This window comes from Acidovorax sp. 106 (assembly GCF_003663825.1).
Classification (GTDB): Bacteria; Pseudomonadota; Gammaproteobacteria; order Burkholderiales; family Burkholderiaceae_C; genus Acidovorax.
Genome location: NZ_RCCC01000001.1, coordinates 4606698 through 4664368, shown reverse-complemented (window position 1 = coordinate 4664368; position 57671 = coordinate 4606698). Strand labels below are relative to the sequence as shown.

Genomic DNA, 57671 nt, shown 5'->3' with positions numbered 1-57671 from the left:
CAAAGACTGGCGTTACCCTATCACCAACCAATTCCGGGCCTGACGGGTTCTGTCTGGTTCGCTTTTTTCAATCCCCGGCCCAAAGCCTTTTTGACATTCCCAGGAGACCCACCCATGAAAATGATCACCGCAGTTATCAAGCCGTTCAAGCTGGAAGAAGTCCGTGAGGCCCTGGCCGAATGCGGCGTGACGGGCTTGACGGTGACCGAGGTCAAAGGTTTTGGCCGTCAAAAAGGCCACACCGAGCTGTACCGCGGCGCAGAGTACGTGGTTGACTTCTTGCCCAAGGTGAAGGTGGAAGTGGCCGTGAAGACCGAAGACGTGGACCGCTGCGTGGATGCCATCGTGAATGTGGCCCGCACTGGCAAGATTGGTGACGGCAAGATTTTCGTCACGGCCGTGGAGCGTGTGGTGCGCATCCGCACTGGGGATCTGGACGACGCGGCTATTTGATGTGCTTGCCCTCTCTGCGGCTGTGGAGGGGGCATTCGCCAGGGCCTGCTGAATGGCACGGCTCAGCTGTGTTGGATGCGGCCCTGGGATGCCGCACCAGGCTGGCTCAGATGACTGAGCGCAGCGCGGTGGGGGCTTGCCCAGGCCCTGTGGCTTGCACCAGATTGCGCAGCAAGGGCTCTGCCGAGATATCGGCTTGCAGCAGTTCCATCTGCCACTCTCCCATGAACCCACTGGCCACGCTGGTGCGCAAAAAGCCCAGCAAGCCGTCGTAGTAGCCCGCCACGTTCAGCAGACCCAGGGGCTTGCCGTGGTAGCCCAGCTGGCGCCAGGTCCACACCTCAAACAGCTCTTCAAATGTGCCAATGCCGCCTGGCAGCGCAATAAAAGCGTCGCTGCGTTCGGCCATCATGGCCTTGCGTTCGTGCATGGTTTGCACGATGTGTAGTTCATCGCATTGGCGGTTGGCCAGTTCCTTGTCCACCAAGGCTTGCGGGATGACCCCCACCACACGGCCCCCTGCCAGGCGTGTGGCCTCGGCCACCACACCCATGAGTCCGCCGCGCCCTCCGCCATAAACCAACTGCCCTCCATGCTCTCCAATCCATTGCCCCACAGCTTGCGCGGCTTGGGCAAATGCGGGGTTCTCGCCGGGGCGGGAGCCGCAATACACACAAATAGAAAAAGCGGGGCTAGCCATGGAAAAACCTTTGAAAGAGGGCGGCGGCCCAGATGCCACCACAGAGCAAGAGCGCCAGCAGCACCGCAGCGCTGCCCATGTCCTTGGCGCGTTTGGACAAATCGTGCCACTCGGGGCCAATGCGGTCGATGGCTGTTTCAATGCCTGTGTTGAGCAACTCCACAATCATCACAATGATGACCGACCCCGCCAGCAGGGCTACCTCTACCCATGACTTGCCCAGCCAGCAGGCCACTGGCAGCAGCACAATGGCCGCGAGGGCTTCCTGGCGGAAGGCGGTTTCCTGCCAACCGGCCTTCAAGCCTTCGATGGAGTAGCCTGCGGCGTGCCATACCCGGTTCAGGCCTGTGCGGCTTTTTTGGGGGTTGGCGGGGTTTGAGGAGTGGGGCGGCGTGGATGGCATGCGCAGGGATGTGTTGGCCAGGCGCGCATGGATGCGCGCGGCTGGGTTTTTATTTTTTAGCTTGAACGAAATGCACCAGACGGGTGCCAGCCAATGCATCGTGCCAGAACTGCTGGGTGGGGTGGAATCGGCTCAAAATGGCCCACACGGCGACCCAGCCGGCCAGCAGAACGAGCACTTCCAACACCGGAATGCCGGTGGAGTAAGCCGCCAACGGAGGCAAAAACCACACCCAGCAGAGCACGTACCGCAGCAAGGCGCGTGTTTGCGTAATGGGTTGACCAGAGGGGCTCACTACGCGGATGTGCCAGGTTTTTTGCGCCAACGTTTGTCCTTTGGCCCAGAACCATGCGAAGTAGATCCCAAACACGATGAACAGAAAGCCCATGCGCAGGTAGCGATTGTCCAGTGCATGGCGAGATTGGCTGAGCGTATCAAACAGATACGACGCAATGAATACAACGCCAAACATCAAGATGCCTTCGTACAGCCAGCAGGCCATGCGCCGCTTCAGGCTGGGGGCTTGCTGCGGGGCGATGGTGAACGGAGGCGAAGGCTGGGGCACAGTGAAATCAGGACGGGCGGACATGCCGCAAGCGTATCACTGCGGTTGGTAGCCCAGATCTTCGGGGCGAGCAGGCGCGGCGACAGGCTCTGGTGCACTGGATGTGGGGGGCAGCGGTGGCAGGGACGAGCCCGTTGCCGAGGGAATGCTCACAGGATTTGTCTCCACGACCACCGGTGCTGAAGGGCTGGAGACGGTATCCGAGGGGGCAGCAATGGCTGCAGGCGCAACCATGGGGCGGGGCGTGTGAGGGTCCACCGGCGTGATTTTGGGGGGGTTGGCGCGTGCCGGGCCTGCCTGTGTTGCGGCAGGAACTTTGGCCAGCTTTTGCGGAGCCACCGGCCGCAAGGCGGTGGCCGCACCTGCGGGTTTGGCTGGCGCATCGGCCGCCAAGAGCCGCTTTTCTTCTTCGCTCAGGGCTTGGTAGGCCTCCCACTGCGCCCGTTTTTCGCTGGGGTCCAGGCGTTGCGCATCGGCGTAGTTCAATCGTGCCTGGCTGCGCTGGCGCCCACTCAAATTGGCCCACTCGGTCATCCGGTTGTGCAGTTTGTCCTGCTCTTCGGCCGGAAGGGCCGCAAAGGTTTGGGACAGAGCCAGCCAGCGGCGTTTTTGGCTCTCGCTCAATACAGCCCAGCGTTCTGCCAGAGGGTAGAGGGCCAATTTTTGCGGGGTGGTCAGGGTTTCCCAGCCTGGTCCGGAGGCAATTTCAGAAAGCGTATCCGGCGTGCGGTCGGCGCTTGCCATGTTCGCAGGGCGTGCATTGATGGGCTTGGGATTAGGGGCGGGCAGCAGGGTACTTGGCGCCATCAGCACATATTGCGCCACTGGAAAGCTGCCTGCCGCCACGGCGCCCAAAAGCACCAAAGCCAGCACGATGGCTGGCATGTTGGTGGGCGCAACGGTCTTGTCTGTGTGCATGCAGGGCGCGTAGTGTGGGGTATCCGGCAGGGTCAGTTGCGCGCGGTAGCCGAGGTTTTGAGGAACTGCATGAATCCAGGATCTGTATAGGCCTCTGGCGGCAAGTCATCGGTCAAAAGGGCGGCATCCACTTCGGCCACTTCATTGAGGCCATTTTCATCTTGTGCGATGTTGATGGCGAAAAGTCCAATCACCAGTGCCATCAGGGGAATGGCCGACACCAAGGCATTCCACCAGCCTCCATCGCCGCCGCGACCCAAAATCGCGCTAGAGCCAGATCGAAGAACAACCGGCGCAGGCGCCGCTTTGCGGACAGGCGAAACCACCTTGCGCTTGGCCAGGGCTTGCACGCGTGCCGCGCGCAGGCGCTCGGTAATGTCATAAGGCAAGTCATCGGTGCCCTGCGCCATTCTGGCCGCAACGCGGCGCGCAAATTGGTCTGCAGCTGCTTCGGTAGCGTGGTTTGGTGCGGTGTTCATAACTCGATTCCTTTGGCCTTCAGTGCCTTGCTCAGGGTCTGGATGGCTCTGAAGCAGTGCGTTTTCACGCTGCCTTCCGAGCAGCCCATTGCAGCAGCCGTCTCTGCAACATCCATTTCTTCCCAATAACGCATGAGGAATGCTTCCCGTTGACGTGCTGGCAATTCTTGGATCTCCGCCTCAATTTCCCGAAAGGTCTGTGCTCTGGTGGTCTCGTCTTCTGCACTTGCGGCGCGCTCACCGTTGTCGGGGCCTGAGTATGCCTCCAGCAAATCAAAATCCATGCCATCTTCGCCAGGGCCTTCGAAGTCGCTCATGTTCGAAAACAGTGCATTGCGCGTTTTTTGGCGCCGGAACCAGTCCAGGGTGCAGTTGGACAGGATGCGCTGAAAAAGCATGGGCAGCTCTGCGACGGGCTTATCCCCATAGTGCTCCGACAGCTTGAGCATGCTGTCCTGCACAATGTCCAGGGCCGCTTCCTCATTGCGAACGTGGTAAAGCGAACGCTTGAAAGCGCGCTTTTCTACACTTTTGAGGAAATCGGAGAGTTCTTGTTCAGTTGCCAAGACAAATGGGCCCGGGAATGGTGCGCGATCTTCGGCCAAAAAGGAGGGCCTATGGAGCTGCGCAGCTTTCGATTATCGCATTTTTGATGTTTTTTTTGAAATGCATCGTGTGTATGTGTGTTGCAGTGCGATAATCCAAAAGCAATTCAAAAGGCAAACGGGTCACGGTCCGGCGCGGTAATCATCCCGCCCATGTCCTTGGCCTCAAGTTCCAAGCTGGCTTCACAAGAGCACACGCAAGGAGCACCCAAGGTTTTTCGTCAGAGAAATTCACAAAGGTTGATCATGGAAATTTCCAAAGCAGAACTCAACGTGGCCGCTGCCGCCGCACAAGCCTCCGCCGCTGGATCGCCGGAGCTGATGGGTTCCGAGATTCTCGTCAAATCGCTGCAAGCAGAGAATGTGCAATACATCTGGGGCTACCCCGGCGGTGCTGTTCTCTACATCTACGACGCCCTCTACAAGCAAGACACCATTCAGCACGTTCTGGTGCGCCACGAGCAAGCCGCTGTGCATGCCGCTGATGGTTACGCCCGCGCCACTGGTGAAGTAGGGGTGGCGCTGGTCACTTCGGGGCCTGGTTTGACGAATGCTGTGACCGGCATTGCCACGGCCTACATGGACAGCATTCCCATGGTCATCATCTCTGGTCAGGTGCCTACGGCTGCCATCGGGCTTGATGCTTTCCAGGAGTGCGATACGGTGGGCATCACCCGCCCCATCGTTAAACACAATTTTCTGGTCAAAGATCCCCGCGATCTTGCCATGACGCTCAAAAAGGCATTCCACATCGCGCGCACGGGCCGTCCGGGCCCGGTGGTGGTGGATATCCCCAAGGACGTTTCCTTCAAAAAGGTGCCTTACACGGGCTACCCGCAGAGCGTGGAAATGCGCTCTTACAACCCTGTGCGCAAGGGCCACAGTGGTCAGATCCGCAAAGCCTTGCAACTGCTGCTGGCGGCCAAGCGCCCCTACATCTACACGGGCGGTGGTGTGCTTTTGGGCAATGCCACTAATGAGTTGCGCACGTTGGTGGACATGCTGGGTTATCCCGTCACCAACACGCTGATGGGCTTGGGTGCCTATCCGGCTTCGGACCGCAAATTCCTGGGCATGCTGGGCATGCACGGCACCATCGAAGCCAACAACGCCATGCAGAACTGCGATGTGCTGCTGGCTGTGGGGGCTCGCTTTGATGACCGAGTGATCGGCAACCCCAAGCACTTTGCACAGAACGACCGCAAGATCATCCACATCGATATCGATCCATCCAGCATCTCCAAGCGCGTGAAGGTGGATGTGCCCATCGTGGGCGATGTGAAGGATGTGCTGACCGAGCTGATCTCCATGATCCGCGAGAGCAGCACGCGTCCTGATGCTGGCGCCTTGTCGGCATGGTGGGACACGATCGAAGCCTGGCGCAGCCGCAACTGCCTCAAGTACGACATGGGCTCGCCCGAGGTGATCAAGCCGCAGTACGTGGTGGAAACGCTCTGGAACATGACCAAGGATGCGGACGCCTACGTCACGTCCGATGTGGGGCAGCACCAGATGTGGGCGGCGCAGTACTACCGTTTTGACGAGCCACGCCGCTGGATCAACTCCGGTGGCCTGGGCACTATGGGCGTGGGCATTCCTTACGCCATGGGCATCAAGCTGGCCAAGCCGGATTCCGAGGTGTTCTGCATCACGGGTGAGGGCTCGGTGCAGATGAACATCCAGGAACTGTCTACCTGCCTGCAGTACAACACGCCGATCAAGATCTGCGCGTTGAACAATCGGTACCTGGGCATGGTGCGCCAGTGGCAAGAGATCGAATACTCGGGCCGCTACAGCCACAGCTACATGGATGCGCTGCCCAATTTCGTGAAATTGGCAGAGGCCTATGGTCACGTGGGCTTGCTCATCGAGCGCCCTCAGGATGTGGAGCCGGCCTTGCGCGAAGCCCGCAGGCTCAAGGATCGCACGGTGTTCCTGGACTTCCGTACCGATCCCACGGAGAACGTGTTCCCCATGGTGCAAGCCGGCAAGGGCATTACCGAAATGTTGCTGGGGTCGGAAGACCTTTAAGCCATATCGGCATCCGGCGCTTATTTGACAAGCGCTAGCAGCTATCTAATTAATAGCATTTTTTGACGAATCTATTGTCTGCCAAGCCTGCGCATTACCGTGCGCAGGGGAGGGCAGCGAAAAGAGGAATCCATCACCATGAAACACATCATTGCCGTTTTGCTGGAAAACGAACCCGGTGCGCTGTCGCGCGTCGTGGGCCTTTTCTCTGCCCGTGGCTACAACATTGAATCCCTCACCGTGGCCCCCACGGAGGATCCATCGCTTTCGCGCATGACGATCCAGACCACGGGTTCCGACGACGTGATCGAGCAGATCACCAAGCACCTGAACCGTCTCATCGAAGTGGTCAAGGTGGTCGATCTCACCGAAGGCGCCTACACCGAGCGTGAGCTCATGATGGTGAAAGTGCGTGCTGTGGGCAAGGAGCGCGAGGAGATGAAGCGCATGGCCGACATCTTCCGTGGCCGCATCATTGATGTGACTGAGAAGAGCTACACCATCGAGCTGACGGGCGATCAGTCCAAGAACGATGCGTTCCTGCAGGCCATCGACCGCACCGCCATTCTCGAAACTGTCCGCACTGGTGCCAGTGGCATTGGCCGCGGCGAGCGCATTCTGCGCGTGTGACGGATTTGCCTTCGACCGGCTTGCGTCGTGGGGTAGCGTGCCGTGCCAAAGCACTGTCTGCGACTCCTCGCTCAGCCATCCGGCTAAATTCAAATCCGATATAAGACAATCGACCGTTTAGTTTTCAACCCCCAACAACGTATTTCAACCGGAGCGACCCATGAAAGTTTTCTACGACAAAGACACCGACCTGAGCCTGATCAAGGGCAAGACCGTGGCCATCATTGGCTACGGCTCGCAAGGTCACGCCCATGCACAAAACTTGAACGACAGCGGCGTGAAGGTCGTGGTCGGCCTGCGCAAGGGCGGTGCCTCGTGGGACAAGGTTGGCAAGGCTGGCCTGAACGTGCTGGAAGTCAACGACGCGGTGAAGGCGGCTGACGTGGTCATGATCTTGCTGCCCGATGAAGACATCGCAGCCGTGTACAAGAACAACGTCGAACCCAACATCAAGCAAGGCGCTTCGCTGGCTTTTGCCCACGGTTTCAACGTGCACTACAACCAAGTCGTGCCCCGCGCCGACCTGGACGTGTGGATGGTCGCCCCCAAGGCCCCAGGCCACACTGTGCGCAACACTTACACCCAAGGCGGCGGCGTGCCCCACCTGGTCGCTGTGCACCAAGACAAGTCCGGCAAGGCCCGTGACCTGGCCTTGAGCTACGCCGCTGCCAACGGCGGTGGCAAGGCTGGCATCATCGAGACCAACTTCAAGGAAGAAACCGAGACCGACCTGTTCGGCGAACAAGCCGTGCTGTGCGGCGGTGCCGTTGAGCTGATCAAGATGGGTTACGAAACCCTGGTCGAAGCTGGCTACGCTCCTGAAATGGCCTACTTCGAGTGCCTGCACGAGCTCAAGCTCATCGTAGACCTGATCTACGAAGGCGGCATTGCCAACATGAACTACTCGATCTCGAACAACGCCGAATACGGCGAGTACGTGACCGGTCCTGAGGTGATCAACGAGCAATCGCGCGCCGCTATGCGCAATGCGCTCAAGCGCATCCAGAACGGCGACTACGCCAAGATGTTCATCCAGGAAGGCCGCCTGAACTACCCGTCGATGACAGCCCGCCGTCGCAACACGGCCGACCACAGCATCGAAAAGGTGGGCGGCCAGTTGCGCGCCATGATGCCCTGGATCGCCAAGAACAAGCTGGTCGATCAGACCCGCAACTGACTCTTCCGGTGTGAAGCGTCCAAAGGCCACTTCGGTGGCCTTTTTCATTGGCTCCGTCGGCAGGGTTGGCAGAGGCTACACTGCCTCTTTCGTCTGGCTGGCGGAGGTGGTCTGGCGATAGGTGTGGCGCTTTCGCGTCCTTGGATTGATTTGCTATAAATGTAATAGCTGTTTGCGCTTGTCTATAAAGCGCTGGAGGTCTGTTTGATGCATGATGGCAATAAGCCCAGCGACAACGCCGGTGTCATGGTTCGCAAGCGTCGCAAGGGCATTTACATCCTGCCCAATCTGTTCACGCTGGCGGCGTTGTTCGGTGGCTTTTATTCCATTGTCATGGCGATGAATGGCCGCTTCGATATGGCTGCCGTGGGTGTTTTTTGTGCGATGGTGCTGGACAGCCTGGATGGGCGGGTCGCTCGGATGACCAACACCCAGAGCGCGTTTGGCGAGCAGATGGACTCGTTGTCTGACATGGTGTCGTTTGGTGCCGCACCGGCTTTGATTGCCTATGAGTGGTCGCTGCAAGGCCTGGGACGTTGGGGTTGGATTGCAGCGTTTGTGTACTGTGCCTGCGCCGCGCTGCGCTTGGCGCGCTTCAATGTGAACACCGGCGTGGTGGACAAACGCTATTTTCAGGGGCTGCCTTCACCCGCTGCGGCGGCCTTGGTGGCTGGCTTTATCTGGCTGATGACCGAGTTGGGCGTGCATCCAGGAGAAGATGCATGGCTCAGCTGGTCGCAGATCACCTGGGTGATGTTTGCCTTCACGCTGTACTCGGGCCTCACCATGGTGACCAATGTGCCGTTTTACAGCTTCAAAGATATCCAGATGAAAAAGAGCGTGCCCTTTGCCGCCATCGTGTTGATTGCGCTGGGTATTGCCATCATCAACATCCACCCACCAATTGTGCTGTTTGGCGTGTTTGTGTTGTACGGCGTAAGTGGCTATGGCGTCTACGGATGGCGCAAAGCCAAAGGGCAGCACAGCAGTGTGATCAGCACCTCCACCGATGAGCCGGACGAGCGTGGACTTCACAAGTGAAAGTGCCCGTGGTTGTGGACTTGTGCTACATTGCAACGCATGAATATGTTCGCTCTGGCTCTACTGCTACCTCCCCACGGGCGGAGACAGTAGGCGCACGCGCACACTTTTCTACAAAGGCCCGTATGCACCCGCAGCGGGCCTTTTTCATTGGGCGGCAGTTTTTGAGCGTTGCGGGCTAACCCCACCAGTACCAGGAGAAACGACATGGCAGACAAACTCATCATTTTTGACACCACCTTGCGCGATGGCGAGCAATCCCCCGGCGCGTCCATGACCAAGGACGAGAAGCTGCGCATTGCGCGTCAGCTTGAGCGCCTGAAGGTGGATGTGATCGAAGCCGGATTTGCTGCCAGCTCCAACGGCGACTTTGAGGCGGTGCAGGCGATTGCCAATGCCATCAAGGACTCCACGATTTGCTCGTTGTCGCGCGCCAACGACCGTGACATCGCGCGCGCTGCAGAGGCGCTCAAAGGGGCCAACTCCGCTCGCATCCATACCTTCATCGCAACGTCTCCGCTGCACATGGAGAAGAAGCTGCGCATGACACCCGAGCAAGTGCTGGAGCAGGCCAAGCAGTCTGTGCGATTCGCACGCAACCTGGTGGCCGACATTGAATTCAGCCCCGAAGATGGCTATCGCAGCAAACCCGACTTTTTGTGCCGTGTGCTGGAGGCTGTGATTGCCGAGGGCGCCACCACCATCAATGTCCCGGACACCGTGGGTTATGCGATCCCAGAGTTGTACGGTAACTTCATCAAGACGTTGCGTGAGCGCATCCCGAACAGCGACAAAGCCGTCTGGTCAGTGCATTGCCACAACGACTTGGGCATGGCAGTGGCCAACTCGCTTGCCGGAGTGAAGATTGGCGGTGCGCGCCAAGTGGAGTGCACGATCAATGGCCTGGGTGAGCGTGCAGGCAACTGCTCGCTGGAAGAAGTGGTCATGGCGATCAAGACGCGCCGTGACTATTTCAACCTGGATCTTGGCATTGACACCCAGCACATTGTGGCGGCCAGCCGCATGGTGAGCCAAACCACGGGTTTTGTGGTGCAGCCCAACAAGGCTGTGGTGGGCGCGAATGCCTTTGCACACGCATCGGGCATTCACCAGGATGGCGTGCTCAAGGCCCGTGACACCTACGAAATCATGCGTGCTGAAGATGTGGGCTGGAGTGCCAACAAGATTGTGTTGGGCAAGCTCAGCGGCCGCAATGCATTCAAGCAGCGGCTTCAAGAGCTGGGAGTGAGTCTGGACAGTGAGACAGAAATCAACGCGGCTTTCACTCGCTTCAAGGAGCTTGCCGATCGCAAGAGCGAGATTTTTGACGAGGATATTCTGGCCCTTGTGAGCGATGAAAGCGTGACCAGCGAGCGCGAGCAGTACGGGTTTGTGTCACTGTTCCAGCAAAGCGAGACAGGTGAACAGCCCAGAGCGCGTGTTGTTTTCACTGTCGACGGTGCCGAAGTGCATGGCGAGTCGGTCGGCAATGGCCCTGTAGACGCCTCGTTGAAAGCCATTGAGTCCCACGTCAAGAGTGGCGCAGAGATGGTGCTGTACTCGGTCAACGCTATCAGTGGATCTACAGAGAGCCAAGGCGAAGTGACGGTGCGATTGCAGAACAGCGGCCGGGTTGTGAATGGGGTGGGGGCGGACCCAGACATCGTGGTTGCTTCCGCCAAGGCGTACCTGAGCGCTCTGAACAAGTTACAAAGTAAAGCGGACAGGGTGGCAGCGCAGGGTTGAGTAAGCAATTTATAATTCAACCAATTTCATTAAAAGTCGTGCAAGGTATTGATCTTGCGCGACTTTTTTTGATTCTGTACACTGCAACACATTTACTAACGTTTGGAGCACTTGGATGCACCATCGCCTTCGCGCCGCAGTGAGCCGGGCTCTCTCTGTAATCAGCCTTGTTGTCATCAGTTCTGCGTTGGTGGCTCCGGCAGCCGATGCCGCTGAGCGCAAGCGTGTGACCGTCAAAAAAGCGGCCCCTTCGGCGACGGCTGCTACCAAAAAGACGGCAGATACCCGCCGTGTTGCGGCCGTTTTGCGCAACGCCGACCGTCCCGCCAAGGGACGAACCCGCGTTGCTGCGCAAGCTGCAGAACGTTCTTCTAAGGTGCAGGCAGCATCGCGCGCCGCTATCGTGCCTGCCAAGTTGTCGTTTGGCCAAATGGCCGGACTGCATGAGGTCTCCGATCCTCTGGACCTCAAGTCCAGCGTGGCTCTGGTGATTGATCAGGACACCCATGAGGTTCTGCTCAGCAAAAATGACCATGCAGTGTTGCCCATTGCCTCGCTGACCAAGCTGATGACGGGTTTGATCATCAGCCAAGCGCACCTGCCCATGGACGAGCCCATCACCATCACGCAAGATGATGTGGATACTGAAAAGGGCAGTCGCTCCCGTCTGAGCGTTGGCACCACGCTGACCCGTGGCGAGATGATGCATCTGGCCTTGATGTCTAGCGAGAACCGCGCGGCACATGCCCTAGGGCGTACCTATCCTGGCGGGCTGGGTACCTTTGTGGGCCTGATGAATGCCAAGGCACGCGCTATTGGCATGGCCGATACGCGTTACGTTGAGCCTACGGGGCTCTCGAGCCAAAACCAATCCAGTGCCCGTGATTTGGCCACCTTGGTCAACGTGGCCCATGGCGACCCTATGCTGCGCGAGCTTTCCACATCACCCAGCTACGAAGTGGCGGTGGGGCGCAAGACGCTTCAGTACAACAACACCAATGGCCTGGTGAAAAATCCCACGTGGGATATTGGGCTGCAGAAAACGGGTTATATCTCTGAAGCTGGGCGTTGCCTGGTCATGCAGGCCGAAATTGCAGGTCGCAAGTTGATCATGGTGTTTCTGGATTCCGCAGGCAAGTTCAGCCGCCTGGGTGACGCTGAGCGTGTGAGGCACTGGGTAGAGTCCGCCTCATCGTTTGGTGGCAGCGGTTCTAAAGTGGTGGCGAAGGGTGGGCACGGATGAGCGGTTAGAGGGGGGCGTTCCCTCGCTCCCGGTCACTGTTGGGTTGAGCCTGTTCGTGGTGAGCGACAGGCTCAATTTATTTGTATCGACCATATCTTTGCTTTGCATCCCTTGCCACTGCGCATCAAGGCCCATGGATGTGGGTCGCGCGCTCAGCCTTTGGTGCGGACGGTGGTCTGTTGTGGTGTTGCCAGTGATTGGCTGCGCTCTGCCGAGTAGCCCAGAGCCAACGATATTTCTTGGGCCGTCGATTGAAGTTTGGCTAGCCAGCCCTCATCCAGTCGGTCTGCGGGGGCGGAGATCGAGAGGCCTGCCACCAGCTTGCCTTGGTCATCGTAGACCCCAGCGGCCATGCACCTCACCCCCAGCTCCAGTTCCTCATTGTCCCGGGCAATCCCATACTGGCGCGCCTTCGCCAGCTCTCTCTCGAGGATGGGTAATTGGGTAATGCTGTTGCGGGTATGGCCTGCCAGGCCCGTGCGGGTGGCGTAGGCTCGTACACGCTGTGGGTCGTCCAGCGCAAGGAACAGTTTTCCGGTAGATGTCAGATGCAGAGGGGCTCTGCCGCCAATGGCCCGGACCACCTGCATGCCTGAGCGCTCGCTGTAGGCGCGCTCGATATAAACAATCTCGTCGCCCTGCCGCATGCTTAGGTTCACGGGTTGCTGGATCAGTTTGTGGAGGTTGCGCATAGGGGCCAACGCCGCATCGCGCACGCTCAACCGTGCTTTGACCAGGTTACCGAGCTCCAGCAGGCGCATGCCCAACCGGTAGCTGCCAGACTCAGGCCTGTCCACAAACCTGCCGATGGTCAGGTCATTCAGGATGCGATGGGTGGTGGATGGGTGCAACCCTGTTTTCTCGCTAATCTCTTTAAGAGAGATCGCGTCCTCTCGCGAGGCCAAGACATCAATCAACGTGAACATGCGTTCGAGAACCTGAACGCTGGGCTTTGCTGGGACGTCGGGGTCTGATTTTTTCATGGGCGGTAATGCAGCATATGCCGTGGCATCTTACCTTGTGAAATGCGAAGCGAATGCCCTGTTTGGCTGGGCGTCTGTTGGCAATTTCTCTAGGGTCACGTTGCAGTCTCTGCGGTATGGGGGCAAAGTGCGATGCGCGGTGAATACACGGCGAATAGCTTGTGCTGAAATGGCGCATGGGCCTCAAGTCTGAGAGCTCCTGGGGTTTGAATGGGCAAGCGCGTCAAAGGTGCATCCCATCCATTCCTGCCGATTGCGCTTCAGCGCGTCCTCTTGCGAGGCCACCAATACGCTTCAGAGACTGCTTTTGCGTTGCCAGCCTTGGTTTTCCAGGGTTTCGTGGGGCATGAAGCGAGCCTTATAGTTCATTTTTTGGCTTTGCTCGATCCAATACCCGAGATACACGTAGGGCAAGTGGAGTGCTCGGGCCTGTTCTATTTGCCACAAGACGTTGTAGGTGCCGTAGCTGCAGTTGGGCTCTGGTTCATAAAACGTGTAAACGGCAGAGATGCCGTCGTCTAGCACGTCCAGTATGGACACCATTTTGAGGGGCCCTGGGTTGCCATCTGGCATGGGTTCTCTGAACTCTACGAGGCGGGAGTTCACCCTGCTTTGCAGCAGGAATTGGGTGTATTGGTCAATATTGTCCTGGTCCATGCCGCCACCCGCATGTCTCCCTTTTTGGTAGCGTTGGTACAGCTGGTAGTGCTCTGGCACAAAGCAAAGCCGAAGCACTTGTGCCTGAAGCGCGATGTGGCGAGCGTGAGCACGTTTTTGGCTTCTGTCGGGCTTGAACTCTGCTGTCAAAACCCGCAGGGGCTTGCATGCATGGCAGCCATCGCAATACGGTCGATAGGTGAACATGCCGCTGCGCCGAAACCCTTTGGCTACCAAGTCGGAGTACAGCGTGTTCTGAATCAGGTGGCTGGGGGTTGCGACCTGAGAGCGTGCCAGTCGATCTGGGAGATAGCTGCAAGGGTAGGGCGCTGTCGCGTAGTACTGCAGGGCTTGCAGTGGGAGTTCGTTCAGGTGCGTCATGCCGGGATGGTCAGTTGGGCAACAACTGCGACCAGTATACGGACTTGAACTCCCATGGGATCTCTGGCTGTCGGTGCAGCTTTTGAATGCCCGCCAGGAACAGATCTCTGGGCATCTCCTTGGCGCCAAGCGATGCCAGATGGGGGGTGTTTTGCTGGCAGTCAATCCACGGAATATCGTGCTCGCGCGCAAGGCAGACCAGTGCTGCCAGCGCAATTTTGGAGGCATCAGTGGCATAGGCAAACATTGACTCTCCAAACACAGCCTTGCCTAGGGCGATGCAATAAAGACCACCTACCAGTTTTCCGTCGATCCAGGTTTCCACGCTGTGGGCAATGCCTTCGTTGTGGAGTTGTTCGTACGCTTGCACCATGGATGGCAAGATCCACGTGCCGTTTTGGCCGATGCGTTCGCGGGTGGCGCAGGCATGGATGACTGAGGAGAAGGTGCTATCGATTTGAATGGAGCAGTGGGAGTCATCCCGAAATTTGCGCAATGTCTTGCGCAGAGAGGGGTGCAGTTTGAAGTCCTTTGTATTTAGGACCATGCGTGGGTCGGGGGCCCACCAGAGAATCGGTTGCCCTTCGCTGAACCATGGGAAGGTGCCTTGCGCATAGGCATTGCGAAGAGTGGCTGGGTTTAGTGCGCCGCCTGCAGCGAGCAGTCCAGGGGCAGGGGTGCCCATTCCCCATGCGCAATCCGGAGTGGGCATGGGATCATTGGGTTCGAGCCAGGGTAGGTGTGATTCCATCGGGCGAAGGGAGTTTGTGCGGGGGGGGGGGGGCGGGAAGTATTGCCAGATGATCGAAGAATAATGGAACGCGTGCAGCAGCGATGGGGCAAAAAAAAACCCTGCACCATGGGGTGCAGGGTTTTATAGTGGCTCCTCGACCTGGGCTCGAACCAGGGACCTACGGATTAACAGTCCGGCGCTCTACCGACTGAGCTATCGAGGAATAATCGGTATGTATTGCTTTACTTAGATGTGTAAGGCATTTGAATTCTTGGCTCCTCGACCTGGGCTCGAACCAGGGACCTACGGATTAACAGTCCGGCGCTCTACCGACTGAGCTATCGAGGAACAAGACTTAGATTATATACACAAAAATATGCCGATCTCAATAGATCGGGCATCTCGTGAAAAACAAGGCTCAGGGCTCAGGCCTTCTCCACAGCCAAACGAGTACGATCACCATGCATGTGATGGCTGTGGCCACAGCCCAGCGCGCTGTGTGGCTGAGCAGCAGGATCACGGTGCTGGATGACATCACTGCGGTCGCAGCCCATTTGGCGTGGCGGCTGACACAACCTCCATTGGCCCAGTTGCGCAGCATGGGGCCAAACAGGCGGTGATTCCACAGCCACCGATACAGGCGCGGCGAGCTTTTGCCTGCGGCCCAGGCCGCCATCAAAATGAACACCGTAGTGGGCAAGCCGGGAATAAAGATACCCAGAATGCCCAGCCCCAAATTGGCCAAAGCAAAAAGCAGAAGTAGCCACCGGGCGACGAGAGGCAAGGGCCTTGGTTGGGCCGGAACTGCTTCGCTTTTTCTTTGAGGCTCCATTGGCGCATTGTGCATGCCATGCTCAGCATGGGCTGCGTTGACATACCGCTCCTGCTCAAGGCCCTTGGTCGCAGGGCGCGGTTGTGATGCTTTCGTGCGAATTGAGTCGCTGTGGGGGTACTAAACCTTTTCCAGCGCCTGCACCAGGTCTGCCTGCAGGTCGTCGATGTGCTCGATGCCCACCGACAGCCGCACCATGCTCTCGCTCACGCCCGCCTTGGCCAGCTCTTCGGGGTTGAGCTGGCGGTGCGTGGTCGATGCGGGGTGTGTGGCCAGCGATTTCGCGTCGCCGATGTTCACCAGGCGGGTGAAGAGCTGCAGCGCATCCAGAAAGCGCGCACCGGCCGCCCGCGGGTCGGCGTCGGTGCTCTTGAGCCCGAAGCTCAGGATGCCGGACGCCTTGCCGCCCGACTGCCGCTGCACCAGCGCGTGGTCCGGGTGGTCGGGCAGGCCCGCGTAGCGCACCCATTCCACCTTGGGGTGGCTTTGCAGGTACTTGGCCAACGCCAGCGTGTTGTCGCAGATGCGGTCCATGCGCAGGGCCAGGGTCTCGATGCCTTGCAGGATCAAAAACGCGCTTTGTGGCGACAGCGCCGCGCCGGTATTGCGCAGCGGCACCACGCGCGCGCGGCCGATGAAGGCGGCGGGGCCCAGGGCTTCGGTGTAGACCACCCCGTGGTAGCTCACGTCGGGCTCGTTCAGGCGTGGGAAGCGGGCCCTGTGTTCGGCCCACGGGAACTTGCCGCTGTCCACGATGGCCCCGCCCACGCTGTTGCCGTGGCCGCCCAGGTACTTGGTGAGCGAATGCACCACGATGTCAGCGCCGTGCTCGATGGGGCGCAGCAGGTAGGGGCTGGGCACTGTGTTGTCCACGATCAGTGGAATGCCGTGCGCATGGGCCACATCGGCCAGCGCGCGGATGTCGGTCACGTTGCCCAGTGGGTTGCCGATGGACTCGATGAAGATGGCCTTGGTGCGCGCGTCGATGTGCTGCGCAAAGCTGGCCGGGTCGCGCGGGTCGGCAAAGCGCGTGGTGATGCCCTGCTGGGGCAGCGTGTGCGCAAAGAGGTTGTAGGTGCCGCCGTAGAGCGTGCTGGCCGACACGATGTTGTCGCCCGCCTCGGCAATGGTCTGGATGGCATAGGTGATGGCCGCCATGCCCGAGGCCACGGCCAGCGCCGCAATGCCGCCTTCGAGCGCCGCGACGCGCTTTTCCAGCACGTCGGTCGTCGGGTTCATGATGCGGGTGTAGATGTTGCCCGGCACTTTCAAATCGAACAGGTCCGCGCCGTGCTGCGCGCTGTCGAAGGCATAGGCCACCGTCTGGTAGATGGGCACGGCCACGGCCTTGGTGGTGGGGTCGGGCGAGTAGCCTGCGTGGACGGCAAGGGTTTCGAGCTTCATGCGGAGGGGTCTCCCGTTGGATGGAATGAGAACGCTGACAGAGCGCCTGCGGCACGGTGTGCGCGCAGGCGGCAGCGGCCATTCTTGCACCGGAGCGGTGCGCATGGGTCGAATCGTTGGCTATGAGCTTATGCGCTAAACGCAGGCCGAACTCAGGCAAAACGTAGGCTCAATGCAAGAGTACTTCAGCCTCCAAATTTTCAATAAAAAATGCCTCTAGCGCTTTCTGATAAAGCGCTGGCAGCTATTATTTCGATAGCGGTTTGCTCGCTGGCCGCGCACGGTAGAACTGCAGCGGAACGGCCAGCGCCTCTGTCTCTTTGGCGTGCTGGTTGAGCACCGACTTCTTCATCTTGCCCACCACGTGCATCTCGCACGGCTTGCAGTCAAAGCGCAGGGTGAGCTTCTCCTTGCCGTTGATCAGCATCAGCGGCTCGGCCTTGATGGTGCCCTGCACGCCCGTCACGCCCTTGGCCTGCTTGGGGCACAGGCTCATCGAAAAGCGCACGCAGTGCTTGGTGATCATGAGGCTGACTTCACCTTCTTCCTCGTGCGCCTCGTATGCGGCATCGATCACCTTGACGCCGTGGCGCACATAGAAGTCGTGCGCCTTCTGGTTGAACACGTTGCCCAGGAACGAGAGCGTGTCTTCGGGGTAGGGCACGGGCGGCTCCACCGGCACCGCACGCTGCAGGCGCGCAAAGTTGCGCGCGCGGCAGTCTTCCAGGTCGGCCAGTGCGTCGCGGCGCAGCGCGTTGAGCACCGACGCGGGCACGAACCAAGGCTCGGACAGTTGCAGCGCGATGTCGTGCACCGCGAAGATGGTGGCGCCGAAGCGGCCCAGTTGCTCGTGCAGGCTGGCTTCGGCCTTGGCGGCGTCGGTGGCGCTCTGGTGGGCGTGCGGCACGTCGGCGCAGCCCACGTTGCCGTCTTCGTCGGTCAGCATCAGGCTGAAGCCGGCTGGCGTCTCGCTCAGGTGCGCCCACAGGCCGATGCGGCGGTCGCTGGACTTTTTCTCCAGCGTGCGCACCCAGTCCATGTCGCGGTTGCGGTTGACCTCGGTGCCCTTGCGCAGGTCCTTGAAGCCTTCCATCGGGTCCTTGGGGTACACGCGCCACTGGCCCACGCTGCGCGCGGACACGGGCTCGGCCACGTTGATGGCCATGCCTACCAGCTCCTTGTGCAGGTCGTAGTAGCACAGGCCGTCGCCGTTGTGCAGCACGGTGGCCGGGTCGCTCACTTCCAGCTCAACGAAGTCCGGCCCCACTTTGGTCACCCAGCCAATGGCCTGGCCGGGGTTCTTGGGGGTGTCGAACGCGCCGATGTCTTCCTTGCGGCCTGTGACGAAGTAGTCGGTGAACTCGCGGTTGAAGTTCTGCAGAGGGTCGGGCGTGAAGGTGAAGGTGGTGCTGCCGCTGGACGAGCGCGACAGCGGGCGGCCCGCGCTCTCGCGCTCTTCCAGGATCTCGTCGATGAGCGTGCGGTAGTGGGCGGTGATGTTCTTCACGTAGCCCATGTCCTTGTAGCGCCCCTCGATCTTGAAGCTGCGCACGCCCGCGTCAATGAGGGCTCGCAGGTTGTCGCTCTGGTTGTTGTCCTTCATGCTCAACACATGCTTGTCGTGCGCGATGAAGCGGCCCTGCGCGTCGGTCACCTGGTAGGGTAGGCGGCAGGCTTGGCTGCAGTCGCCCCGGTTTGCGCTGCGGCCGGTCTGTGCATGGCTGATGTTGCACTGGCCGCTGTAGGCCACGCACAGCGCGCCGTGGATGAAGAACTCGATGTTGGCGCGGCCCGGTGCATCCACGGGCCCCAGCGCCTTGTGCACGGCGGCGATCTGCTGCACCGTGAGTTCGCGCGCCAGCACGATCTGCGACAGGCCCGCGTCTTGCAGAAAGCGGGCTTTTTCGGGCGTGCGGATGTCGGTCTGGGTGCTGGCGTGCAGCTGGATGGGCGGCATGTCGTCCAGAGCGAGCAGGCCCATGTCCTGGATGATGAGCGCGTCGGCGCCAGCCTCGTAAACCTGCCAGGCCATGCGGCGCGCGGCTTCGAGCTCGTCGTCGCGCAGGATGGTGTTCAGAGTGATGAAGATGCGGCTGTTGAAGCGGTGGGCGTGCTTGACTAGGCGCTCGATATCCCGGATGTCGTTGCCCGCGCCAGCCCGTGCGCCGAAGGCGGGGCCGCCGATGTAGACGGCATCGGCACCGTGGTTGACGGCTTCGATGCCGATATCGGCGTCGCGCGCGGGGGAGAGCAATTCAAGCTGGTGGGGCAGGAGAGACATAGATAGCGATTATCCCAGGGGAGTGTTTGAGAAGGCTCAATGCCCTCTGGCATGCCCTTGAGGCACCTCTACTATCAGGCACTTTAATGGTGCAGGAATGCTGCATTAGCGTGGTCTAAAGTCGGTCTGTGCGAATAAAGCGGCTGTTATGCTTGGCGCGCTGTGCGCCCCAAATCAGTGCGTTCGGCTGTTTCACTGACTCTGGAGATTCTCACTGTGTCGCGCTCTTCTTTGCCTCTTTTTTCTCTCTCTGCCCTGGCTGCTGTTGCTGCGGGCTCTTTGATTTCTGCGGGGGCTATGGCCCAGGATGTGCAAGTGGTCAAGATTGCCCATGCGGGGCCCGTCTCTGGTGGCATTGCCCACATTGGCAAAGACACAGAAAACGGTGTGCGTCTGGCTATTGATGACTTGAATGCCCAAAACCTCGTGATTGGTGGCAAGAAGATCAAGTTCGAGATTGCTGCCGAGGACGATGCAGGGGACCCACGTCAAGCTACCGCCGTGGCTCAAAAGCTGTGTGATCAGCGCGTAGCCGGTGTGGTGGGTCATCTGCAGTCAGGAACGTCCATTCCTGCGTCGGCCATTTATGCCAAGTGCGACATGCCCCACATCACGGCCTCTGCGTCAAACCCCGATCTGACGAAGCCTGGGCACAAGACCACCTTCCGTCTCATTGCCAATGACAATGCGCTGGGAGCTGCCTTGGCATTGTTTGGTGCAGACCATTTAAAGATCAAATCGGTAGCGATCATTGATGACCGCACAGCCTATGGCCAAGGCGTCGCTTCGGTTTTCAAGGCCACTGCGTTGCAAAAGGGATTGAAAGTTGTGAGCGAAGAGTTCACAAACGACAAGGCGACAGATTTCATGGCCATCTTGACATCTATTAAGAACAAGAAGCCTGATGCCATTTTTTATGGAGGGTTGGATGCCCAAGCTGGACCCATGTTGCGTCAGATGGAGCAGTTGGGCCTTGGGGACGCAAAGTTCTTTGGTGGTGACGCGCTGTGCACCGAAAAGCTGCCAGAGCTGTCGGGCAAGACGCCAGCGCTTAAGAACGTGACTTGCGCCACAGGTGGAGCTTCGATTGGAAAGATGCAGGGTGGCGCCGAGTGGAAGAAACGGTATGACGCCAAGTTCCCTGGCCAATTTCAGATATACAGCCCTTACGCCTATGACGCAGCCATGGTGTTGGCGGACGCCATGAAGCGAGCTAACTCCGTGGACCCCAAAGTGTTTGTCCCGCTGATTTCCAAGGCAGAGTACAAAGGCGTCACTGCGAACATTGCTTTCACAGCCAAGGGCGAGTTGACTACCCCAGCTGTGACGCTTTACACATACAAAGATGGAAGTCGCGTTGCTCTTAACTGATTGAAGTGCTTTCCGCCATGAACGACCGCCTCGGCGGTCGTTTCTGTTTCTGGCCTCTATTGAGGGAGGTCTCTTTGGCGAGTCGATGCGTGTGTTCTAGCAGTCGGTGGCTTGCCAATCTGCTCCCTCCTATAGCCCGGTAGGCAATGGTTTGAGTGACGATGTGTGAATGGAGCGGCTTGGTGTTTTGTCCGAAAACCTTCGCTTGCTTGATTTGTGCTCTAAAACGGTGCTATGATAGAGGGCTTCGCTACTGAGACGGTTTAGATTGTTGGGGTAGCGAAGGGGTTGCAGAAAGTTAGGTTTTTGTTGTCGGCGGGTTAAAAACTGTTGTACAATTTAAGGCTGCGCTAAATGCAGTAGTTGTTCTGAAAAGAGTAATTGCTGCAAACTGCAAAGACCCCAAAGTTTGACAGGACTTTAAAAACTGTGCTAGAATTCGAGGCTCAGCTGATTGCAGCTAAGTCGGGAAAGCAAAGAAAACTTCGGTTGATTTGTGATCCGGTTCATTAAAAATATACAGCCGATAAGCGTGGGCGTTTGATGGCGAGTGCCAAGTTCTTTGGAACTAGTGCTTAGCACTACAAACGCTCATGAGAATAGAAGTGAAGTTCACTTCAATTCCGTTTTTATGAGTTAAGTCGAAAGACTTTAAATTTATCAAGATCGAACTGTAGAGTTTGATCCTGGCTCAGATTGAACGCTGGCGGCATGCCTTACACATGCAAGTCGAACGGTAACAGGTCTTCGGATGCTGACGAGTGGCGAACGGGTGAGTAATACATCGGAACGTGCCCGATCGTGGGGGATAACGAAGCGAAAGCTTTGCTAATACCGCATAAGATCTAAGGATGAAAGCAGGGGACCGCAAGGCCTTGCGCGAACGGAGCGGCCGATGGCAGATTAGGTAGTTGGTGGGATAAAAGCTTACCAAGCCGACGATCTGTAGCTGGTCTGAGAGGACGACCAGCCACACTGGGACTGAGACACGGCCCAGACTCCTACGGGAGGCAGCAGTGGGGAATTTTGGACAATGGGCGAAAGCCTGATCCAGCCATGCCGCGTGCAGGATGAAGGCCTTCGGGTTGTAAACTGCTTTTGTACGGAACGAAAAGACTCTGGTTAATACCTGGGGTCCATGACGGTACCGTAAGAATAAGCACCGGCTAACTACGTGCCAGCAGCCGCGGTAATACGTAGGGTGCAAGCGTTAATCGGAATTACTGGGCGTAAAGCGTGCGCAGGCGGTTATATAAGACAGATGTGAAATCCCCGGGCTCAACCTGGGAACTGCATTTGTGACTGTATAGCTAGAGTACGGTAGAGGGGGATGGAATTCCGCGTGTAGCAGTGAAATGCGTAGATATGCGGAGGAACACCGATGGCGAAGGCAATCCCCTGGACCTGTACTGACGCTCATGCACGAAAGCGTGGGGAGCAAACAGGATTAGATACCCTGGTAGTCCACGCCCTAAACGATGTCAACTGGTTGTTGGGTCTTCACTGACTCAGTAACGAAGCTAACGCGTGAAGTTGACCGCCTGGGGAGTACGGCCGCAAGGTTGAAACTCAAAGGAATTGACGGGGACCCGCACAAGCGGTGGATGATGTGGTTTAATTCGATGCAACGCGAAAAACCTTACCCACCTTTGACATGTATGGAATCCTTTAGAGATAGAGGAGTGCTCGAAAGAGAGCCATAACACAGGTGCTGCATGGCTGTCGTCAGCTCGTGTCGTGAGATGTTGGGTTAAGTCCCGCAACGAGCGCAACCCTTGCCATTAGTTGCTACGAAAGGGCACTCTAATGGGACTGCCGGTGACAAACCGGAGGAAGGTGGGGATGACGTCAAGTCCTCATGGCCCTTATAGGTGGGGCTACACACGTCATACAATGGCTGGTACAGAGGGTTGCCAACCCGCGAGGGGGAGCTAATCCCATAAAGCCAGTCGTAGTCCGGATCGCAGTCTGCAACTCGACTGCGTGAAGTCGGAATCGCTAGTAATCGCGGATCAGAATGTCGCGGTGAATACGTTCCCGGGTCTTGTACACACCGCCCGTCACACCATGGGAGCGGGTTCTGCCAGAAGTAGGTAGCCTAACCGTAAGGAGGGCGCTTACCACGGCAGGGTTCGTGACTGGGGTGAAGTCGTAACAAGGTAGCCGTATCGGAAGGTGCGGCTGGATCACCTCCTTTCTGGAAAACTGCATTCAATATTGAACGCCCACACTTATCGGTTGTTGGAACAAGCTGCTGACTTGCGAAGTCATTCGCAAGAAGGCGGAATGGGTCTGTAGCTCAGCTGGTTAGAGCACTGTGTTGATAACGCAGGGGTCGTTGGTTCGAGCCCAACTAGACCCACCATATTCCAATAGACGGATACGTGAGAGGAAACTGGGGGATTAGCTCAGCTGGGAGAGCACCTGCTTTGCAAGCAGGGGGTCGTCGGTTCGATCCCGTCATCCTCCACCACCAACAAGCATCGGACTTCAACACCAAAGCGGCTTTGCAAAAGGCCACTTTGTTGTTGATCAATATCGATTGATCAATCGGCTGTTCTTTAAAAATTCATAGAGTCGAATCAGAGTTGTCAGAGGAAACTGCACATTCGTAAAGGTTTAGTGCAGACCGTGCCTCTGATGACAATTTTTTGATTGCGTCAAAACGAATATTCAATAAGCGAAAGCTGATTGAAGTTCAGTAATGACGAATGTTCTCGGATGAAAGGTAGAAATACCTGGAGTCGAAGAATAATTCACATTACGGCATAACGCGTCAGGTGAAAGACCTGGCAATTCCTTGAAAATAATGGCGATATCTTGAAAGAGATGTCAAAGTTATAGGGTCAAGTGAATAAGAGCATGTGGTGGATGCCTTGGCGATTACAGGCGACGAAAGACGTGATAGCCTGCGATAAGCTTCGGGGAGCTGGCAAATAAGCTTTGATCCGGAGATTTCTGAATGGGGAAACCCACCTTGCAAGAGGTATCGCATACTGAATACATAGGTATGCGAAGCGAACCGGGTGAACTGAAACATCTCAGTAGCTCGAGGAAAAGACATCAACCGAGATTCCGAAAGTAGTGGCGAGCGAAATCGGAAGAGCCTTCTAGTGATAGCACGACTGTTAGCAAAACGGAATGGAAAGTTCGGCCATAGCAGGTGATAGCCCTGTATGCGAAAACAGACGTGTGGTACTAAGTTAGAGAAAAGTAGGGCGGGACACGAGAAATCCTGTCTGAATATGGGGGGACCATCCTCCAAGGCTAAATACTCGTAATCGACCGATAGTGAACCAGTACCGTGAGGGAAAGGCGAAAAGAACCCCGGGAGGGGAGTGAAATAGATCCTGAAACCGCATGCTTACAAAAAGTAGGAGCCCGCAAGGGTGACTGCGTACCTTTTGTATAATGGGTCAGCGACTTACATTCAGTGGCAAGGTTAACCGAATAGGGAAGCCGTAGAGAAATCGAGTCCGAATAGGGCGAATCAGTCGCTGGGTGTAGACCCGAAACCAAGTGATCTATCCATGGCCAGGATGAAGGTGCCGTAACAGGTACTGGAGGTCCGAACCCACTAGTGTTGCAAAACTAGGGGATGAGCTGTGGATAGGGGTGAAAGGCTAAACAAACTTGGAAATAGCTGGTTCTCTCCGAAAACTATTTAGGTAGTGCCTCAAGTATTACCGTCGGGGGTAGAGCACTGTTTAGGCTAGGGGGTCATGGCGACTTACCAAACCTATGCAAACTCCGAATACCGACGAGTACAGCTTGGGAGACAGAGCACCGGGTGCTAACGTCCGGACTCAAGAGGGAAACAACCCAGACCGCCAGCTAAGGTCCCTAAAATTGGCTAAGTGGGAAACGAAGTGGGAAGGCTAAAACAGTCAGGATGTTGGCTTAGAAGCAGCCATCATTTAAAGAAAGCGTAATAGCTCACTGATCGAGTCGTCCTGCGCGGAAGATGTAACGGGGCTAAGCCAGTTACCGAAGCTGCGGATGTGCAATTTATTGCACGTGGTAGGAGAGCGTTCTGTAGGCCTGTGAAGGTGTCTGGTAACGGATGCTGGAGGTATCAGAAGTGCGAATGCTGACATGAGTAGCGTTAAAGGGGGTGAAAAGCCCCCTCGCCGTAAGCGCAAGGTTTTCTACGCAACGTTCATCGGCGTAGAGTGAGTCGGCCCCTAAGGCGAGGCAGAGATGCGTAGCTGATGGGAAACAGGTCAATATTCCTGTACCGATCAATAGTGCGATGTGGGGACGGAGAAGGTTAGCTCAGCCAACTGTTGGATATGTTGGTTCAAGCCTGTAGTCGTGCCTGGTAGGCAAATCCGCCGGGCTTAGATGAGGGGTGATAACGAGTCTGCTTGCAGACGAAGTGAGTGATACCCTGCTTCCAGGAAAAGCCACTAAGCTTCAGCTATTGACGACCGTACCGCAAACCGACACTGGTGCGCGAGATGAGTATTCTAAGGCGCTTGAGAGAACTCAGGAGAAGGAACTCGGCAAATTGATACCGTAACTTCGGGAGAAGGTATGCCCCAAGTAGGTGAACTCGTACAGAGGGAGCCAAAAGGGGTTGCAAAAAATCGGTGGCTGCGACTGTTTAATAAAAACACAGCACTCTGCAAACACGAAAGTGGACGTATAGGGTGTGACGCCTGCCCGGTGCTGGAAGATTAAATGATGGGGTGCAAGCTCTTGATTGAAGTCCCAGTAAACGGCGGCCGTAACTATAACGGTCCTAAGGTAGCGAAATTCCTTGTCGGGTAAGTTCCGACCTGCACGAATGGCGTAACGATGGCCACACTGTCTCCTCCTGAGACTCAGCGAAGTTGAAATGTTTGTGATGATGCAATCTCCCCGCGGAAAGACGGAAAGACCCCATGAACCTTTACTGTAGCTTTGTATTGGACTTTGAACAGATCTGTGTAGGATAGGTGGGAGGCTTTGAAGTGAGGTCGCTAGATCTCATGGAGCCAACGTTGAAATACCACCCTGGTGTGTTTGAGGTTCTAACCTAGGTCCATTATCTGGATCGGGGACAGTGCATGGTAGGCAGTTTGACTGGGGCGGTCTCCTCCCAAAGCGTAACGGAGGAGTTCGAAGGTACGCTAGTTACGGTCGGACATCGTGACGATAGTGCAATGGCATAAGCGTGCTTAACTGCGAGACTGACAAGTCGAGCAGATGCGAAAGCAGGACATAGTGATCCGGTGGTTCTGTATGGAAGGGCCATCGCTCAACGGATAAAAGGTACTCTGGGGATAACAGGCTGATACCGCCCAAGAGTTCATATCGACGGCGGTGTTTGGCACCTCGATGTCGGCTCATCTCATCCTGGGGCTGTAGCCGGTCCCAAGGGTATGGCTGTTCGCCATTTAAAGAGGTACGTGAGCTGGGTTTAAAACGTCGTGAGACAGTTTGGTCCCTATCTTCCGTGGGCGCTGCAGATTTGAGGAAGCCTGCTCCTAGTACGAGAGGACCGGAGTGGACACACCTCTGGTGTATCGGTTGTCACGCCAGTGGCATTGCCGAGTAGCTAAGTGTGGAAGAGATAACCGCTGAAAGCATCTAAGCGGGAAACTCGTTTCAAGATGAGATCTGCCGGGGCCTTGAGCCCCCTAAAGAGTCGTTCAAGACCAGGACGTTGATAGGTCAGGTGTGGAAGCGCAGTAATGCGTTAAGCTAACTGATACTAATTGCTCGTGAGGCTTGACCCTATAACTTTGATAGCCAGCGCACCCAACTAACGGTTGTGTGCAAAGCTCAAAGATTGTTATGCCAAGTTGACGCAGTCAAAACACATAAAATCTGATTCCAAACTCTATGAATTCGCTAGGCTGTTCCACGAACAGCACAGCACCAAGTTATGCCTGATGACCATAGCAAGTTGGTACCACTCCTTCCCATCCCGAACAGGACAGTGAAACGACTTTGCGCCGATGATAGTGCGGGTTCCCGTGTGAAAGTAGGTCATCGTCAGGCTCTTATAGCCCCAATACCCCCCAGTCCATAAGGATTGGGGGGTTTTGTGTTTGGTACTCAGATATTCTCTAGCTGTATTGCTATTTATCCAAATGACTGCTCCAAATTATTCGGATGAATTTTGGATGAGTATGGCACTGCAGGAGGCTGAGTTGGCCGCCTGCGATGGGGAGATCCCCGTAGGTGCAGTTGTGGTTAAAGATGGTCAACTTATTGCCAAAGGGCGCAATGCTCCTGTAGCGCTAGCTGATCCAACAGCACATGCCGAAGTGCTTGCATTGCGGGCTGCGGCACAAATTTTAGGCAACTACCGTCTTGAGGGATGTACTTTGTATGTGACGCTTGAGCCGTGTGTCATGTGCTCTGGCGCGATTTTCAACGGGCGCATCAGTAGAGTCGTTTATGGTGCAACGGAGCCGAAAACGGGGGCCGCAGGCTCTGTGATTAATCTCTTTTCACTCTGTGCTCTGAATCACCAAACCATAATCTGTGGGGGGATTCTGGCAGATCAGTGCAGTGCATTGCTTGTTGACTTTTTCACCAAACGGCGGCGTCAGCAGGCTCGCGCAAAAGAGTCTCAGCGCCCCTTTTTGCGAGACGATGCCCTCAGAACTCCGGATTCTGCTTTTGAGGGGTTTGACTCCTACCCTCTGCACGCCTTTGCTTATCTAAGCGATTTGCCCAGCCTATCTGGTTTACGTATGCACTACGTTGACCAAGGGCCATCGGATGCCCCAATCACGTGGCTTTGTTTGCATTCCTCGTTGCGTTGGAGCTATGTTTTCAATAGATTGCTGTCCGAGTTGTCGTCCTCGGCCCGCGTTGTTGCCCCCGATTTGATCGGATTTGGGCGTAGTGACAAACCTAAAAAAGAATCGTTTCATCAGATTGAGCGCCACCAACAGTTGTTGCTAGACTTTGTGGAGCGATTACAGCTAAAGCGTTTGGTCCTTGTTTTAGATGGCTGGGATGAGGGAGTAGGACTCTTGCTCTGTGCAAAAATTGCCTCTTATGTTGAAGGCATCCTTGTTTTTACTGACGGAGTTGAGTGCGACCGCTCTCCAGAGTCGATGCTTATAAACGATGCCCCATTTCCTGATAGCGGGCATCGAGCTGCTCCTCGCGTATTTTTTAAGATACAGAGGGAGATTGAGGGTAAACCATTTTTAAAATCATCAAGGTCTTATTTTTCGAATGTGAAAAAGCTTTTTTGCATTGGCAGTGATTCTGATTTAAATTTCAAATTTTTTCAAAAAAATATTGATTTCATATCGTTTGATGAAATGGATGAATCTAGCTTTGGTAAATTTTTAATTAAAGTGAAAAATTCTTTTATTTCGCTTTAGATTTAATAATTCGATATTTAAAAATAAACGGAGTAGATCTTTTTTCGATCTAAATTTTGTGAAGAAAAATAGCCATAATAAACTGTGTTGTGATCATGATCATGGGCCGAAGCATATTTATATCTACTCCCCCGCTGGAGCCATTCGTGACAAGTTGGCTTTTAAGAGAGGGGTAGCTCGTCTGGAGGCTTTGGGTCACGAGGTAGAGATTGATCAAGATGCGCGTGCTGCGTATACCCGCTTTGCTGGAGATGACCAGACGCGCTTGGCTGCGATTCATAGAGCTGCAGCCAGTGGCGCAGACGTAGCCCTGATTACCCGTGGCGCTTATGGGTTGACTCGTTTGCTTTCAGAGATTGACTACAAGGCAGTGGGTAAAGCTATCAGCGCAGGCACAAAATTTGTCGGTCTCAGTGATTTCACCGCTTTTCAGTCGGCGGTGCTTGCGAAAACAGGTGATGTGACGTGGGCCGGACCGTCTTTGATCACCGATTTCGGTGTCGAAGGAACTCCAGATGACATCATGGAGGCTTGCTTTGATGATCTGTTGACTGGCCATGGTGAGGGGGCTGGGTGGCGTCTTCCTCGTGAAAAATCTTTGGCTGAAATTGAATCAAGCGATTTTTATATCAAAAAAGCTACCCTTTGGGGTGGAAATTTGGCGGTGCTGACGGGATTGATTGGAACTCCTTATTTTCCATCCATAAAGGGAGGGATCCTTTTCATGGAAGATATTGGAGAGCATCCTTATCGGATTGAGCGTATGTTGACCCAGTTGCTGCATTCAGGCGTGCTTGCAAAGCAAAAGGCACTGGTGTTGGGGCAGTTCAATGGATACAAGCTTGCCTCTCATGACAAAGGCTTTAAATTTCAATCGGTAGTCGACTGGCTACGTACCAAAGTTTCTGTGCCTGTACTGACTAATTTGCCATTTGGTCATGTGCCAACCAAAGTGCTTTTACCTGTTGGCGCCAAGGTTTCCTTGTCCGTTGAAGGGCGTGACGCACTTTTGTATTGGGGCCACACCCACTAGTTAAGGATGACCGTTGCTTTGCAATTGTTTGCAATCTCATCTTTGCTCGCAGAGATCGCTCGCTTTGTTTTAGGCTCTCGGCCTTTGGGTTTTTCTGAAGTACGCTTGGCTATCCTGTGGTTTTCTAATCGCTGACTTTGCCGTTTCTCGCGGATGCGACTGCTTCAACCGACTGTCCATGCACTAAACTGGGCTGCATGACGATTTGTGTGAACCTGCGGCCATGACCGTTTTGACAACGGTTGTGTTTGCCGATATCTCCGGCAGTGTGGCGTTGTACGAGACACTGGGTAACGAGCGCGCTGCTGCTGCTGTTGCCCAGTTGACTCAGTGGATCAGTGTTTCGATTCAGTCTCATTCAGGCAGGGTGGTGAAAAAGCTGGGTGACGGCGTTCTGGGGGTATTCGGGGATGCAGCAGGCGCTGTTGCCGCGACTGCAGACATGCTCCAAGCCCACGAACAAAGGCTTGCGCGTTGGCCCTATCCACTGCGGATGGATATTCGTGTCGGGGTGGCTGCGGGTGAGATCGTCGAGGTTGACGGCGACTGTTATGGTGATGCGGTTAATGTGGCTGCCAGACTGTGTGAGCGCTCTGGACCTGGGGAGATTTGGGCAACAGAAATGGCTGTGTTGCTGGCCGGCGCCGCACCTGCCGTTTGGTTTCGCAAACTCGGCATGATGGACATTCGCGGCAAAGCGGAACCCGCCATGCTCTACCAAGTCGAGTGGCGTCAAGACCAGGAGCCAGACTCACTGACCATGCAGGCTGGGTTGGTCAGTCAGCTGTCCCCGGTGGATTCCATTTTGGGGTCCATACAGTTCAGCTGGCATGGTTTGGATGCCACTTTCGCGTCAAATGAAGCCCCTGTGCATATTGGTCGAGCCACTCATGCACAGTTGTGCATCAATGATTTGCGAGTTTCAAGGTTGCATGCACGCATTGACTGGCGAAACAGCGGCTTTTTGCTGACGGATTTGAGCAGCTTTGGTACCTGGGTGCGGTTTGATGGCAGTGGCTCGCATGTGCGACTTCGCCGTGATGCATGCATTCTGCACGGCGCGGGCGAAATATCCCTCGGCGTTTCATTTGCAGATCCCAAGGCCCCGACGGTGGCTTTCCATGTGTCTGGCAGCCGCATGCACCTGGGTTAGGGCTTGCCCTGTTGCGTGCCACAACCCTGGTTTCCGTCGTGCCGTTCCATCTTCAAATCTGATTTTTATGAGCATCCACACTATTCTCAAAATGGGAGACCCGCGACTTCTGAAGATCGCAAGCCCTGTGTCCCAATTCGATACCGATGAGCTTCACCTGCTGGTACTTGATTTGTGGGAGACGATGCGTTCCGTGAATGGAGCCGGGTTGGCTGCGCCCCAAATTGGTGTGGATCTTCAGGTCGTTGTTTTTGGCTCTGAGCAACGCAATCCCCGATATCCAGACAGGCCCTTGGTTCCCCTCACCGCACTGGTGAATCCGGTGATCACGCCTGTTGGGGATGCCGAGGAAGACGACTGGGAGGGCTGCCTATCGGTGCCTGGTCTGCGGGGCAAGGTTCCGCGCTGGCAGCGGGTACGCTACACGGGCTTTGACCCCTATGGCGATCCGATTGAGCGAGAGGTGGATGGATTTCATGCCAGGGTGGTGCAACACGAGTGCGATCACTTGTGGGGAAAGCTATACCCCATGCGGGTGCGGGATTTCACCCAGTTTGGCTACACCGAGGTGCTCTTTCCCGAACTGGGCGCAACAGACGCTGATGACTGATGCATAGCGCATCGCAAATGCGCTCTTCCATCACTCAGACAGTGCTTGCAGCAATTCCGTCTCAATCTGGATTTGCCGTGCATTGTTTTGCAGCTCAGAGCCTTGCAGCAAGAAGGTATCTTCCACCCGCTCGCCCAACGTGCTGACCTTGGCCAGTTGTACGCTGAGATGGTGCTGTGCCAGGATCCGGGCCACTAAGTAGAGTAAGCCAGCGCGGTCACTGGCAGAGATGCCCAAAAGCCAACGCTGGGCCTTCTCGTCAGGTTGCAGAGTGACACGTGGGGCGATAGGAAAGCTCTTGACCCTGCGGGACACCCGTTTGCGCGCGGGCTCAGGCAGTGGGCCTCCGGCCTCAATCGTGCGCACGAGGTCACTCTCCACCATGTGCGTTAGCTCGCGGTAATGCCCGGCCTGCGATGACGCCACCACCTGAAACGAGTCCAGCGCGTACTGGTTGTTGGCTGTGTGCACCCTCGCATCCAGGATGCTGAAGCCTGCGCGGTCAAAGTAGCCGCAAATTCGGGCGAACAAGTCTGCTTGATCGGGGGCATAAACAAGCACCTGCAGGCCCTCGCCCGCGAGCGATTGGCGGGCTCGAACGATGGGTTTGGCGGTGCCAACGTGGCGGGATAAGTGGCGGGTGTGCCATGCAATGTCGGCGGCTTCATGGCGCATGAAGTAGCTCACGTCCAGCGTTGCCCACAGTGCCTTGTGCGCTTCAAACGGTTGCGCGCTCAAGGCCAGTTGCACCAGGGCCTCCCGCTTGCGGGCCTCAATTTCTGCAGCCGCATCGGGCGCACGCCCCCCCAGTGTCCTGAGCGTGGCTCGGTACAAATCCTCCAGCAACTTGCCCTTCCACGCATTCCAGACCTTGGGGCTGGTGCCCCGGATGTCGGCCACGGTCAACAGGTACATTGCCGTCAGATAGCGCTCGTTGTGCACCCGTTTGGCAAAGGCGGCAATCACATCGGGGTCGCTCAGGTCTTGTTTTTGAGCGATGCGGCTCATCGTCAAATGCTCACTGACCAGAAACTCGATCAAGCGCGCATCTTCCTGTTCTACGCCGTGCTGTCGGCAAAAGCGCCGGACCTCCTGCGCACCAATCTGGGAATGGTCGCCGCCGCGCCCTTTGCCGATATCGTGGAAGAGTGCGGCCACATACAGAATCCACGGTTTGTCCCAACCACCTGCCAGCTGCGAGCAAAAGGGGTACTCATGGGCATGCTCAGCCATGAAGAAGCGGCGCATGTTGCGCAGCACCATCAGGATGTGTTGGTCGACAGTGTAGACATGGAACAGGTCATGCTGCATTTGGCCGACGATGCCGCGAAATGCCCAGAGGTAGCGTCCCAGCACCGAAGTCTGGTTCATCAGGCGCATGGCATGCGTGATGCCTGCAGGCTGCTGCAGGATGCGCATGAAGGCTTGGCGGTTGACCGGGTCGCGCCTGAACGCAGCATCCATCACTCCGCGTGCGTTGTAGAGCGCCCTCAGGGTGCGCGCAGACAGATTCTTCAGACCCACCGTGGTTTGGTAGAGCAGAAAGGTCTCCAGGATCGCATGGGGGTCGCGCTGGTAGAGATCGTCGCTGGCCACTTCAATCAACCCGGCTTTTTCAAAAAAGCGGTCGTTGATGGGGCGGGGTTCATGCGCTGTAGGGTTCAGTCGCTCTTCAATGTTGAGCAGCAAAATCTGACACAACTGGGAGACCGCCTTGGCCGCCCAGTAATAGCGGCGCATCAGGGTTTCGCTGGCGCGCATGGGCAGGCGTGACCCATCGGGTGCTTGCGAGCGGTAGCCAAACGACTCGGCCACAGCGGTCTGCAAATCGAAGACTAGTCGGTCTTCATGCCGCCCTGCGGCCGCGTGCAGGCGGGCCCGAATCAGGCACAGCACGGCTTCGTTGCGCTCGATCTGACGCACCTCGAAGGCTGTGGCCATACCGCTTTTGGCCAGCTCCTTCCAACTGCCCCCCAGACCTGCGGCCTTGGCCACCCACAAGATCAATTGCAGGTCACGCAGCCCCCCTGGAGACTCTTTGCAGTTTGGCTCCAGGGAGTAGGGCGTGTTTTCGTACTTGGTGTGGCGCTGGCGCATCTCCAGGGTCTTGGCCACCAAAAACGCCTGTGGGTCCATCTGTGCTTGGTACTGTTGCTGAAACAGGGCAAACAGGATCCGGTCACCGCAAATCAGGCGAGACTCCAGCAAAGAGGTTTGCACGGTGACATCAGCGGCGCTTTCTGCCAGGCACTCGGCAATGGTGCGAACGCTCGATCCGATCTCCAGGCCTGCATCCCAGCAGCTGCCGATGAACCCTTCAATGCGGGCGCTCAGCGGGCTATTGGCTTGTGGGGTGGCGCCCTCCGGCAGCAGCAGCAAAACATCAACGTCGGAATAGGGAAACAACTGTGCCCGCCCGTAGCCTCCCACCGCAACGAGCGCGCAGCCTTCAGGAAAATCCGCACGCAGCCACAGCGACTGCAAAAGATCATCTGTGAACGAGGATAGCTTGCGCAGTGCCGCATGGATGCCTCGTGTGGAGGCTACGGTAGCCGCCATGGCGCCAAGGACGCTGGCTTTGTTGCTGCGGTAGTTGGCGCGCAGGGCCTGGATGTCGGTCATGAAAATTGGAAGGGGGTGGCAGTAGAGTCTAGTGCGCCACCCCAAGGGGGGCTGCACGCCTTGAACCATTTTCAGGCACCCACCTCAAGCAAGAGTCATGCAGGCCCGGCCGGGCCGGGTGCTCAGGTGCGGATTGCCGTCACAAACGCGGGCAGGGTGGGTGAGCCTGCCGACAGCGTCATGACTTCATAACCAGTTTCGGTGACCAGCACCGTGTGCTCCCATTGGGCCGACAGGCTGTGGTCTTTCGTCACAATGGTCCAGCCGTCGTTGCCATGGTTTTTGACGTCGCGCTTGCCCGCATTGATCATGGGCTCGATGGTGAAGACCATGCCGGGCTGCAGTTCTTCCAATGTGCCGGGTTTTCCGTAGTGCAGCACCTGGGGTTCTTCGTGGAACTTCTGGCCAATGCCGTGGCCGCAGAACTCGCGGACGATCGAGAAGCCCTGGCCTTCGGCAAATTTCTGGATGGCATGCCCAATGTCGCCCAAACGTGCGCCGGGCTTGACTTGCAAAATGCCGTGCCACATGGCGTCAAAGGTGATGGCCGACAGACGCTTGGCTGCAATGGAACATTCGCCAATCAGGTACATGCGGCTGTTGTCGCCGTACCAGCCGTCTTTGGTGATCACGGTCACGTCCACATTCACGATGTCGCCTTTTTTCAGTGGCTTGTCGTTGGGAATGCCGTGGCACACCACGTGGTTGACCGAGGTGCACAGCGAAGCGGGGTAGGGTGGGTAGCCTGGGGGCTGGTAGCCCACAGTGGCCGAGATGGTGCCCTGCTGGGCCATGCATTCGGCGCCCAGGCGGTCGATCTCTTTGGTGGTGATACCGGGCTTGATGTGGGGGGCGATGTAGTCCAGCACTTCCGAAGCCAGGCGGCAAGCCAGCCGCATGCCCTCAATGTCGTCGGCGCTTTTGATGGTGATGCTCATGGGGCAATTATCCCATTGGGGCCCGTGTGGCGCAGGGTGGGGGCACATGCCCGGTAAAATGGCGGGCTTCACGGCTGTTGCACCCAGCAAGCCCGTGATCCATCGACCCCCCTCACACCCCAACAGGCCGCTACCGTGACCTTGCACATGACCACGCTGGCGGGCGGCAACGCCCTCAGCAACTTCCGCGCTCAGCAACTTCAGCCCGCCCTCGAGGCCATCCATCCCAAGATCAGTGGCATTGCCGCACGGTTTGTGCACTTGGTTGCCACCGATGCTGCGCCCACGGCCGCAGAGCAAGAGCGTCTGGCCGCGCTGCTGACGTACGGCGACCCTTACGCAGGGCCGCAAGAAGGCGCTGCATTGGTCGTCACGCCGCGCCTGGGCACGTTGTCGCCCTGGGCCTCCAAGGCCACCGACATTGCGCGCAACTGCGGCATCGCCATCCGCCGGGTGGAGCGCATCACCGAATACCGCATCAGCCTCAAATCCGGCCTGCTGGGCAAGACCCCCGAGCTGACCGCCGAGCAACTGGCGCAGGTCGCTGCGCTGCTGCACGACCGCATGACCGAATCGGTGGTGGCCGACCGCAGCGGGGCCGCCGCCCTGTTCACAGAGTTGCAGCCCGCGCCCATGGAGCATGTGGACGTGCTGGCCGGTGGCCGCGCTGCACTCGAAGCCGCCAACACCCGCTTTGGTCTGGCGCTGGCCGACGACGAGATCGACTACCTGGTCACCGCATTCAAGGGCCTTGCACGCAACCCCACCGATGTGGAACTGATGATGTTCGCCCAGGCCAACAGCGAACACTGCCGCCACAAGATCTTCAACGCCGAGTTCACCATCGACGGCGTGGCGCAGGACAAGAGCCTGTTCGGCATGATCCGCAACACGCACCAGCTGGCGCCCCAGCACACGGTGATCGCGTATTCGGACAACGCCTCGGTCATGGAAGGCCATCAGGTCGAGCGGTTTGTAGCCAAAATGGCCTCTAGTGCAAGTGAATCTAGCGCTAGCAGCTATCAAAAAAGTAGCGTTACCCAGCATGTGCTGATGAAGGTGGAGACCCACAACCACCCCACAGCCATCTCGCCCTTCCCAGGTGCGTCCACCGGCGCGGGCGGTGAGATCCGCGACGAAGGCGCCACCGGCCGGGGCTCTAAGCCCAAGGCGGGCCTGACGGGCTTCACGGTGTCCAAGCTCTGGGGTAGCACGGTCGGCAAGCCCGAGCACATTGCCAGCCCGCTGCAGATCATGGTCGAAGGGCCGCTGGGCGGCGCGGCGTTCAACAACGAATTCGGCCGCCCCAACCTGAACGGTTACTTCCGCGAGTACGAGCAGAACGTGGGCGGCGTGCAGCGCGGCTACCACAAGCCCATCATGATCGCGGGCGGCGTGGGTGTGATCGATGCTGAGCTGACCACCAAGATCGAGTTCCCCGCCGGCTCGCTGCTGATCCAGCTGGGCGGCCCCGGCATGCGCATCGGCATGGGCGGCAGCGCCGCCAGCTCCATGGCCACCGGCACCAACGCGGCAGAGCTGGACTTTGACTCGGTGCAGCGCGGCAACCCTGAGATCGAGCGCCGTGCGCAAGAGGTCATCAACCACTGCTGGGCGCAGGGCAGCGACAACCCCATCCTGGCGATCCACGACGTGGGTGCCGGTGGCCTCTCGAACGCTTTCCCCGAGCTGACCAACGACGCAGGCCGTGGCGCACGTTTTGACTTGCGTGCCGTGCAGCTCGAAGAGTCGGGCATGGCGCCCAAGGAAATCTGGAGCAATGAGTCGCAAGAGCGCTATGTGCTGGCCATTGCGCCCGAATCGCTGCCCCTGTTCCAGGCTTTCTGCGAGCGCGAGCGCTGCCCGTTTGCCGTGATCGGCACCGCCACCGAAGAGCGCCAGCTGGTGCTGCACGACCCCGCTGCTACGGCCGCTGACCAAAAGCTGCCCGTGGACATGCCCATGAACGTGCTGCTGGGCAAGCCGCCCAAGATGCACCGTGACGTGAAGACCGTGGTGCGCGAATTCGCACCGATGGACTTGACTGGCGTGCCGCTGCAAAAGGCCGTGATCGACGTGCTGGCCCACCCCACCGTGGCGTCCAAGCGCTTCCTCATCACCATCGGCGACCGCACCGTGGGTGGCCTGAGCCACCGCGACCAGATGGTCGGCCCTTGGCAAGTGCCCGTGGCCGATTGCGCTGTGACGCTGGCCGATTACAAGGGCTTTGCGGGCGAGGCCATGAGCATGGGCGAGCGCACGCCGCTGGCCGCTATCAATGCGCCCGCGTCGGGCCGCATGGCGGTGGCCGAGGCGCTGACCAACCTGCTGGCTGCGCCGATTGAACTGCCCCGTGTGAAGCTGTCGGCCAACTGGATGGCCGCCTGCGGCGAGCCCGGCGAAGATGCCGCGTTGTACGAAACCGTCAAGGCCGTGGGCATGGAACTGTGCCCCGCTTTGGGCGTATCAATCCCCGTGGGCAAAGACAGCTTGTCCATGCGCACGCAGTGGAGCGGAGGCGCTGACAAGAAAAAGGTCACGTCGCCCGTCAGCCTGATCGTGAGCGCATTCGCCTCGCTGTCCGACGTGCGCGGCACGCTCACGCCCCAGCTCAACGCGACCGAGGCTGACACCACGCTGGTGCTGATCGATTTGGGCAAGGGCCAGAACCGCATGGGCGGCAGCATTTTGGGCCAGACGCTGGACCAAAGCGGCGATGTGGTGCCCGATGTAGACGACCCCAAAGACTTGGTTAACCTCGTCAACGCCGTGAACGCGCTGCGCGCCAAGGGCCAGATACTGGCCTATCACGACCGCAGCGATGGCGGCCTGCTGGCCGCTGCTGCCGAGATGGCGTTTGCGGGCCATGTGGGTGTGGCGCTGAATGTGGACTTGCTGGTCACCGAGGGTGATGGCATCAACGACAGCCGCATGGACACGGGCGATGCCAAGAACTGGGCAGGCCAAGTGGGCGCGCGCCGTGATGAGCTGACCCTCAAGGCCCTGTTCAACGAAGAGCTGGGCGTGCTGCTGCAGGTGCGCACCGCCGAGCGCAACGATGTGATGCAAACCTTGCGTGAGCATGGCCTGTCCAAGTTCAGCCACTTTGTGGGCAAGACACGCCCGGCATCGTCTGAGATCGACGCTGGCAAGGGCGAGCTGCAGGTCTGGCGCGATGCCAAGGCCGTGTTCAGTGCGCCGCTGGCCGACCTGCACCAAGTGTGGGACGCCGTGAGCTGGAAGATTTGCCAGCAGCGCGACAACCCCGCCAACGCCGATGCCGAACACGCCGCAGCGGGCGAGCCCACCGACCCCGGCATGCATGTGCACCTCACATTCGATGCCAAGGACAACGTGGCAGCGCCGTACTTGAACCTTGCCAAACCCAAAGTCGCCATCCTGCGCGAGCAGGGCGTGAACTCGCACATCGAGATGGCCTATGCCTTCACCGAGGCGGGCTTTGAGGCCTACGACGTGCACATGACCGACCTGCAGACCGGCCGCGTCAAGCTCGAAGACTTCAAGGGCGTGGTCGCCTGCGGCGGCTTTAGCTATGGCGACACGCTGGGCGCGGGCATTGGCTGGGCGCGTTCCATCACCTTCAATCCGGTGTTGGCGGCGCAGTTCCAAGGCTTCTTTGGGCGCACCGACACGTTTGGCTTGGGTGTGTGCAACGGCTGCCAGATGTTTGCCGAGTTGGCCGACATCATTCCCGGCGCGCAAGACTGGCCACGCTTCACCACCAACCAGAGCGAGCGCTTCGAGGCCCGCCTGTCACTGGTCGAAGTGCTCGAATCGCCCAGCTTGTTCTTGCAAGGCATGGCAGGCAGCCGCCTGCCGATTGCCGTGGCGCACGGCGAGGGGTATGCCAACTTCAAGTACCGGGGCAACGCCGACAAGGCCATCGCCGCCATACGCTATGTGGACAACCATGGCCGTGCCACCGAGCAGTACCCGTTTAACCCCAATGGCAGCGCGGCTGGCCTCACCGCCGTGACCACAGCCGACGGCCGCTTCACGGCCATGATGCCGCACCCTGAGCGCGTGTTTCGCAACGTGCAGATGAGCTGGACGAGCGAAGACAAGGCGCAGTACAGCGCCTGGATGCGCATCTGGCGCAACGCGCGCAAGTGGGTGGGTTGAGTCCCTGACCTTGGTCCCCTGGGGGGATGACAGGTAGAACCGCTGTGTTTGCCTGTGCAAAAAGGCCGGATGCGCAAGCACCCGGCCTTTTTTAATGGGGCTCAGACCAGGTGGGTGTCTGAAACTTGGCCTTTGTATGGCCTGTGACTCTCAAGCGGGCGCCATCATGGCGAGGCTGCGGGGCCTTTCATACACCAGCAGGCGGCCTTTGTAGGCGGGCACATGCTCCAGCGCTGGGCAGTCAAGGCGCTCTTCCACTACCTCAAATCTGTGGGCGGCCATCTGCTTGTGAAATGCAGCCCGATTTCCCCGGTTGGGATCGACGATCCAAATTTGAGCGCCCTGGTCTGCATGGGCATCCAGAAAATGGGCCAACGTGGCACGCGCATCGCGTTCGTACAGCACATCGCTGCCGATGATGAGATCAAACTGGCCCTGCACATCACCCATGCCCTGGGGGTTGTCTGTGCCCCATTGGCCTGTGCGGTACTTCATGGGGGCTAGTGCGTTGAGGCGCAGGTTCTCCTCCAGAAACTGCCTCGCCAGCGGGTGGCAATCGCTGGCAGTGACATCCATGCCGCGCCGATGGCACACCAGGCTCGCCAGTCCCAGTCCGCAGCCAATCTCCAAGATCCGCTCCCCGGTGCGCAAAGGGCGCGAGGCCATGCGGGCTGCCAGCTGCGCGCCTGAAGGCCACAACAGTCCGAACAAGGGCCAGGCCGCAGAAGAGATGCCCAGCTGCTCTGCAGCGCCCAGGGGGTCGGAAAATTGCTGTTTGTCCAGCAGCGAGCGAATGAAAAGATTAGCGACCCCTGGGACGGGGATGCTCTCGTGCTTGGTGAGGTAGCCTGGCATGCAATGGGCCTGAAGCCCGTTGTCAAGGGACCCCGAGAGAGTGGGTGAGGGCCTGGAGTATGCGCCATACCTAAAAACAGCCCTCATGGCTTTTGAAGGCATCTGCACGGATGGCCTGGATCGGGTTGTTGCTGTTGAGCCCCATGGGCTGTGGGCGACGGCGGCTTTGGGGTATGCCGATGGGCCTGGTTGATATAGTCCCGCGAGTTCATTGACTTCGTTGGGGAAACTTCATGGCCGCAGGCAGCCTTTTAGCTTTATTGGATGACATCGCGACCATCCTTGACGACGTCGCGTTAATGACCAAAGTGGCGGCAAAAAAGAGCGTGGCCATGGCCGACGATGTCTCCGTGATGACCAAGGTCGCCGCGCAAAAAACCGCTGGTGTGCTGGGCGATGATCTGGCGCTGAACGCCCAGCAGGTCACGGGTGTGCGCGCAGACCGTGAAATTCCGGTGGTATGGGCGGTGGCCAAAGGGTCCTTGATCAACAAGGTCATCCTGGTGCCTGCGGCGCTGCTGATCAGCGCTTTTGCGCCCTGGGCTGTGACGCCGCTATTAATGCTGGGCGGTGCTTTCCTGTGCTTTGAAGGCACAGAAAAGTTGGCCCACAAGTTTTTGCACCCACAAGACAAAGCCCAGGCAGAGCACGACAGCCTGGTCAAAGCCAATGCCGATCCTGCCGTGGACATGGTGGCTTTTGAAAAGGAGAAGATCCAAGGTGCCGTGCGCACGGACTTCATCTTGTCCGCCGAGATCATTGCGATCACGTTGGGGACGGTGGCAAACGCGCCCTTTGCGCAGCAGGTCATGGTGCTCAGCGGCATTGCATTCATCATGACCCTGGGTGTGTACGGCCTCGTGGCAGGCATCGTCAAGTTGGACGACCTTGGCCTTTGGCTGCATCGCAAAAGCAGCAGCGCTGCCCAGGCCATGGGCCGTGGCATTCTGTGGGCGGCTCCTTGGCTGATGAAGTGCTTGTCGGTGGCAGGCACTGCCGCCATGTTCCTGGTGGGGGGCGGCATCTTGGTGCATGGTGTGCCTTGGCTGCACCACGCCGTCGAAGGTTGGGGCACGGTGGCAGCCCAGTGGCCCGTGGGGGGCTTGTGGTCGGTTTTGGTTCCCAATGTGCTGAATGCGTTGATTGGGTTGTTGGCTGGGGTGGTGGTGCTTGTGGCCGTAACGGTGGTGCAACGTTTGCGCGGCAGCCCTGCCGCCCAAGGATGAAGGGGGCGGGCGCCTGGCCCATCGATTGAATGGGCGCCGACCGAATGGCCTCGGGTAAACACAGGGTTGTTTGACCTGTGGCAAGGTTGACCAATTCGCTAACAGGCCCAATACAAACACGGGGGCCGTCCCCGTTCAACTGCATTGAGTTCTGTATGAAGAAAAACCTGCTGACCGTGGCCGTTCTGTGCGCAATGATGACTTCGGGCGCTGCGTTTGCGCAGCAAGCCGAAGGCCCTTGGCTGGTGCGTGCCCGTGCCGTGAACCTCGATAGCGCCAACAAAGACAGTACCGGCCTCGGTCTGTCGGTGAACGACAAAGTCATTCCTGAAGTCGACGTGTCGTACTTCTTCACCCCCAACATCGCTGCCGAGCTGGTGTTGACTGTGCCTCAAAAGCACGACTTGAGCTCCAGCGTTTTGGGCGGCAAGATTGGCACGCTCAAGCACCTGCCTCCTTCGCTGCTGGTGCAGTACCACATGCCCATGGGCAGTTTCAAGCCTTACGTCGGTGCTGGTATCAACTACACACGCTTCTCCAGCGTGAAGTTGCCCGCAGGTGTGGACATTGATCGCAACAGCTTTGGCGCAGCCCTGCAAGTGGGCGTGGACATTCCGCTGCAAAAGAACCTGTACCTGAACCTGGACGTCAAGAAAGTCTTCATCAAGACCGACGTGAGCTTGGCAGGCGCCAAGATTGGCACGTTCAAGGTGGACCCTGTTCTGGTGGGTGTGGGCCTCGGCTGGCGCTTCTGATGCGCCTTGCGCAGCGGCAACGCTGCGCACATTCTGGTGGGGAAAAGCCAGCGCATCTGCGCTGGCTTTTTTTATGGCTTCATCGGGGCTCCGGGTGTGCTGGCATGAGCCGAATCAACCCCCGGTCATTTCGCGTAGATAAGAACCTGTGTCAGCCCGCAGTCGGCTCCGTACAAGGTAAGGACAGAGTGAACCGCGCCCCTTCGCCGGGTGTGGAGGTGACAGTCAGTTCGCCATGCATCAACTCCGCCAGCGCCCTGGACAGGGCCAGGCCCAAGCCCGTGCCTCCATGCTCGCTGCTTACCTGGGCGCTGCCTTGGCGAAATTTCTCAAAAATCAGATCGTGCAAGTGCGGTGGAATGCCGGGGCCCGAGTCCACGACATGAAACTGCAGCCGTGTACCCTCGGCCCCTGTCTCCACTTCCAGCCGCACGCCGCCTTGTGCCGTGAATTTGAGGGCATTGGAGAGCAGGTTGTTCAGAATTTGCTTGAGTCTGAGCCCGTCGCACACCAGCAATTGCGGGGTGTCTGGTGATACCGACACTTGTAGCGTCAGGCCCTTTTGGGCCGCTGAAATAGCGAAAAAGTCAGCCGTGTTTTGCACCAATTCGCGCACGGGGTGGGGCGCCAGCACAATGGGCATGGCTCCGGCCTCGACCTTGGCCAAGTCCAGAATTTCGGTGAGCAATGTGTTGAGGTGGTCTGCAGCCTGCCGGATCAAGCTGGCCGCCTCCCTGAACGAAGGCTGCTGCAAGCGCAACTCCATCAGTTCCGCAAAGCCCCGGATGCTGGTGAGCGGCGTGCGCAGCTCGTGCGATACCGCTGCCAGAAATTCACTTTTGGCCTGACTTGCCGATTGGGCCTGCGCTTCGCTGATGGCCAGCGCTGCGTGGGACTCTTCCAGCCTCCGCACGCCGCGCAAGAAACCCACACCGCTGGCCACGATGGCTGCGCCCAGCAGCAACGCCACGGTCAGTGTCACGTTGCGCATGTCCCGCCACTCCTCCAGCGCTGCCTCTGTCGTGGTGGAGACCAACATGCTCAACGGATACCCCGGCACCCGCCGGAATGCCGTGATCCGCTCTGTGTTGTCCACCTCGCTGACGCGGACGTAGGTACCCTCTGCTTTGTTGAGGTCTGTCAATGGGTGGTGAGGGGGGAGCGTGATGGTCTTGCCCATACCGGTGGCTTTGCCCCCTGCAACCAGTGCCCGCAGAGTGTTGTCATCGCCAAACAGCGACACAGCGCCGCCAGCCCCCAATTCGACGTCACCGTACACCGTTTCGAAGTAGTTGGGGTTGACCGATGCCACCACGATACCGTGCAAGTAGCCACTGGGCGACACGATGGGGCGCGAGAGTTGCAGGGTCCATTTGCCTGATACCTTGCCCAGCACCGGTTTGCCCACAAACAGGCCATTGCGGGTGAGTTGCTTGCGGGTATCAGCGTGGCGTGCTGGCTCTAGGTGCACCTGGATGTGTTCGCGTTCCGAGAGATCAAGCGGCCCGGTCTTTTGTCCATCCGGGTCCAGGTTGCTGGCCACGAAACGTCCGTCTGCCCCCACGACAGAGAGCTGAGTCAGGATGTCGGGTACCAGACCGGTTTCATTGGCCAGCCGCGTGTAGTCTGAGGGCTGAAAACTGCCTTGGGCCAACGCATCCCGCATGCGCAGCGTGGCTTGGTCAATGGGTGCTAGCACGCGCAGCGTTTGTTCTTGCAGCACCCGTGCCAAGTTGGCGTTTTGCCGCTCCTGGGAATCTATAGCGTCTTGCCATTTGGTGTAGAGCGCCAACGCCACCAATGCTGCCGTCACCACCAGCGCCAATGCCACAAAGCCAATCACCTTGGCCTGCAAGTCTTTGGCATGCAGCGGGTTTAAGGCCGCAGCGCCTGGGGGGCTTGGCGGCGGCTGCATGGCTGGGGGTGATTTTTCCAACATGGTTCCCATGGCTCAGAGCATGCCACTTTCCCGCCGCTTTGCGCAGAGGGCTGTTGCTGGATCAGCGAGCCGACTTTGCGGCCACATGGCCAAGTGGGTTCTCCGGGCTAACCGGCCAGAATCGGTGTGCACAGCTCGACCAAGGTGCCATCTGGGCAACGCAGGTAGGACACCGTTTGGCCCCAGGGCTTGGTGCTGGGTGGTGCCAGCTCGGTGGCTCCGCTGCCCAGCGCCTGTTGGTGGGCTGTGGGGACATCGGGGGTGACCAGACCGATCTCCATGCCCAGGGGCTGTGGGCTGGCATTGGCGGCGACATGGCCGCCTGCAAAGTTGGCGTGGCCTAGCGAGTGGTCGGCAAAAGCCAGCGTGGTGGCGCCGGTTTCCAGCTCGCCGTAGGTGCCCGACTCATGCAGAAAACGCCTTGTCATGTCAAAGGCCCGCTCGAAAAAGGCCAGTGAGGCCTCTACGTCCGGAACGTAAATGATGGTGTAGCCGAATTGCATGAAGAAAGCCCGGTGGGTGATGACTGTGTTCGGTCATTCTGCACCACTGGGCGTGCTGCGGGGCGCCCGTTCATGTCAGCAGTTGCCACTGCGACAACCGCCAACCCGAGGGCGAGGTTGATGCCCACCCACGTCCGGATTTGGGCCAGCACTTTGCCCGCTTCCGGCCAATGGGCGCTTTGGTGGGCGCGGCTGAGCCGGGGAAAAAGGGACAGGCGGATGTACCCAAAGATGACGGCCATGACCGTCCCCAGGGCCGCCATCACAGTCCAGCCCAAGGGCATGGCAAAACTGCCCCCTGCTTGCACCGTGTGCTTGGCGACGTGGCCCACCATCCACAGGCCCGATGCGAGCAGGGCCACCACGGCTACCACCACGGTCGCAAAAAAACGCTGCAAAACGCCTTGCATCAGGCCAACGCGCAGCGCAGGCTCCAGCGTTTGTGCGGCAGGGCGCAAAAAGAAATGGGCGAAGAACATGCCCCCCAGCCAGACGATGGCTGCGAGCAAGTGGACCAGTTTGAGGGTTGCGTACAGCATGGTGGTGTGGGCCTTTCTTTCCCGGAGAAGATCGTACACAGGGTCTCAGAGTGGCTCACAAAACTCAGCGAAGCGGCCCTGGCCAGGCGTTTCGCCACAAGCATTACAAGCCTTACGAAAAGGCGAGACAACGACGCCAGGGGCGTTTTGTGAGCCCTCTAAGCCGAGCCAGACAGCCCTTGGCGTGCCGCTGCGCCACGCGGGTGAACAATGAACTGATTGCCGCCGTTGCGCTTGGCTTGGTACATGGCCTCATCGGCGTGGCTGAGCAGCATGCTTTCATGGGTGCCATGCTCTGGGAACACCGCCATACCAATGCTGGGCTGGATGCTCAGTGCCAGTCCATTCAGATCAAATGGCTGCGCGAACGCTGTGAGAATTTTTTGGGCCACAGGCTGGGGCAGCTCGCCGGCATGAGCGCCTTCGAGCAGCACCACAAACTCGTCACCCCCCAGCCTGGCCACGGTGTCCGAGCCGCGTACGCAGGCTTGCAGGCGCTGAGCCACACCCTGCAGCAGCAGGTCGCCCATCGCGTGACCGAGGGTGTCGTTGACCTCCTTGAAACGGTCCAAGTCGATGAACAGCAAAGACAGCAGGGTTTGCTCACGGTGTGCACGCGCCATGGCAATCCTCAGCCGGTCATTGAAGAGCGCGCGGTTCGGCAGGGCGGTCAATTGGTCGTACTGCGCCATGTGCTGCAGCCGCTCGTGCATCTGGGTGCGCTCAATGGCCAGGGCCACCTGGGTGGAGACAAACTGCAGCAATTCCTTGTCGGCCTCGCTGTAGGTATCGCCCTCGGCAGGGCCTTGCAACAGCAGGGCGCCCATCGCGCCATCCTGGGCGGGCAGTGGCACCCCGAGCCAGTGGCAGGGTTGTGTCCCTTCGCAAGTAGACAGCCTCAAGGGCCTGTCCTCCTGGATCACCCGGGTGCACAGCTGGATTTGCCCGGCTCCGGGTGTGCCGCTTGGTTTTTGCTCCAGCGCAGGGGCCACATAGGGAAAGCTCAAAGCACCACGCGAGCGGTCATGTAGCGCCACTGTGAACTGGGCTACCGCCATCAGCCCACCAATGATGCGGTGAATGCGTTCAAAAAGGGTGGGCAGGTTGGGGGCTGCGTGGGCAGCTTCCGAGATGGCATAGATCGCCGCATGCATCGACTCGGTGTGCTTGCGTTTGGTGATGTCATGGGCCACAGCCAGGCGCAGGCGGCGCTCTGGCAGCCACTGGGCGGTCCACAGAATGTGCGCGACTGCCCCGTCTTTGCGCACGTAGCGGTTCTCAAACTGCAATTGGGGGCTTCCGCCCATGACCCGCTGAGCTTGCTGCTCCGTGGCTTGGCGGTCTTCGGGGTGCACCAGGTCCAACATCTGTAGCCCGACCGCTTCTTGCGGGGTGTAGCCAAAAATACGTTCGAACGCGGGGCTCACAAACACAATGCGGCTGTCCTCGTCCACGATGCAGACGGCATCCAGCAAGAGATCAATGACATTCAGCGACGAGATGATTTGCATTGCGTGCCAGTTTGAAGCCTATGGAGCCTCCCACCACCCAGGGGTGTTTCTAATCAAATCAAATTTTTACATGTGGACGGGGCTGTGGGTGCTGGGGCCGTTTTGTCCGTTGGACACCTGATTCCATTGTGCCGCTGGAATGCTCGCGGTGTAACGAAGGGGTTGCTGCCACAAAACAACAGCCATGCTCCGCTGGTTGGCTGGATTGAACTTATGCTATCTATTTCATAGCTTCTAGCGCTTGTGCCTGTTGCGTAAAAGGCAAATTTGGCTTGAAGCCAGTACAGTAACCAAGTGTTGCCAAATGTGGCGCAAAATGCGGTCATATTTGTTCTTGCGCAGACCGCCAGGATCTCCTCCGATCGCTTCTAGAGCGTTGGGTCTTAATGCTGCGGCAAGCGGTGCCAAGCCTCACTCCATCCATGATGTTTTCGCTTCCGCCCCTCGATCGCTATCGCCACTGGCTGTCAGGCTGGGCTGTGGCGTTGGTGGGGTTGGTCACGACTTACTGGTGGGTACAGCAGCAATGGCAGTCGGTGGCCATGGTGGAGCAGACACGGTTTACGCAGGAGGCCCGTGCCTTCACCGATGCCCTCAGCCAGCGCGTGGCGGCCAATACAGAAATTGTGTATGGCCTGCACAACCTGTTTGCGCTGAACCCCCAACTGGGGCGCGCCGAGTTTGAGCGGGTCGTGTCCGAGCTGGATGCCGTGCGGCGTTACCCAGGGGTGCGCAATCTGGCATTTACCAAGCGCGTGTCCCACAGCGAACGGGCTGTCTACGAGGCCAGTGTCCGAGACGATTTGGCTCGTGAGGCGCCTGGCGCGCCTGATTTCAAGGTCTACCCGCCGGGTGAACGTGACGAGTATTTTGTCGTGCACTACATCTGGCCGCTTCAGGGCAATGCTCACATGCTGGGGATGGACATCAGTGCACAGCCGACCAATCTGGCGTCCATGCACTACAGCCGCGACAGCGGCAAGCCCGTGGCCTCTGCTCCGTTTGATTTGCTGCAGGAGCAAACCCACCGACCTGCATTCGTCATCCGCATCCCCGTGTTCGACCGGGCAGGGGGGCACAGCGGCGGGCCACCGCCCTTTCTGGGCGCGGTGGCCGCCACCATCCGTGTGTATGACATGGTTCGGGCGCTGGAAGCCCAGGGCTACCTGCAAGGGGTGGCTGTGGCCATAGAGGATGCCGGATCGGTGCGCGAACAGGTCGCCGACAAGACGGCACGCCATTTGTTGGAGTCCACAGGCCAGGCTCTGCCTGGTGCGCCCACGCTGGTCAAAGGCTTGCAGGTGCATGACCGGCGCTGGCGCCTGGCCTTCCAGCCCACACGCTCGCTGCTGTCGCCCACAGAGCAGCGGTTGCCCTGGATTGCCGGGGGGGCAGGGGCTCTGGTGTCGGGCTTGCTGGGGGTGTTGGTGACGCTGCTGGTGCGCCAGCGCACTAGCGCGCTGGTGCGGGCACAGGCATCGGATGAGGCTCGGCGCGAGAGTGAAGAGCGCTTTCGTGCCTTGTTCAACCAAGCCGCCGTGGGAGTGGCCCAGATCAATTCGCAAAACGGTGTCATCGTTCACATCAACCAGCGCTACTGCGACATCATCGGCTACACCCCTACCGAGTTGCAGGGCCGCAGTCTGCGTGAAATCAGCCATCCGGCCGATCAGCCTGCTGGCTTTGCCCAGATGGACCGCCTCAAGGCCGGTGACATTCCTGAGTTCCGTATTGAAAAACGCTACTTCCACAAAAACGGGACAGAAGTCTGGGTGGACCTGACCGTGACGCCCATGTGGAGCTTGGGGTCGACCCCCGACTTCCATATCGCCATGGTGCAAGACATCACCTCGCGCAAGCAAATGGAGGAGACGCTGCGTAGCAATGAGCAACGCTTGCGTGGCATTTTGCAGCGCCTGCCTGTGGGCTTGTGCCTGGTGCAAAGCGATGGGCGCATGAGTTTTCGCAACGAACGCTTTGTGCAGATTTGCGGCTACACCGAGCAGGACATTCCCACCTCCGAGCAGTGGTGGCAGCAGGCGTACCCAGACGCCGAGACCCGTGCACGGCACCGGGCTGCCTGGGGTCGGGCGCTGGAGCATGCACAGGCCTCTGATGGCAGCATAGAGCCCGCCGAATACGCGATCCACTGCCACGATGGTCAGCAGCGCAGCGTAGAAATTGCCGGGGTGCTGGTGGGGCAGGACTACCTCATCACCATGGTGGACCTGAGCCAGCGCAAGGCCGCCGAGGAAGAAATCCGTTACCTGGCCTTCTATGACCCCCTGACCCGGCTGCCCAACCGCCGCTTGCTGCTCGACCGCTTGCAGCAAGCCTTGGCCACCAGCGCCCGCCACCAGCGCAGTGGGGCGTTGCTGCTGCTGGACCTGGACAACTTCAAGACCCTGAACGAGACCCAGGGGCACGACCGCGGCGACACGCTGCTGTTGCAGGTGTCGCACCGCCTGCGCGCCTGTGTGCATGAAGACGACACAGTGGCCCGCCAGGGTGGGGATGAGTTTGTGGTGGTTCTGGAGGATCTGGGTGACACCCCCGAGGATGCAGCGGCTCGGGCCGAGGACGCCGCGCAAAAAATTCTGAACGCCCTGCGCGAGCCTTACACGCTGGGGGGGGATGCCCACCACAGCTCCTTGAGCATGGGGATCACCGTCTTCAGCGGCATGCGTGAGACGGTGGATGAGTTGCTCAAGCGTGCCGACCTGGCCATGTACCAGGCCAAGTCTGCGGGGCGGGACACTTTGCGCTTTTACGACCCCCAAATGCAGGCCGCCGTCAGCGCCCGTGCGGCGCTGGAGGCCGACATGCGCGCGGGCCTGGCCCAGGAGCAGTTCGAGCTTTACTACCAGCCCCAGGTTGACAACGGACGCATCACCGGAGCCGAGGCATTGCTGCGTTGGCGTCATCCGCGCGATGGTTTTGTCTCGCCCGCGCACTTCATTCCGCTGGCAGAAGAGTCCGGCCTCATCCTGCCGCTGGGCGAGTGGGTGCTCAACGCCGCCTGCGAGCGCCTCGCGCAGTGGGCGCAGCAGCCTTTGCTGGCGGGACTCAGCCTGGCCGTCAATGTGAGCCCGCGGCAGTTTCACCAAAGCAGCTTTGTGCCGCAGGTGCTGGCGGCTTTGGCCCGCTCAGGGGCCGAGGGCGCACGCCTCAAACTCGAAATGACCGAAGGCCTGCTGTTGGCCGATGTGGAAGACACCATCGCCAAGATGGCCAAGCTCAAGAGCTACGGCGTGGGCTTTTCACTCGACGATTTCGGCACTGGCTACTCATCGCTGGCCTACCTCAAGCGCCTGCCGCTGAACCAGCTCAAGATCGACCAGAGCTTTGTGCGCGATGTGCTCACCGACCCCAACGATGCGGCCATAGCCCGCACCGTGGTGGCCTTGGCCACCAGCATGGGGCTGAGCGTGATTGCTGAAGGGGTGGAGACCGAGGAGCAGCGGGCGTTTTTGGCACGCAACCACTGCCACAGCTGGCAAGGTTATCTGCTGAGCAAGCCCATTCCTGTGGCCGATTTTGAGCGGCTGGTGGGCGAGTACAACCGCCCGCAGGTGCCTGCGTAACGCCTCTGGGGCGGTGGTGACAAAGCCCCAAGCAGGTTGTGAGAACCTATAGGAGCTTCCGTCAGCTTGCCGCAAGCACGTTATGAATAATTATGAATTCAAAACCTAGGTCAATCGCGCTGCCCTTCGCGTGCGCAGGGGAACACAATCCTCCTGCCACGGGTGCCTGCCACAGGCAGCAGCGGCGGGGTAGATTGTTTGGCTGCCATCGTCGGTGGCCGTACCCGCTGCAATGGCCCTGGTTCAGACCGAGATGCAAGGAGACATAACCCATGAGCGCCACGACCCCCACGGCCAGCTACGCTGACTTCTACCGCCATTCCATCGACCACCGCGATGCCTTTTGGAGCGAGCAGGCGGCGCTCATCGACTGGCACACGCCGCCCCAGCAGGTGTGCGACTACAGCAATCCACCTTTTGCCAAATGGTTTGTGGGCGGCACCACCAACCTGTGTCACAACGCGGTAGACCGGCACCTGCCGGCCCGCGCCGACCAGCCCGCGCTGGTGGCGATTTCCACTGAGACCGATACGGAGCGCAGCTACAGCTTTGCCGAGCTGCATGCCGAGGTACAGCGCATGGCCGCCACGCTGAAAAGCCTTGGGGTCAAAAAGGGCGACCGCGTTCTCATCTACATGCCCATGATTGCAGAAGCCGCCTTTGCCATGCTGGCCTGCGTGCGCATGGGTGCGCTGCACTCGGTGGTGTTTGGCGGCTTTGCGGCGGGCTCGCTGGCCTCGCGCATCGAAGACGCTGAGCCCGTGGCCGTGGTCAGTGCCGATGCCGGATCGCGTGGCGGCAAAGTGGTGCCCTACAAGCCTTTGCTCGACGAAGCCATCAGCCTGTCGGCCCACAAGCCAGCGGCTGTGCTCATGGTCAACCGCGGCCTGGCCCCCATGGCTTTGCAAGCCGGGCGCGACCACGACTGGGCATCGCTGCGCGAGCAGCACCTGCATGCCGTGGTGCCTTGCGAGTGGGTTGAATCCACCCACCCCAGCTACACCCTGTACACCAGCGGCACCACCGGCAAGCCCAAGGGCGTGCAGCGCGACACCGGTGGCTACACCGTGGCCTTGGCCGCCAGCATGAAGCACATTTTTGATGCCAAGGAGCAGGTTTTCACCGCCGGGCCGCCCCAAGGTGAAAACGCGGCCCCCTCGGGGGGCAGCGACCCGCATGAGCGGCGGAGCGTGGGGGTCTTTTTCGCTACCAGCGACATCGGCTGGGTGGTGGGGCACAGCTACATCATCTATGGCCCGCTGATTGCTGGCATGACCACCATCATGTACGAAGGCCTGCCCACCCGGCCCGATGCGGGCGTGTGGTGGAGCATCGTGGAAAAGTACAAGGTCACGCACATGTTCTCGGCCCCCACGGCCGTGCGCGTGCTCAAGAAGCAAGACCCCAGCTGGCTCAAAAAGTACGACGTCTCCAGCCTCAAGGCCTTGTGGCTGGCGGGCGAGCCGCTGGACGAGCCCACGGCGCAGTGGATCAGCGACGCACTGGCCGTGCCCATCATCGACAACTACTGGCAGACGGAAACCGGCTGGCCCATCTTGACCTTGGCCAATGGGGTAGAGCAGCAAACCACGCGCTTTGGCAGCCCCGGCAAGGCCATGTATGGCTACGCCGTGAAAATCATCGACGAGTCCACTGGCGACGAGCTGACGGGCGCCAACCAAAAAGGCGTGGTTGCCATCGAAGGCCCGCTGCCCCCCGGCTGCATGCAAACCGTGTGGCGCGACGACGCCCGGTTTGTGAACACCTACTGGAAGAGCATTCCCGGCCGCCTCATCTACAGCACCTTTGACTGGGGCATCCGCGATGCCGATGGCTACCACTTCATCTTGGGCCGCACGGACGACGTGATCAATGTGGCAGGCCACCGCCTGGGCACCCGTGAGATCGAGGAGAGCATTGCCTCGCACCCCAACATTGCCGAGGTGGCCGTGGTGGGCGTGGCCGACCCGCTCAAGGGCCAGGTGGCCATGGCGTTTGCCGTGGCGCGCGATGCGTCGGGGCTCGACTCGGATGCGGGCCGCCTCAAGCTGGAAGGCGAAGTCATGAAGCAGGTGGACCACCAACTGGGCGCCGTGGCCCGGCCTTCGCGCGTGTACTTTGTGAATGTGTTGCCCAAGACACGCAGCGGCAAGCTGCTGCGCCGCGCCCTGCAGGCCGTGGCCGAGCGCCGCGATCCTGGCGACTTGACCACCATGGACGACCCGGCTGCGCTGCAGCAGGTGCGTGATCTGGTCGGTTGATGTCGGCCACCCCAAGGGCTGGGCAGCCCTTGGGTCTGCTGCACGACTGTGCCACGCCGAGCGACCGGTATGGGCAGCGTATGGGCACCGGTAAACATGCCCGCGTGGTGGCCCTTGCTGCGGCGGCAGACCTGATGCCCGACGGCTTCCAACCGCAGCTTTGCGTGAACGAAGAACGGGCGCACATCACGGTGGCAGTGAATCGCCTTTCGGCCAGCGGCGGATTGGCTATGACGCCAATCTCTTGGTATAAAGTAATTCAAAAATGATAGCTGCTAGCGCTTTCTAGGTAAGCGCTAGAGCTTGTTTTTATTGAAATCTCTGTTCATGCGTGTCTTTCTCGTTGCTGGCGCCATGGTGGTCGTTGGCGCTCTCATCGGTACATCGCTGCCTGTGTGGGCAGCCAAGCCCTTGCCACCTGGGGCTACGGCGGTGATCCAGGCCGTGCACACGGCGGCGGGGCAGCAACGCCACGCGGCGCTGCAACGGCTGATGGCGCCCGAGTTTGTGTGGAGCTTTGGTGGCGATGCGGATGCGCAGCAGGCGATTGCCGCCTGGAAGGCTGATCCCAAGGCTTTGAAGGCTTTACACCGCGCAACCGGCATGCCCTGTGCCGCGTTGCCCGACGGCGGCGTGGAGTGCCCCCGCCAAGCGGGCCGCGCAGCCCGCGCCTGCTTTGAGCCCACCGCCCAGGGCTGGCGCATGGTGTCTTTTGTGACGGGGGATTGATCGCTGGTGGGACGGGAGGGATGCCCCTGTTTCACAGCAGGCGCAGCCGGGTCCACTGCGTGGGCGCTTGCCAGGTGTCCATCCACTGCGCGAAGGCGTCCTGGGGCATGGGGCGGGCGATGCAGTAGCCCTGGGCTTGTGGGCAGCCCAGCTGCAGCAGCATCTGGCCCTGTTCTATGGTTTCTACCCCCTCTGCGATGACGCGGTAGCCAAACGAGCGCGCCAGCCCGATCACGCCCTGCACGATGGCCAGATCGCCCGGGTCGCTCATCATGCCGTGCACAAAGCTCTGGTCGATCTTGAGGGTGTCCATGGGCAGACGGCGCAGGTAGGTCAGCGACGAGTAGCCGGTGCCAAAGTCGTCCAGAGAGATGCTCACCCCCAGCGCACGCAGCGATTGCAGCGTCTGGGTGACGGCCTGCAGGTCGTACAGCGCGGCACTCTCGGTGATTTCAATCTCTACCAGATGGCCTGGCACTGTGGGGTGGCGGGCCATGCATTGCGCCAGCCAGTGGGCAAAGCCGTCTTGCTGCAGGTGCTGCGCGCTGACGTTGATGCTCAGCGGCATGGGCATGCCATGGGCTTGCAGCCACTCCAGCTGGTGCAGGGCGGTCTCGATCACCCATTGGCCGAAGACGATGTCGAGTTCCGTGCCCTCAATCATCGGCAGGAATTCGCCAGGGGTCAGCACGCCCCGCTCTGGGTGCAACCAGCGCACCAGGGCCTCGGCACCCACCACGGTGCCCGATCGCATGTCGGCCTTGGGCTGCAGGTACAGCGTGAACTGGGCATCTTGCAGCGCATTGCTCAGGTGCTTGGCCTGCTCGCGCAGCAGCTGCACGGCGCGGTCTTGCACGGCATCAAACAGGTGAAAGCGGTTGCGCCCGGCTTGTTTGGCGGCATACATGGCCTGGTCGGCGTGGCGCAGCAAGGTATCAGCATCGGCATCGTCTGAAGGGAACAGCGTGTAGCCGATGCTGGCGGTGACGACCACGCGCTCAGCGTCCAGCGGGTAGGGGGCGGCCACGCTGTCCATGACGCGGTGCAGCCGGGCTTCGCAGTCGCAGCTGGATTCAAGGTGGGGCAGCAGGATGACGAACTCGTCGCCGCCCAGGCGGGCTACGCAGTCTTCGGGCCGCAGCGCGCGCGTCAGCCGCCCCGCCACAGCCACCAGCAGGCGGTCTCCGGCCCCGTGGCCAAAGCGGTCGTTCACGGGCTTGAAACCGTCCAGGTCCAGGTAGGCCACCCCCAGCAAGCGGCCCTGCGCGCGGGCGCTGGCCATGGCTTCTTGCAGCTTGCGGGCCAGCAGCACACGGTTGGGCAGGCCCGTCAGGGCGTCAAAGTGGGCCATTTTTTGCAGCAACACCTCTTGCTCGCGCTGCGGCGTCACGTCAATGGCCACGCCCAGCATGCGTTGTGGGGTGCCTCGGGCGTCAAAGCTCACGATTTTGCCCAGGTTGCGCACCCAGCGGGGCTGGTCGCTGCCCGTGCTGTGCAGGCGCCAGGTGGCATCAAACGGCGTGGCGTGGTGCTTGGCGTGGCGTGATATTTCTGCGGTGATGCGCTCCACATCGTCCGGGGCCACCAGGTGGGTCCAATCGGTGGGCTCGGCGCTGGCTTCGTGCCCGTGGGCGCTGCGCAGGGCACGCCAGCGGCTGTCGCCTGTCACGGTGCCCGCCTGCAAATCCCAGTCCCACAGGCCCAGCGATGCGGCCGAGATGGTGAGCGAGAGCAGCTCTTCGCGCTCGCGCACCTTTTCTTCCGAGCGCTTGCGGTCGGTGATGTCCTGCACCGAGAACATCCAGCACGGCTCGCCATCAAAGTCCGTCATGCGCATGGATTGCAGCACCGTGCGCGGCGGGCTGTTACGGGGGTAGATGGTGACTTCGTAGCCGTTGAGCTGGCCCGTGGGTTCTGCGGCCCGGATCAGGTTGGCGCGGTCAGTGGGGTCGTAAATGCCCATCTCGATGGAGCTGCGCCCTAGGACCTCGCTGCGCGGGATGCCAATCATTGCCTCCCAGGCGGGGTTGATTTCGACGTACTGCCCATCGCTGCAGCGCGACAGCCCCATCGGGAAGGGCATGAGCTGGAAGATCCGGGAAAACCGTTCCTCCGACTGGTTCAGCCGCAGGCGCGCACGCCGGGCTTCGTCGATGTCTTGCGTCACCCCCCGCAGCCGGACGACCTGGCCCTGTTCGAGCACCGCCTCGCAGCGCGCCCGCACCCAGAGCCTTCGGCCATCGGCGCGCACGATCTCCAGGTCCATGCTCCACTCTTGCTGGTGGTCAATGCAGTCGCGGAACTTTTGGCGCAACTCGGCCTGGTATTCGGGCGGCACGTACTTTTCAATGTAGTTGTCGGGCAGTGGGCTGTCCACGGGCAGGGCATGGATTTCAAAGCACATGTCCGACCAGTACAGCAGCCCCTTGGTCAGGTCGTGCTCCCACGCACCCAGCCGGGCCAGGCGGCCTGCCTGCTGCAGCAGGCCGTTGCGGGTCTTCAGCTCTTCGCTGGTGCGCTCGGCCTCGGTCATGTCGTGGAAGACAAACACAAAGCCCTCTTGCCCGTTGATGTGCACGGGCCGGGCTGAGGTGAGCCCCGACACGGTGGAGCCATCGGGGCGCTGCGCACGCATGGGCAGCTGGTGCGCCTGCCCGTTGCGCAGCACGGCGTGCAGCAGCCGCGTGTGTTCGTGCGGGCTGGCCCACAGGTTCAATGCTTGCGACGTGCGGCCCAGCACCTGCTCGCGCGGCAGGCCCAGCAGGGTGCACAAGGCGGGGTTTGCCTCCAGCAGGCGCCCGTCGTTCATGCTGGCAATGCCCGCCGGGTCGGGCAGGGTCAGGTAGATGGTGCTGGACTTGGCCTCGGAGGCGCGCAGTGCCTCCTGCACCTCGTGGTGCGCGGTGATGTCCACATCCATGCCCGCCAGACGCACGGGGCGTCCCTGGGCATCGCGTTCGGCCACCGTGCCGCGCGACATGATCCAGCGCCACTGGCCTGCGGTGTTCTTCACGCGGAACTCCGCTTCGTAGGTTTCCTCCAGCCCGTTTTGCGATCTCGCGAGGTAGTCCGCAGCGCGTTCGGCATCTGCCGGGTGGCGCCGCTCGTACCAGCGCTGCCACAGGTCAGGGATCTGGGTGTCCTCGATGCCAAAAGCCGCGTAAAGATGGCCCTCGCAGCGGAACTGCCGGGTGGCCACATCCCACTCCCAGCGCCCCCCGTTGAGGGAATCGAGTGCCAGGCGCAGTTGCTCCTCGCGCTGCGCCAGCGCCTGCGTGGCCTGTGCGCGGGCGGCCAGCAACTGGCGGCCAGTGCCCAGCAGCAGCACCCCTGCACCGTGGTGCCAGGGCATGAGCGCCAGCGCGTCCTGCACCGAGATGGGGGTGGGCGCGCCCCCGCTGAGCCAAAGGGCCGCGTACGTCACCGCTGGCAGCAGCCCGGCCACGGCCAGCAGGCTGATCCACAGGCGGGCGTCGCCGTTGCCTTGCCAGGCATATTTGCGGGCCAAAAGGCCCAGCGCTCCGGCACCAGCCAACACACTGGCCACGCTGGCCCAGGGGGCGTCCGGAATCCACCACTGTGCCGCCAGCGCCACCCCCGCCGAGACCAGGGCGGCCACCGGCCCAAAGTACAGGCCCAAAAACGCCGTGGCTGTGGGGTGCACCACCACCCCCAGGTGCAGTGCGCTGTAGCGCAGGGTGATGAGCAGCAGCGCCGACACCACCCCACCCATCAAACCCGCTGCGACCTGGCTGCGCATGGATGGGCGTAGCACCTCGGCGGGCTCCAGCCACACCAGGGTCAGCACAATGAGGACGAGCAGGCCACCGGCCAGCAGCATGATGACGCTCATGGGACCGATCGGTAGATAGGAGGGGGGCAGTTCCCGCCAGCAGAGGCGCCGAGCCACTGGCTTGAAAAGCCAGCGTGGCGGGGGGCTGAGGAGCGTTCGGGCACCATGCCCCGAGTTTAGGTGGGTTCAGCCCCTAGCTTCGGGGCCACAGCCTTGTGACAAGCCCGGTTGACAGCAACGTGCCGCTGACGATGACGGCCGCGCAGCCCAGCATCCACAGCGTCACGGCCTCGTGCAGGAACAGGCTGCCATACAGCACGGCAAACAGCGGGGTGATGAAGGTCACGGCCAGGGCGCGGCTGGGGCCTGCGTGCTCGATCAGGCGAAAGTACAGGATGTACGCCACGGCGGTACACAGCAAGGCAATCGCCACAATGGCTGCCCAGGCGCGCAGTCCCGGCATCTGGGCGGGCCAAAACCACAGGGTGGGCAGCGCCAGTGCCAGGGCGGCACCGAGCTGGCTGCCCGTGGCGGTGGCAATGGGCGGCACACCCATGAGCTTGCGGCGTGCATAGCTGGCCGCAATGCCGTAGCAGCACGATGCCGCCAGGCAGGCCGCAATCGCCCAGCCCGCCTGGTCAGACTTGACGCCCACCCCAGCAGGCGCACGCCAGGCCAGCAGGGCCACGCCCACAAAGCCCAAAGCCAGGCCCAGCCAGCGCAGGCGGTTGATGCGGTCGCCCAGCCACAGCCAGGCCACCAGGGCACCAAACAGCGGCACTGTGGCGTTCAAGATGGACGTCAGCCCGGTGGCAATGTGCATGACGGCCCAGGCATACAGCGCAAAAGGAATGGCCGAGTTGACCACCCCGGCGAGCAAGATGGGCCGCCAGTGCTGGCGCAGCGCGGGCCATTGCCCCTGGCGCAGCAGAATGGGCCACAGCAGCACCGTGGCCAGCGCCACCCGCAGGCCCGCAGTGACGATGGGGCCAAACTCGGCTGCCCCCATGCGCATGAACAAAAAGGACGCACCCCACAGGGCGGCCAGCAGCACGAATTCGCCCAGCCAGGAGGACATGGGCGCGGGGGAGGAACGGTTCACTCGGGTGGGCTTTCTAGGGGAGGGGCTCGAAACCTGGGCCGTGTCTTTTGGAGACCGTCCCAAAGCACAACGAGCTGGTGCGTTGAATTGTCACGGCTTCGGCCAGCGCTTGCTTGAGCAGTCTGGTGGCCGGTGGCTGGGCCCACTGCTACGCCAGCCTGGCCTCCAGCCCCAGCAAAGCGGCCTTGCGCGGCAGCCCCCCGGCGTAGCCGGTGAGGCTGCCGTTCGCACCCAGCACGCGGTGGCAGGGCACCACCACGCTCAAGGGGTTGCGGCCCACGGCGGCGGCCACGGCGCGCACGGCACTGGGGCGGGCGATGGACTGGCTCAGCGCGCCATAGCTGGTGGTGTGGCCGCAGGGCAGGGCCAGCAAGGCGCGCCACACGGCTTGCTGAAAGGCCGTGCCCA

43 protein-coding genes, 4 tRNA genes and 3 rRNA genes (2 of these 50 cut by a window edge) are annotated in these 57671 nt (G+C 59.6%); 26 read left to right on the top strand and 24 right to left on the bottom strand.

What is annotated here, in order from left to right; all coding sequences use genetic code 11:
• Positions 1-43 carry the 3' end of an NAD+ synthase gene (locus tag C8C98_RS20470; RefSeq protein WP_121455768.1) on the top strand. 1616 nt of this gene lie to the left of the window's left edge, so the window shows 43 of its 1659 coding nt (coding positions 1617-1659); its start codon lies off the left edge, out of view; it ends in the stop codon at positions 41-43.
• Between the two features lie 71 nt (positions 44-114).
• Positions 115-453, top strand: a complete 339-nt coding sequence (locus C8C98_RS20465) for a P-II family nitrogen regulator (RefSeq protein ID WP_121455767.1) — start codon at positions 115-117, stop codon at positions 451-453.
• 106 nt (positions 454-559) lie between these two features.
• On the opposite strand, the gene C8C98_RS20460 is transcribed toward C8C98_RS20465, so the two are convergent.
• The 6 genes from C8C98_RS20460 to C8C98_RS20435 are packed head-to-tail and all read right to left on the bottom strand — an operon-like array spanning position 560 to position 4084.
• Positions 560-1153, bottom strand: a complete 594-nt coding sequence (locus C8C98_RS20460; protein ID WP_121455766.1) for a TIGR00730 family Rossman fold protein — start codon at positions 1151-1153, stop codon at positions 560-562.
• The gene (locus C8C98_RS20455) at positions 1146-1556 is read right to left on the bottom strand and encodes a diacylglycerol kinase (protein WP_121455765.1); all 411 of its coding nucleotides are present in this window, start codon (positions 1554-1556) and stop codon (positions 1146-1148) included. The genes C8C98_RS20460 and C8C98_RS20455 overlap by 8 nt, the downstream gene beginning before the upstream one ends.
• 49 nt (positions 1557-1605) lie before the next feature.
• A complete protein-coding gene (locus C8C98_RS20450; RefSeq protein ID WP_121455764.1) occupies positions 1606-2145 on the bottom strand; it encodes an RDD family protein in 540 nt (179 codons plus the stop codon).
• 12 nt (positions 2146-2157) lie between these two features.
• A complete protein-coding gene (locus tag C8C98_RS20445; RefSeq protein WP_121455763.1) occupies positions 2158-3039 on the bottom strand; it encodes a DUF3106 domain-containing protein in 882 nt (293 codons plus the stop codon).
• A 32-nt stretch (positions 3040-3071) separates the two neighbouring features.
• Positions 3072-3518 carry a DUF3619 family protein gene (locus C8C98_RS20440; protein WP_121455762.1) on the bottom strand — a complete coding sequence of 149 codons (447 nt, stop codon included), beginning with the start codon at positions 3516-3518 and terminating at the stop codon, positions 3072-3074.
• Positions 3515-4084 (bottom strand): RNA polymerase sigma factor, encoded by a 570-nt coding sequence (locus tag C8C98_RS20435; RefSeq protein WP_121455761.1) that lies wholly within the window; start codon positions 4082-4084, stop codon positions 3515-3517. The genes C8C98_RS20440 and C8C98_RS20435 overlap by 4 nt, the downstream gene beginning before the upstream one ends.
• A gap of 285 nt (positions 4085-4369) precedes the next feature.
• Between C8C98_RS20435 and C8C98_RS20430 the strand changes: the two genes are divergently transcribed.
• The 6 genes from C8C98_RS20430 to C8C98_RS20405 all read left to right on the top strand — a co-directional run bounded on the left by C8C98_RS20430 (position 4370) and on the right by C8C98_RS20405 (position 11991).
• On the top strand, positions 4370-6154 hold the full coding sequence (locus C8C98_RS20430; RefSeq protein WP_121456423.1) for an acetolactate synthase 3 catalytic subunit: 1785 nt from the start codon (positions 4370-4372) through the stop codon (positions 6152-6154).
• A gap of 138 nt (positions 6155-6292) precedes the next feature.
• Positions 6293-6784, top strand: a complete 492-nt coding sequence (ilvN, locus tag C8C98_RS20425; RefSeq protein WP_007857867.1) for an acetolactate synthase small subunit — start codon at positions 6293-6295, stop codon at positions 6782-6784.
• A gap of 160 nt (positions 6785-6944) precedes the next feature.
• Positions 6945-7961, top strand: coding sequence for a ketol-acid reductoisomerase (gene ilvC, locus C8C98_RS20420; RefSeq protein ID WP_056067358.1), 1017 nt, complete (start codon positions 6945-6947; stop codon positions 7959-7961).
• A 207-nt stretch (positions 7962-8168) separates the two neighbouring features.
• Positions 8169-9002, top strand: coding sequence for a CDP-diacylglycerol--serine O-phosphatidyltransferase (gene pssA, locus C8C98_RS20415; RefSeq protein WP_121455760.1), 834 nt, complete (start codon positions 8169-8171; stop codon positions 9000-9002).
• 207 nt (positions 9003-9209) lie between these two features.
• Entirely contained in the window at positions 9210-10748 is a 1539-nt protein-coding gene (locus C8C98_RS20410) for a 2-isopropylmalate synthase (RefSeq protein ID WP_121455759.1), read from the top strand.
• A gap of 115 nt (positions 10749-10863) precedes the next feature.
• Positions 10864-11991 carry a serine hydrolase gene (locus C8C98_RS20405; protein ID WP_121455758.1) on the top strand — a complete coding sequence of 376 codons (1128 nt, stop codon included), beginning with the start codon at positions 10864-10866 and terminating at the stop codon, positions 11989-11991.
• A 152-nt stretch (positions 11992-12143) separates the two neighbouring features.
• On the opposite strand, the gene C8C98_RS20400 is transcribed toward C8C98_RS20405, so the two are convergent.
• The 8 genes from C8C98_RS20400 to C8C98_RS20365 form a co-directional block, all read right to left on the bottom strand.
• Positions 12144-12974 carry an IclR family transcriptional regulator gene (locus C8C98_RS20400; protein WP_121455757.1) on the bottom strand — a complete coding sequence of 277 codons (831 nt, stop codon included), beginning with the start codon at positions 12972-12974 and terminating at the stop codon, positions 12144-12146.
• Positions 12975-13268: 294 nt separating this feature from the next.
• Entirely contained in the window at positions 13269-14012 is a 744-nt protein-coding gene (locus C8C98_RS20395) for an arginyltransferase (protein ID WP_121455756.1), read from the bottom strand.
• A 10-nt stretch (positions 14013-14022) separates the two neighbouring features.
• On the bottom strand, positions 14023-14763 hold the full coding sequence (gene aat, locus C8C98_RS20390; RefSeq protein WP_121455755.1) for a leucyl/phenylalanyl-tRNA--protein transferase: 741 nt from the start codon (positions 14761-14763) through the stop codon (positions 14023-14025).
• Between the two features lie 129 nt (positions 14764-14892).
• Positions 14893-14968, bottom strand: a tRNA-Asn gene (locus C8C98_RS20385).
• Between the two features lie 49 nt (positions 14969-15017).
• Positions 15018-15093: transfer RNA gene (locus C8C98_RS20380), tRNA-Asn, on the bottom strand.
• 70 nt (positions 15094-15163) lie between these two features.
• Entirely contained in the window at positions 15164-15577 is a 414-nt protein-coding gene (locus C8C98_RS20375) for a YbaN family protein (protein ID WP_121455754.1), read from the bottom strand.
• A 120-nt stretch (positions 15578-15697) separates the two neighbouring features.
• Positions 15698-16981, bottom strand: coding sequence for an O-acetylhomoserine aminocarboxypropyltransferase/cysteine synthase family protein (locus tag C8C98_RS20370; RefSeq protein WP_121455753.1), 1284 nt, complete (start codon positions 16979-16981; stop codon positions 15698-15700).
• Between the two features lie 247 nt (positions 16982-17228).
• Positions 17229-19262, bottom strand: coding sequence for a U32 family peptidase (locus C8C98_RS20365; RefSeq protein ID WP_121455752.1), 2034 nt, complete (start codon positions 19260-19262; stop codon positions 17229-17231).
• 297 nt (positions 19263-19559) lie between these two features.
• Between C8C98_RS20365 and C8C98_RS20360 the strand changes: the two genes are divergently transcribed.
• The 10 genes from C8C98_RS20360 to def all read left to right on the top strand — a co-directional run bounded on the left by C8C98_RS20360 (position 19560) and on the right by def (position 30763).
• On the top strand, positions 19560-20633 hold the full coding sequence (locus C8C98_RS20360) for a branched-chain amino acid ABC transporter substrate-binding protein (RefSeq protein WP_233574717.1): 1074 nt from the start codon (positions 19560-19562) through the stop codon (positions 20631-20633).
• A gap of 668 nt (positions 20634-21301) precedes the next feature.
• A 16S ribosomal RNA gene (locus C8C98_RS20355) occupies positions 21302-22830 on the top strand.
• Between the two features lie 91 nt (positions 22831-22921).
• Positions 22922-22998: transfer RNA gene (locus tag C8C98_RS20350), tRNA-Ile, on the top strand.
• A 32-nt stretch (positions 22999-23030) separates the two neighbouring features.
• Positions 23031-23106 (top strand) — tRNA-Ala (locus C8C98_RS20345).
• A 371-nt stretch (positions 23107-23477) separates the two neighbouring features.
• Positions 23478-26356: ribosomal RNA gene (locus C8C98_RS20340) — 23S ribosomal RNA — on the top strand.
• A gap of 152 nt (positions 26357-26508) precedes the next feature.
• A 5S ribosomal RNA gene (gene rrf, locus C8C98_RS20335) occupies positions 26509-26621 on the top strand.
• Together the 16S, 23S and 5S rRNA genes with 2 tRNA genes alongside form the textbook arrangement of a ribosomal RNA operon.
• A 92-nt stretch (positions 26622-26713) precedes the next feature.
• A complete protein-coding gene (tadA, locus tag C8C98_RS20330; RefSeq protein ID WP_121455751.1) occupies positions 26714-27967 on the top strand; it encodes a tRNA adenosine(34) deaminase TadA in 1254 nt (417 codons plus the stop codon).
• A gap of 58 nt (positions 27968-28025) precedes the next feature.
• Positions 28026-29000: an LD-carboxypeptidase gene (locus C8C98_RS20325; protein ID WP_121455750.1), complete on the top strand. Its 975-nt coding sequence runs from the start codon at positions 28026-28028 to the stop codon at positions 28998-29000.
• A gap of 223 nt (positions 29001-29223) precedes the next feature.
• Complete coding sequence (locus C8C98_RS20320) at positions 29224-30153, top strand: adenylate/guanylate cyclase domain-containing protein (RefSeq protein ID WP_121455749.1); 930 nt, start codon at positions 29224-29226, stop codon at positions 30151-30153.
• 67 nt (positions 30154-30220) lie between these two features.
• The gene (gene def / locus C8C98_RS20315; RefSeq protein ID WP_121455748.1) at positions 30221-30763 is read left to right on the top strand and encodes a peptide deformylase; all 543 of its coding nucleotides are present in this window, start codon (positions 30221-30223) and stop codon (positions 30761-30763) included.
• A gap of 30 nt (positions 30764-30793) precedes the next feature.
• On the opposite strand, the gene C8C98_RS20310 is transcribed toward def, so the two are convergent.
• Both C8C98_RS20310 and map read right to left on the bottom strand, forming a co-directional pair.
• A complete protein-coding gene (locus C8C98_RS20310) occupies positions 30794-33385 on the bottom strand; it encodes a [protein-PII] uridylyltransferase (RefSeq protein WP_121455747.1) in 2592 nt (863 codons plus the stop codon).
• Between the two features lie 122 nt (positions 33386-33507).
• A complete protein-coding gene (map, locus tag C8C98_RS20305; protein WP_121455746.1) occupies positions 33508-34323 on the bottom strand; it encodes a type I methionyl aminopeptidase in 816 nt (271 codons plus the stop codon).
• Between map and C8C98_RS22250 the strand changes: the two genes are divergently transcribed.
• The gene (locus C8C98_RS22250) at positions 34283-34462 is read left to right on the top strand and encodes a DUF3309 family protein (protein WP_121455745.1); all 180 of its coding nucleotides are present in this window, start codon (positions 34283-34285) and stop codon (positions 34460-34462) included. The genes map and C8C98_RS22250 overlap by 41 nt on opposite strands.
• The gene (purL, locus tag C8C98_RS20295) at positions 34459-38466 is read left to right on the top strand and encodes a phosphoribosylformylglycinamidine synthase (RefSeq protein ID WP_121455744.1); all 4008 of its coding nucleotides are present in this window, start codon (positions 34459-34461) and stop codon (positions 38464-38466) included. Before C8C98_RS22250 ends, purL begins: the two co-directional genes overlap by 4 nt.
• Positions 38467-38616: 150 nt before the next feature.
• Here the strand turns inward: purL and C8C98_RS20290 are convergent, their stop codons facing one another.
• Positions 38617-39321 (bottom strand): methyltransferase, encoded by a 705-nt coding sequence (locus C8C98_RS20290; protein ID WP_121455743.1) that lies wholly within the window; start codon positions 39319-39321, stop codon positions 38617-38619.
• Positions 39322-39554: 233 nt separating this feature from the next.
• On the opposite strand from C8C98_RS20290, the gene C8C98_RS20285 reads away from it, so the two are divergent.
• Together C8C98_RS20285 and C8C98_RS20280 are read left to right on the top strand one after the other, a co-directional pair.
• Positions 39555-40547 (top strand): DUF808 domain-containing protein, encoded by a 993-nt coding sequence (locus C8C98_RS20285; RefSeq protein ID WP_121455742.1) that lies wholly within the window; start codon positions 39555-39557, stop codon positions 40545-40547.
• 155 nt (positions 40548-40702) lie between these two features.
• Entirely contained in the window at positions 40703-41302 is a 600-nt protein-coding gene (locus C8C98_RS20280; protein ID WP_121455741.1) for an OmpW family protein, read from the top strand.
• Between the two features lie 151 nt (positions 41303-41453).
• Here the strand turns inward: C8C98_RS20280 and C8C98_RS20275 are convergent, their stop codons facing one another.
• From C8C98_RS20275 to C8C98_RS20260, 4 genes are all read right to left on the bottom strand, one after another.
• Positions 41454-43250: an ATP-binding protein gene (locus C8C98_RS20275; protein ID WP_121455740.1), complete on the bottom strand. Its 1797-nt coding sequence runs from the start codon at positions 43248-43250 to the stop codon at positions 41454-41456.
• A 98-nt stretch (positions 43251-43348) separates the two neighbouring features.
• Positions 43349-43744, bottom strand: coding sequence for a VOC family protein (locus tag C8C98_RS20270; RefSeq protein ID WP_121455739.1), 396 nt, complete (start codon positions 43742-43744; stop codon positions 43349-43351).
• Complete coding sequence (locus C8C98_RS20265) at positions 43705-44283, bottom strand: CopD family protein (protein ID WP_121455738.1); 579 nt, start codon at positions 44281-44283, stop codon at positions 43705-43707. The genes C8C98_RS20270 and C8C98_RS20265 overlap by 40 nt, the downstream gene beginning before the upstream one ends.
• A 158-nt stretch (positions 44284-44441) precedes the next feature.
• Positions 44442-45794: a GGDEF domain-containing protein gene (locus C8C98_RS20260; protein ID WP_121455737.1), complete on the bottom strand. Its 1353-nt coding sequence runs from the start codon at positions 45792-45794 to the stop codon at positions 44442-44444.
• A gap of 425 nt (positions 45795-46219) precedes the next feature.
• On the opposite strand from C8C98_RS20260, the gene C8C98_RS20255 reads away from it, so the two are divergent.
• The 4 genes from C8C98_RS20255 (at position 46220) to C8C98_RS20245 (ending at position 52368) form a co-directional block, all read left to right on the top strand.
• Positions 46220-49378, top strand: a complete 3159-nt coding sequence (locus C8C98_RS20255) for an EAL domain-containing protein (protein ID WP_121456421.1) — start codon at positions 46220-46222, stop codon at positions 49376-49378.
• 272 nt (positions 49379-49650) lie between these two features.
• A complete protein-coding gene (locus C8C98_RS20250; RefSeq protein WP_121455736.1) occupies positions 49651-51639 on the top strand; it encodes a propionate--CoA ligase in 1989 nt (662 codons plus the stop codon).
• Positions 51640-51668: 29 nt separating this feature from the next.
• Positions 51669-51908, top strand: coding sequence for a hypothetical protein (locus C8C98_RS21700; protein ID WP_233574624.1), 240 nt, complete (start codon positions 51669-51671; stop codon positions 51906-51908).
• Positions 51909-51966: 58 nt separating this feature from the next.
• Positions 51967-52368 (top strand): hypothetical protein, encoded by a 402-nt coding sequence (locus tag C8C98_RS20245; protein ID WP_121455735.1) that lies wholly within the window; start codon positions 51967-51969, stop codon positions 52366-52368.
• Between the two features lie 31 nt (positions 52369-52399).
• Here the strand turns inward: C8C98_RS20245 and C8C98_RS20240 are convergent, their stop codons facing one another.
• From C8C98_RS20240 to C8C98_RS20230, 3 genes are all read right to left on the bottom strand, one after another.
• On the bottom strand, positions 52400-56221 hold the full coding sequence (locus tag C8C98_RS20240) for an EAL domain-containing protein (protein ID WP_121455734.1): 3822 nt from the start codon (positions 56219-56221) through the stop codon (positions 52400-52402).
• A 133-nt stretch (positions 56222-56354) separates the two neighbouring features.
• Positions 56355-57239, bottom strand: coding sequence for a DMT family transporter (locus tag C8C98_RS20235; RefSeq protein WP_121455733.1), 885 nt, complete (start codon positions 57237-57239; stop codon positions 56355-56357).
• 172 nt (positions 57240-57411) lie between these two features.
• On the bottom strand, positions 57412-57671 hold the 3' portion of the coding sequence (locus C8C98_RS20230; protein ID WP_121456420.1) for a methylated-DNA--[protein]-cysteine S-methyltransferase. The gene runs 196 nt beyond the window's last position; only the last 260 of its 456 coding nucleotides appear in the window; the start codon falls outside the window, past its right edge; it ends in the stop codon at positions 57412-57414.

Coding starts and splice junctions, on each gene's coding strand:
- C8C98_RS20465 (WP_121455767.1), top strand. CDS start 115: ATGAAAATGATCACCGCAGTTATCAAGCCGTTCAAGCTGGAAGAAGTC.
- C8C98_RS20460 (WP_121455766.1), bottom strand. CDS start 1,153: ATGGCTAGCCCCGCTTTTTCTATTTGTGTGTATTGCGGCTCCCGCCCC.
- C8C98_RS20455 (WP_121455765.1), bottom strand. CDS start 1,556: ATGCCATCCACGCCGCCCCACTCCTCAAACCCCGCCAACCCCCAAAAA.
- C8C98_RS20450 (WP_121455764.1), bottom strand. CDS start 2,145: ATGTCCGCCCGTCCTGATTTCACTGTGCCCCAGCCTTCGCCTCCGTTC.
- C8C98_RS20445 (WP_121455763.1), bottom strand. CDS start 3,039: ATGCACACAGACAAGACCGTTGCGCCCACCAACATGCCAGCCATCGTG.
- C8C98_RS20440 (WP_121455762.1), bottom strand. CDS start 3,518: ATGAACACCGCACCAAACCACGCTACCGAAGCAGCTGCAGACCAATTT.
- C8C98_RS20430 (WP_121456423.1), top strand. CDS start 4,370: ATGGAAATTTCCAAAGCAGAACTCAACGTGGCCGCTGCCGCCGCACAA.
- ilvN (WP_007857867.1), top strand. CDS start 6,293: ATGAAACACATCATTGCCGTTTTGCTGGAAAACGAACCCGGTGCGCTG.
- ilvC (WP_056067358.1), top strand. CDS start 6,945: ATGAAAGTTTTCTACGACAAAGACACCGACCTGAGCCTGATCAAGGGC.
- pssA (WP_121455760.1), top strand. CDS start 8,169: ATGCATGATGGCAATAAGCCCAGCGACAACGCCGGTGTCATGGTTCGC.
- C8C98_RS20410 (WP_121455759.1), top strand. CDS start 9,210: ATGGCAGACAAACTCATCATTTTTGACACCACCTTGCGCGATGGCGAG.
- C8C98_RS20405 (WP_121455758.1), top strand. CDS start 10,864: ATGCACCATCGCCTTCGCGCCGCAGTGAGCCGGGCTCTCTCTGTAATC.
- C8C98_RS20400 (WP_121455757.1), bottom strand. CDS start 12,974: ATGAAAAAATCAGACCCCGACGTCCCAGCAAAGCCCAGCGTTCAGGTT.
- C8C98_RS20395 (WP_121455756.1), bottom strand. CDS start 14,012: ATGACGCACCTGAACGAACTCCCACTGCAAGCCCTGCAGTACTACGCG.
- aat (WP_121455755.1), bottom strand. CDS start 14,763: ATGGAATCACACCTACCCTGGCTCGAACCCAATGATCCCATGCCCACT.
- C8C98_RS20375 (WP_121455754.1), bottom strand. CDS start 15,577: ATGGAGCCTCAAAGAAAAAGCGAAGCAGTTCCGGCCCAACCAAGGCCC.
- C8C98_RS20370 (WP_121455753.1), bottom strand. CDS start 16,981: ATGAAGCTCGAAACCCTTGCCGTCCACGCAGGCTACTCGCCCGACCCC.
- C8C98_RS20365 (WP_121455752.1), bottom strand. CDS start 19,262: ATGTCTCTCCTGCCCCACCAGCTTGAATTGCTCTCCCCCGCGCGCGAC.
- C8C98_RS20360 (WP_233574717.1), top strand. CDS start 19,560: ATGGCCCAGGATGTGCAAGTGGTCAAGATTGCCCATGCGGGGCCCGTC.
- tadA (WP_121455751.1), top strand. CDS start 26,714: ATGACTGCTCCAAATTATTCGGATGAATTTTGGATGAGTATGGCACTG.
- C8C98_RS20320 (WP_121455749.1), top strand. CDS start 29,224: ATGACCGTTTTGACAACGGTTGTGTTTGCCGATATCTCCGGCAGTGTG.
- def (WP_121455748.1), top strand. CDS start 30,221: ATGAGCATCCACACTATTCTCAAAATGGGAGACCCGCGACTTCTGAAG.
- C8C98_RS20310 (WP_121455747.1), bottom strand. CDS start 33,385: ATGACCGACATCCAGGCCCTGCGCGCCAACTACCGCAGCAACAAAGCC.
- C8C98_RS22250 (WP_121455745.1), top strand. CDS start 34,283: ATGCCCTCAATGTCGTCGGCGCTTTTGATGGTGATGCTCATGGGGCAA.
- map (WP_121455746.1), bottom strand. CDS start 34,323: ATGAGCATCACCATCAAAAGCGCCGACGACATTGAGGGCATGCGGCTG.
- C8C98_RS20290 (WP_121455743.1), bottom strand. CDS start 39,321: ATGCCAGGCTACCTCACCAAGCACGAGAGCATCCCCGTCCCAGGGGTC.
- C8C98_RS20285 (WP_121455742.1), top strand. CDS start 39,555: ATGGCCGCAGGCAGCCTTTTAGCTTTATTGGATGACATCGCGACCATC.
- C8C98_RS20280 (WP_121455741.1), top strand. CDS start 40,703: ATGAAGAAAAACCTGCTGACCGTGGCCGTTCTGTGCGCAATGATGACT.
- C8C98_RS20275 (WP_121455740.1), bottom strand. CDS start 43,250: ATGGGAACCATGTTGGAAAAATCACCCCCAGCCATGCAGCCGCCGCCA.
- C8C98_RS20270 (WP_121455739.1), bottom strand. CDS start 43,744: ATGCAATTCGGCTACACCATCATTTACGTTCCGGACGTAGAGGCCTCA.
- C8C98_RS20265 (WP_121455738.1), bottom strand. CDS start 44,283: ATGCTGTACGCAACCCTCAAACTGGTCCACTTGCTCGCAGCCATCGTC.
- C8C98_RS20260 (WP_121455737.1), bottom strand. CDS start 45,794: ATGCAAATCATCTCGTCGCTGAATGTCATTGATCTCTTGCTGGATGCC.
- C8C98_RS20255 (WP_121456421.1), top strand. CDS start 46,220: ATGTTTTCGCTTCCGCCCCTCGATCGCTATCGCCACTGGCTGTCAGGC.
- C8C98_RS20250 (WP_121455736.1), top strand. CDS start 49,651: ATGAGCGCCACGACCCCCACGGCCAGCTACGCTGACTTCTACCGCCAT.
- C8C98_RS20245 (WP_121455735.1), top strand. CDS start 51,967: ATGCGTGTCTTTCTCGTTGCTGGCGCCATGGTGGTCGTTGGCGCTCTC.
- C8C98_RS20240 (WP_121455734.1), bottom strand. CDS start 56,221: ATGAGCGTCATCATGCTGCTGGCCGGTGGCCTGCTCGTCCTCATTGTG.
- C8C98_RS20235 (WP_121455733.1), bottom strand. CDS start 57,239: ATGTCCTCCTGGCTGGGCGAATTCGTGCTGCTGGCCGCCCTGTGGGGT.